Origin of the sequence: Agrobacterium sp. ST15.13.013 (genome assembly GCF_027956525.1) — a bacterium.
Lineage (GTDB): Bacteria > Pseudomonadota > Alphaproteobacteria > Rhizobiales > Rhizobiaceae > Agrobacterium > Agrobacterium salinitolerans.
In genome coordinates this window covers 57,103-113,316 of record NZ_JAQKGP010000004.1, presented here as the reverse complement: position 1 = coordinate 113,316, position 56,214 = coordinate 57,103, and the positions used below count along the sequence as shown (strand labels likewise).

The window sequence follows — 56,214 nt, the reverse complement described above, 5'->3', positions numbered from 1 at the left end:
CGTGGCGGGGAGATGGCGCGGCGTACATAGCCCGTCTCCGGATCTTTCCAGAGCTGCTGATCCCGCTTTCTCACCAGGGGGGAAACAACCTCTTCGTCTTCGGCGAAGAAACCGGAGAGCGACAGGCCAAGTGCTGCGCAGATGCGGGCGAGCAGCGACGCCGTGGGGCTCGCCTCTCCACGTTCGATACGGGAAATCATGGCTCGGCTGACGCCGGATTCGGACGCTAGCCTGTCCAGCGTCAGGCCGTTTTCAGCCCGCAACGTTTTGATCCGCTCGCCGATCGAGCGATCGAGAATATGATCTTCGTTTTCCATCATATGAGAATTGCATTCTCATATGATGGAGTCAATATCCATGATAGTGGAAATTGTGACCATCTTCGCCGCCGGTTGCTCCGCGACAAATAGAGGTGTCAAGCGCCGACTTGGGCAATCCAATCGTTGAGGTTATAGTAGTTCGTTACTCGGCTAACTTTTCCGTCCTTCAGGTCGAAAAAGGCACCGGCTGGCAGGACGTATTTTTGGCCATTAGCCTCGGGCAACCCTTCGTCGGTCTTGAGATATTGGCCGTTCACGACGAATTCGGCGGATGCGCGTTTGCCGTCATCGCTCGCCATGATCACCATATCGGTGAGGTTTTCCCTATAGCAGCGGTTCATGTGGTCCATGAAGGAGGCAAAGGCGGCCTTGCCGGTCTGGCGCTCGCCCTGATTGATGTCATGCACCACTTCATCGTGAAGCAGCGCCAGGAAGGCATCCATGTCCTGACGGTTGAAGGCATCGTAATAGGCGCGGATGGTCTCGGCAGCGGTCATCGTCTTCTCCGTTCATGCTTGCGCGGGTGTTCCATGACGGTATAACCAGTGCAACCGAGAGTGAAAATGCCCATGACCGTCGAAATCAAGTCTCTTTCCGGCATCGACGCCGCGCATCATTTCGATGACCTCGCGCGCCTGCGGATCACGGTCTTCCGTGCCTTCCCCTATCTCTATGACGGCTCGCTGAACTATGAGCGAAAATATCTCGCGACCTATGCCGATACGGACGGCGCGGTCTTCGTGCTGGCGCTCGATGACGGCAATGTGGTCGGCATGTCGACCGGCATGCCAATGGCGGCAGAGACCGAAGAGGTGAAGGCGCCCTTCGTCAAGGCGGGTTACGATCCGGACCGGATATTTTACTTCGGTGAAAGCGTGCTGCTGCCCGGCTATCGTGGTCACGGGATAGGAGTGCGCTTCTTCGAGGCGCGGGAGGCGCATGCAAAGAGGCTCGGCTTTGATCGCTGCACCTTCTGTGCGGTCGAGCGGCCCGCCGACCATCCGCGTCGCCCAGCGGATTACGTGCCGCTCAATGCCTTCTGGGAAAAGCGCGGCTATCGCCATCACCCAGAATTGCGCACCAGCTTCACATGGCAGGACCTCGACGAGGGCAGCGAAAGCGCAAAAACGCTGTCCTTCTGGATGAAGAACATTGCCGGAGACGGAAACGAATGACCCGGTTAGCCGCCAGCCAATATGCCATCGAACTGATCGAAACATGGGAGGCCTATGCCGCGCATCTTTCCGCCATCGTCCGCGAGGCCAAGGAAAAGGGCGCGGAACTGCTGCTGCTGCCGGAATATTCGGCGATGGCGCTGACCGGACAGTTGCCGCCCGACGCCCGCTCCGATCTGCATCGTTCCATCGAAGAGATACAGCCGCTGATCCCTTCCTGGGTGGAGCTTTGCGAGGAGCTGGCGCGGCAACATCAAATCCTCTTCCAGCCGGGCAGCGCCCCGGTGAAGGATCCGGACGGCAAGTTCCGCAACCGCGCATGGCTGTTTGGCCCGGATGGCCTGATCGGATATCAGGACAAGCAGATCATGACCCGCTTCGAGCGGGAGCAATGGAACATTCATGCCGGCGTGGAGGGCCTGAAAGCCTTCGAGACCCCGATCGGCAGGCTCGGCATCCTCATCTGTTACGACAATGAGTTTCCGATGCTGGGCCGCAGGCTGGCGGAGCTCGGCGTCGAACTTGTTCTCGCCCCCAGCTGCACCGACACGCTGGCGGGCGCCTACCGGGTTCGCATCGGCGCGCAGGCACGGGCGCTGGAAAATCAATATGCCATCCTCTCCTCCCCTACTGCGGGCGAGGCCCCATGGTCTCCCGCCGTCGATGAAAATTGCGGCCGCGCCGCCCTTTATGTGCCGTCAGACTATGGCATGCCGGCATCCGGCATCATTGCGGAAAGCGAGTACGATGCGGTCACACAAAGCACGTTGCTGATCGCAGATATCGATCTTGCCGCCGTTGCAAGGCTGCGCACCGAAGGACAGGTGGCCACCCGGCGTGACTGGCCGGAGCAATTTGCGATCTGAAAGCCCATTTTAAAGGGCTTTTAACCAAATTCCCGCTTTGCGGCATGACAAGCCCCTGCTATAGCGCGGGACATGAGCACAAATTCGACCCGCACGCCCCTGGACCATATCCGCAACTTCTCGATCGTTGCCCACATCGATCATGGCAAATCGACGCTGGCCGACCGGTTGATCCAGTCGACGGGCGGCCTTGCCGAACGCGACATGTCGGAACAGGTTCTCGATTCGATGGATATCGAGCGCGAGCGCGGCATCACCATCAAGGCACAGACCGTGCGCCTTCACTACAAGGCGAATGATGGCGAAACCTATGTGCTGAACCTCATCGACACGCCCGGCCACGTCGATTTTGCCTACGAAGTGTCCCGCTCGCTCTCGGCCTGCGAAGGCTCGCTGCTGGTGGTCGATGCGTCGCAGGGCGTGGAAGCCCAGACGCTCGCCAACGTCTATCAGGCGATCGACAATAATCACGAACTGGTCACGGTGCTCAACAAGATCGACCTGCCGGCGGCCGAACCCGACCGTATCAAGGAGCAGATCGAGGAAGTGATCGGCATCGATGCTTCCGACGCCGTGATGATTTCAGCCAAGACCGGCCTTGGCATTCCCGATGTTCTGGAAGCCATCGTCCACCGCCTGCCGCCGCCGAAGAGCGATGTCGGCGAAAACGGGCCGCTGAAGGCACTGCTGGTGGACAGCTGGTACGACACCTATCTCGGCGTCATGGTTCTGGTGCGTGTCATCGATGGCGTGCTGAGCAAGGGCCAGCAGATCCGCATGATGGGCTCCGGCGCGAAATACGGCATTGAGCGCGTCGGTGTGCTGACCCCGAAGATGGTCACTGTCGATAGCCTCGGCCCCGGCGAGATCGGCTTTATTACCGCGTCGATCAAGGAAGTGGCCGATACGCGCGTCGGCGATACCATCACCGACGACAAGCGCCCGACAGCGCAGTCCCTGCCCGGCTTCAAGCCCGCGCAGCCCGTGGTGTTCTGCGGTCTCTTCCCGGTCGATGCAGCCGACTTCGAGGATTTGCGCGCGGCAGTGGGCAAGCTCCGCCTCAACGACGCCTCCTTCTCCTTCGAAATGGAATCGTCGGCCGCTCTCGGTTTCGGTTTCCGCTGCGGCTTCCTCGGCCTGCTGCATCTCGAAATCATTCAGGAACGCCTCGAGCGCGAGTTCAATCTCGATCTCGTCGCCACCGCCCCTTCGGTTGTCTATGAAATGACGCTGACCGATGGCACGGAAAAGGAACTGCACAACCCGGCCGACATGCCCGACGTTGTGAAGATCAAGGAAATCCGCGAGCCGTGGATCAAGGCGACGATCATGACGCCGGACGAATATCTCGGCGGCATCCTGAAACTCTGTCAGGACCGGCGCGGCCTGCAGACGGAGCTGACCTATGTCGGCAACCGTGCAATGATCACCTATGAACTGCCGCTCAACGAAGTGGTGTTCGATTTCTACGACCGGCTGAAATCCATCTCCAAGGGTTACGCTTCGTTCGATTACAACATCATCGACTATCGCGCTGGCGATCTCGTCAAGATGTCGATCCTCGTCAATGGCGATCCGGTGGATGCGCTCTCCATGCTGGTGCACCGTTCGGCGGCCGACCGGCGCGGGCGCGGCATGTGCGAAAAGCTGAAGGAACTCATTCCGCCGCACATGTTCCAGATTCCGATCCAGGCGGCCATCGGCGGCAAGGTCATCGCCCGCGAAACCGTGCGCGCGCTGCGCAAGGACGTGACGGCGAAATGCTATGGCGGCGACGCGACGCGCAAACGCAAGCTTCTGGACAAGCAGAAGGAAGGCAAGAAGCGCATGCGCCAGTTCGGCAAGGTGGAAATTCCGCAGGAAGCCTTTATCGCCGCGCTGAAGATGAACGACGAATAAGCAGCAAAATCATATTGCCATCGCTATTGAAGGGAGGCCCATAGCCTCCCTTTTGCGTTTAGGGTCACGCGTGCAACTTGGCACCCTTGGTGATCTTGTCGACGATCTTCCTGTCGGCCCTCAGCGCCATGCCGACCACCTTGGCATCATCAGGAGAAAATTCCGAAAATATCTGGCGGTTGGCGACATCGTGCCCGGTGGCGAACATTTCCTCGATATAAAGCGATGTCGTGACGTCGCGCTCGAGGGATCGCTGGTGGATTTTGCGCAACGCCTCCTGATTCGTAGCCATGACGACAATCGGCTGAATGGACAGGGGATTATAGACGTTGCCCGCCCCGTCGCGGTATGGTTCGCCGATGATCTCTCGTGCCTGGGCGACGATCCCGGACATGAGAAATGCGGTAACGTTCAGTTTTTGCCACACGGCAAGGTCATCGCGAAGGATGACAGCGATCTTGGTATCAAACATGCGAACTCAATCTGGCTGTGGTTACGAAAGAGAAACGATCCTAGCGCCTCGGGGCGTCGGCGATCTTGAACGTTCGTGCAAATTCGAAGGGATCGTGCAGGCGCCCTCCAGCGAAGGCATAGAACGCATCGAAGCGCGCTTTCATGGCAACGCCTATGCGCCGCACCGTCATGATACCTATGCGCTGGGTGTCACGCTTTCCGGCGTCCAGACCTTTTCCTATCGGGGGAAATCGCATTTCAGCATGCCCGGAAAGGTAATCGTGCTGCATCCGGACGAAGTTCACGATGGCGGCGCAGGCACCGATGAAGGGCTGCGCTACCGTATGCTTTATCTTCCGCCCGAAAAAACGACTGAGGCGGGATATAATGCGCTGCCCTTCGCCCAAAATCCCGTCATCGAAGATGAGGAATTCCGGCGATGCCTCATTGAGGCGCTTGGCAATCTGGAAGGCGAGCCGGACAATCTGCTTCTTACCGACTGGCAGTCAAGACTGGCGGACTTGCTCTGGAAACATTCAAACGGAAGCGCCAGAACCATCAAACGGATCGACCGTATCGCCGTTTTACGGTGCCGGGACTATCTGCTGGAGAATAGCGCCGGCACCGTCGGCTCTGAAGAGCTGGAACGGATAAGTGGGCTCGACCGCTTCACGCTCTTTCGGCACTTTCGTTTCCTGTTCGGCACAAGCCCGCACCGCTATCTCATCATGCGCCGACTGCAAAAATGCAAGGACATGATGCGTGCGGGTGCGGGGCTTGCGGAAACGGCATTTGCCTGCGGTTTTGCGGATCAGGCGCATTTTACCCGACACTTCAAAAATGCCTTTGGCATGCCGCCGGGACGCTGGCTCAACCTTGTTTCGAATTGATCATTCCGGAAACAGGATCGACCGGTGAGCCGCAGCACCCGCCATGGCGCCGTCTCCCACCGCGAGGGCGACCGAGCCGGCAGGCCTTGCCACGTCACCGCAGGCGAAAATACCGGGGGCGGTGGTCTGTTTCATCGGGTCTGTCACGATGCTTGATCCCATGGGCCCTTCCTCCACAGCGCAGCCAAGTTTTTCCAGCCAGTTCGAGGCGATACGCAATTTCGGCTGGGTGAAAAGGCCAGCCAATGCGATGCTGCGTCCATCCGCCAGAACGACATCCGCATGCCCCGTAATTTCCCGGATGCGGGTTGTTTCCACCCGCACGCCGCGCTTTGACAACAATGCGTTCTGGTCCGCATCCGGCTCGAAGACGCCGTTGGTGAAAAAGGTCGTCTCGCCCCAGTCGGGCAGCATCAATGCGTGGTGAATGGCCAAAGGTGAAGCGGCGATGACGCCGATCTTTCCCTGATTGAGCTCGTAACCATGGCAATAGGGGCAATGGAAGACCGAAGAGCCCCAACGCTCTTTCAGCCCGGCAATTGCAGGCAATTCATCGGCGACGCCCATAGCGAGGATGAGCCGGTCCGCAGTCTCACGACGGCCGCCATCGATCTCGATTACAAAATCGCCGAAGGAGCCTTCGGCATCGGTCACCCTGCCCTCAGCCCAATCTATGGTCGGGTAGCGTTCGATCTGGCGGCGCGCCTCGGTGATAATTTCACCCGGCGCCTTGCCATCCTGACCGAGAAAACCGTGGGAATGGCTGGCGAAACGGTTTCTCCGTTCACCTGCGTCCACCACCAGAATGTTTTTTCTGGCGCGTCCAAGCTGCAGGGCGGCTGAGAGGCCGGCATAGCTGCCGCCGATAATGATGACGTCGAATTTCATGATGCACCCATCGTTTCAGGAGGGAGGCGGAAGTGCCCGTTCATTTCACGATACTTATATTGTTACGTGATTTTCGGAGTCAATAGTCACGCAACTTATATTGTTACGTCACATCGAAAGTGATAGCGTCGTTGTAAACAAGCGGGTTTGGACAATGAGACACGACACGCGCCTTTCACGGGTGCTGCATATTCTGATCCATATGGAAAATCATAAGGGTGCAGCGACTTCCGAGAGCATCGCAGCGATGCTTCAGACCAATCCGGTGGTGGTGCGCAGGACAATGGCGGGCTTGCGAGAGCATGGTTATGTCTCGTCGGAAAAAGGCCATGGCGGTGGGTGGGTGCTGGCGCGGCCGCTCAGCGAAATCACACTGCTCGATATTTACCGGGCGCTTGGCGCGCCGGAACTGTTCTCGATCGGGTTGGCTGGCGACAACCCGAACTGCGTTATCGAACAGGCTGTCAATGCAGCACTTTTTGATGCCATGAAAGAGGCGGAAAACATTCTACTGTCCCGTTTCGGAGGCATTGCCCTTTCGCAGCTGGCGCAAGAGTCCATCAGCCGCTGGTCCAGGGTTTCCAACCACCCTTCCGCGATGGAACAGCTTTAGGGGGCGGGAAAGGGGCCATCTCGCAAAGAAAAACCGCCTGCCCTGAGGCAGACGGTTTTATTGTATGAGTAGGCTCGTTACGGCTGGGTCTGCGTGCCGCCCGTATTCGGGCTTGCCGGTGCAGTATCGTTCGCAGGCGGTGTTGCCGGAGCGGTCGGAGCCATGGGGGCCGGTGCCTGATCCGTTGCCGCAGGCGGCGTGGTGGAGGATGTCGTGGCCGGATCGGTGGTCGGGCCGCTCATCTGCGACCAGGCGAAAACGCCCACCAATACGACGACGATGATCGCCAACCACGGCACCCAGGACGACGACGTGCGGGCACGCGGTTCATTGCTGATATTCACTTCCGGACGAAGATCGCGGTCCGGACGCGGGTTGTTGGGATCGAATGTCATGGTGTTTCCTCCTCTTCATTCTGCGGAGAAAACGACGTTCACGAGATTTTGTTCCGATTTGGCCCAGAGCGCTTACGACAGACGAGGCTCAACCGCCTGCTGAAGCGCCTCCGCCAGCACCGTCATGACCTGCGGACCTGCCATTTGCGACACGTTGAAACGCATGAAACCTGACGCGCTCTGTGAGGAACTGAACACATTGCCGGGGGCCAGCACCACCTGCCGCGAAAGGGCGCGGCGCGCCACATCGGCGGCATCAACCCCGTCCGGCAGGCGGCACCACAAAAACATGCCCGCCTGCGGTTCGATCCACGGCACACATCCAACCGACCTGAGACGCGCCGCCACCTCCGGCATCGCCGCCGCAAGACGCTGCCTGAGCGCCTCGACATGTTTGCGGTAGCTGCCATCGGTCAAAAGCGAGAGGATGAGCGCCGCCGAAAAATGCGTTCCGCCAAAAGTGGTGGCGATCTTGAGATCGGTTAGAGGGTCTACCCATGCCATGGGTGCTGCGATGAAACCGCACCGTACGGAGGCCGACAGGGTTTTTGAAAAACTGCCTATCTGGACGACGCGGTTCAGACCGTCAAAGGCAGCCAGCCGGGGCGCTGCCTGGGTTTCGAAATCGGCAAAAATATCATCCTCGATGATGGTCAGCCCCACCTGCTCTGCGAGCATCAGAAGGCGATGGGCGGAAACGGCGGAAAGCCTTGCGCCTGTCGGATTATGAATTGCGGAATTGGTGATATAAAGCCGGGGCTGATGGTCTTTCAGCGCCTGCTCGAAGAGTTCCAGGTCCGGTCCGGTCGGCGTATAGGGAACACCGACGATCTTTACCCTGTGCGCCCGCAAGAGGGCGTGGAAATTGAAGTAACACGGGTCATCGACAACAACCGTATCCCCCGGTTGCAGCAGGAAACGGCACAAAAGATCGATCGCCTGCGTGCCGGAGTCGGTGAGCATGATCTGGTTGAGGCCCGCCTGCACCCCGTGTTCGGCCAACCTGCGCGAGAGAAGCTGGCGCAGCGGCAACAGCCCCATCGGGCCGCCATAATCCGTCAACAGGGCTGCGTCGGCGCGGGTAAGCCCGCGCATGGCTCGCCTCAACGCCTCCTGCGGCATCCACGATGTGGGAAGCCAGCCGCAACCGGGTTTGGCGAGAACGGAACTTTCATCCAGCGCCTGCCGTGAAACCCACAAAGGATCCACCGCCCTGTCCAGCTGCGGTTCGATATCGGCAAGCGACAGGGGCGCAAGCGGACCCGAAACGAAAAAACCGGAGCCGGGGCGCGAGCTTATCGTGCCATCGGCCACCAGCCGATCGTAGGCCTCGACAATGGTGGAGGTGGAAACCTGCATGGTCTTCGCCAGCGCCCTGACCGAGGGCAGGCGCGCGCCCGGCACGAGGCTGCGCGAGGCGATGCGTTGCCGCACACTTGCCATCACCTTTTCTATGCGCGTGCCCGCAGCAATCGGTCCGTCCACACTTCCTCCAACTGTACCGCTTGCGATACCATAACAGTTTATTGAAATTGTATATGATTGTCGCTGTTCCTGCCAGCCATTCCGGATCAAGAAAGGCAAAACGCAGGAGTTGACGATGGACAAGACGACGAGCGGATGGCTGAGCGGCCTGACAGGCGTGGTGATATTCAGCGGTTCGCTGCCCGCGACGCGCATTGCGGTAACGGGTTTCGATCCGGTTTTCCTGACTGTCGCCCGCGCCAGCATTGCCGGCCTGCTGGCGCTGGCGCTGCTGTTTCTGTTCCGGAAAAGGCGCCCGGCGCGCGATGACCTGACATCGCTTTTCATCGTCTCACTGGGTGTTGTGGTGGGCTTCCCGCTGCTGACAGCGCTGGCCCTGCGGCATGTTACCTCGGCGCATTCCATCGTTTTTGTGGGGCTCTTGCCGCTCGCAACGGCAATCTTCGCGGTGCTGCGCGGCGGAGAACGCCCACGCCCGGTGTTTTGGCTCTTTTCCTGCCTTGGAAGCGCGCTTGTTGCGGGGTTTTCCCTGTCGAATTCGTTTGCCGCCGGTGTCGAGGCCTCGCTTGCCGGCGACCTGCTGATGCTCGGGGCAATCATCGTCTGCGGGCTTGGCTATGCGGAAGGTGCTGCCCTTTCCCGCAAGCTGGGCGGCTGGCAGGTCATTTCCTGGGCGCTGGTTCTTTCCCTGCCGGTCATGCTGCCGCTTGCTTTCTTTACCGGGCCGGAAACGCTTGCCGGCATCGAGCCGCAGGCCTGGGCCGGCCTTGCCTATGTTTCCCTGTTCAGCATGCTGATCGGCTTCATCTTCTGGTATCGCGGACTGGCGCTTGGCGGCATCGCCGCCGTGGGCCAGCTGCAATTGCTTCAGCCCTTCTTCGGGCTGGCACTTGCCGCGACCCTGCTGCATGAGGAGGTGAGCCCGGCCATGATCGCCATTACGCTTGTGGTGGTTCTCTGTGTTGCAGGCGCGCGGAAATTCGCGCGCTGACGGCTGCCATCGTCAGCTCGAACGATGTCAGCTCGAACGACGCTCCACCCAGCGATGCCACGCGTCCTCGCTGCCGTTGAAGACGTTGAGATCGATGCGGCCATCGACGCCATGCGACAGGCCGGAACCGGAATATTGCCAGAACAGCCACTTGCGGCCGGGATACACCACGGACGGATGCTGGGCAACGGCGCGCAGCCAGAAGGGATAATCCTGGAATTCGCCCTTGAGGTTGTCCTTGTAAAAATCGGGCGCCGTATAAATGATCGGCCGCTGGCCGTAATGGCGCTCGAGCTTGTCCATGAAGACGCGCATCTTTTCCAGAACGCGCTCACGCGAATGGCGCATCTTGCAGCTCGATTCGCCGTTATATTCCACATCAATGACAGGCGGCAGCGCATCTGGATCGCGCGGTACATTACGAATGAACCAGTCCGCCTGTTCGCTGGCGTTGCGGCACCAGTAGAAGAAGTGGTAAGCGCCGCGGCGAATGCCCGCCTCCTTCGCGCGCTGCCAGTTGGTGCGGAACATCGGATCGAGATGGTCGCCGCCATCCGTCGCCTTGATGAAGGCGAAATTGGCGCCGCGTGTGCGCAGCTGCGGCCAATTAATATTGGCCTGCCAGCGGGATACATCCACCCCGTGGACCTGGAAATGACGCGGCTGGACCCTGCCGAAATTGATCGGCTTCGCATCGCTGAAGCTGGAGCGGAAAATGCGTGAACGAACCTGCGCGCCGGCGCTCGCCGCCGGCGCCGCAGCCATGGCCAACTGTACCGGACGCTCCATCTGATTGATCGTCGGGCGCTCCGTCGGCCGCACCATTCCGGCTGACTGTGCCGGAACCGGCAAACGGACTTCAGGCGCATCCTGCGTCAAGGACGCTTTGGGGGTGACAGCGGAAAAGGCTTTGGGTTCGTCAGGCACCGGCCCACCCCATGCCAGAACTTCCTGCCGTGGCTGAGCGGCGATGGCCTGGGTACCGACACCTGCCTGCGGCACCGGTGCGGATGGCGTGACCGAACTCGTCGTTTCCTTTGAAGGCAAGCCCGCCATCAGGCTTTCCGGCCCGGAACTGGACGTGCAGCCTCCAAGCAGGAAGCAACCGAAGAAAAGTGCTGGCACAGCCGATGAACGCATGAGAACCCGTACGCAAAACAAATCGGGGGCGCTCTGATGCCGCCCGGAGACCTCGAAATACAAATGCTAACGGAAGATTATCAAAAAAGACTGAATCTTATCTTTACGTCGGCACCCGCCAATGCGCCCGTCATTTCTGGCAGGCGAAACGGATCGAATTCTCGCGCGGCGGCGCGGTTCAGGCCGTCATGGCGGTCAGATCGACAGTGTCGGCGCCGGGGGAATTTCTCTTGATCGATTCGATCGCATGGATGGCCGAAGCTTTTGCCTTGTATCCTTCCGACGAGAACATTGTTTCCCCGTTGGATGCCTTGAAGCGGAACCGGTATTCGCCGGCCTTGTCCTGGTAGATTTCAAATTTGTACATGATGTTTGCGTCTCCTTTCGCGCCGTAGTCCATCAGCCGCAACTCTGTTCGGCCTCGATCACTTTCGCAACGGAAAATCGGCGATCTGAATGAGCCGTACCCAGGCTCGAGCGATTTCCAGTCCGGCTGCATCCGCCATTTCTGCGCGCGGGCCACGATGGTCACGATAATTCCCCAGCCAGCCCGGGGACATTCTTTCGACGGAAGCAGGAAACGCCTGGCACCAGCCATCAACCACGGTGGTCGAGGCCTCGAAATGGAATTGCGTGCCATAGACTGCCCGGCCGATGCGAAAGGCCTGATTTCGTGTCGCGCCATTGGTCGCAAGCCGCGTGGCGTCCGGCGGAAGCGTAAATGTATCGCAATGCCACTGAAAAATAGGGAAGGTCTTTTCCAGCCCGGCCAATAGCGGATCGGACACACCCTCTTCCGTCAGGGAGACATCCTGCCAACCGAATTCCGGCGGACCTGAGAGAATATTCTCTCCGCCATAGGCGCGCGCCAGCAACTGGCTGCCGAGGCACACACCCAAGACCGCCTTGCCAGCATCGCCAAAGGCTTTCATGAGAAGGGCGAGATCGGCAAGATAGGGATAAAGCGCATCGTCAAGCGCGTTCTGTTCGCCGCCCAGAACGACAAGCGCATCATGGTCGGCGGCATCCCTTGGGAGAGGCTCACCCGCATAGGCGCGGATGACGTGGATTTCCGCCGCCGCTTCTTGCAGCGCGACACCGAGCTGCCCATGCGGCGTACCCGCCATATTTTCTATAATTGCGACGCGCATGAAACCTCGTGGAGACGGCATGGATTCAACCGGCCAAAAGTGCCGATCAAATCAAGCTTCACCACGAGAAAAATCGATTTTCAAGAGCCGCAGCAACGTCCTTGTGACAATAGGTGGGTTCTGAAGCGATACGCCCTAGAATTCACGCGCCAGCTTGGCGTCTACCGAATGCCGGTTGCCGCCGCGAACGGCGAAGAACAGGAAAATCGCGGCCCACAGAATCGATTTTTCCGCACCGCCCAGACCTTCCGCCTTTACGATGCCGTGAAAATAAACCGTTACCAGAAGAACGATCATGGCAGCAAAGGACGCAGGCCGTGTAAACAGGCCGATAGCGACCAGAATTCCTCCGAAAAATTCCGTGGCAGCCAGCAGCGGCGACCAGAAGACGCCTGGATAAAAGCCGAGGCTCTCCACCATGCCGACTGCGCCAAAAGGATTGACGATCTTGCCGAACCCATGGGTAACGAGAAGAAGTCCTGCCGTGACGCGCAGGATCGTCTCCACCAGATCATGCGTCGCATTATAAAGCGGTGCGACCGCCGGAACGAAAAGACGCTGACGATTATTCTCGAACTGGGCCATAGGATCTCCACGTTGCAGCCTTCGACAGCTTCTCTGTTCGCAAAGCCGCATGGTAAGAACAAGGGTGCACCCGATAAAAACATGAGTACTATAGTTGACATTATCGTGAGCATTATTCCTGCCGGGCAGCGAAGGAGACGTGAGGATGACCGAAACCAAACCCCGCATAACCATCCGCTATTGCACACAATGCAACTGGCTGCTTCGGGCAGGGTGGATGGCGCAGGAAATCCTGCAGACCTTCGCTTCTGATGTCGGCGAAGTCAGCCTCGTTCCCTCAACCGGCGGTCTGTTCGAGATCACCGTTAACGGTACGACCATATGGGAACGCAAACGCGATGGCGGTTTTCCCGGCCCAAAAGAACTCAAACAAAGAATCCGTGACATCATCGACCCGGAACGCGACCTCGGCCATGTGGACAGAACGAAGCACGAAGGCCTCGACACCTGACCCGGCGACATGTTTCAACAAGGCCAACCAAGTTTTTTCCCTTTAAAATCAATGATCGTCATAAAAGTTCAAAAAGTCTGTTGACACCGGGCGGCTGCCCTCGTACATCGCTCTCCGTCGCCCAGATGGCGGAATTGGTAGACGCGCCAGCTTCAGGTGCTGGTACTCGAAAGGGTGTGGAGGTTCGAGTCCTCTTCTGGGCACCATTCCATTTTTGATCTTAGCCAGATCAAATACTTAGCCAAAAAAACAGCAACATATAGCCGACCGGCAAACGCCGGGGAGCGTGTTGCTTTTTCGTCTTCCCACCGATGGGAAAACCCAAAAGAAGGCCGCTCCCGTGTTACCGGAAGGCTGCCATCCTGTCAGAATCTATGATTGATGTTGCGGCGTTACGGCTGAGCGTCCTTGTCGCCGCTATTTTGCGAATGCTGTTCGCAATTCGGCGTACAGGACAGAACGGTTCGCTCCGTCTGGCGGAAAACACGCACCGTATTGCCCTCGTCGATGGAGACGAGAATCCGTTCATCCACGATAGGATTGCCATCGGCATCCAGAAGCACGAGATTGGTCGTGCCAAAACTGCGGCCTGTCAGAACAATCGTGGTGGAATCGGCAACCGTGGCGTCTGCGACCTTGGAATTGCCGACGATAACCTTGCTCACGGGACGATCGAGGCGGAGAACACGGGCGTGATTCATCGACACGCGTAATAAATCTTCCTGAGCAAAAACAGGCAGCGCCGCTGCTCCAAGAATAGCGGACAAGCCAACCACGATTTTCGTCAGTTTTCCGGATGTCACGCTTTTGGCCCTTGCTCATTATCCACACAATTTCTTTCGCTAGAGAATGCGTGGTTTTAGTGAATGAAGCGTTAAATGGCTGAAATCCTCTAAGCAGACGATGGCCGTGTGTAACAAGATGATATTTTCATGTCTCTTGACACGCTCCAAAACTGAACATGTGCGCCCCTGTGAAACGACACTTGCAGGGAAGGGATAACCGGACAGGCTCAAAATACATTTGTTTATCAGCAAATATAAAAATACAGAAATTACTTTTCTTGTTTGTTTACCAAGAGAAACTCATCCTGCCGTTTACTTTGAATTAATCGTTTTTTTTAAGCGCTTGGAAATCGCTCGGCTGTAGTTTGAAGGCAACCGAACAACGGAAAACAGTTGTCGGCGTGCTGAACCAACACAAGTTAGGAGAGACCCATGACCAAGATTTTCGCTCGTTTCCTGAAAGACGAATCCGGTGCAACTGCCATTGAATACGGCCTGATTGCTGCGCTTATTTCCGTTGCGATCATTGGCGGCGCAACGACCGTCGGCAACCAGATCGGCACGCTGTTCACAAACCTTGGCGACAAGATGACGGAAGCCGCCACTAAGTCTGGTGAGTAAAAGCTAAGAAACTTCGGGGTGGCCGCCCTACAAAGGGCGGCCATCTTTTGTATTTTTAGTCATCTGAATATCAGTCATCACCACTACACCCATATTCTGGGGAGGCGAATTTATGGTTGTCGCAGCAATCTTTTTAACTTTGCCTTTGTGCCTGACGTTTGCTGCGCTGAACGATCTGTTCAGCATGACAATACCTAACCGCATACCGCTGGTGTTGTTGCTAAGTTTTATAGTAGTTGCCCCCTTCACCGGCATGGGATGGCAGACCTTGGCAATGAGTCTTTTGGCCGCCGCCATCGTTTTTTTTGCCTGTTTTGCGCTTTTTGCCGCCAATGTCATGGGCGGAGGCGACGCTAAGCTCCTGACAGCCGCGGCATGCTGGTATGGTTTCAACATATCGCTCATAGAATTCTTGCTCGGCGTCGCTTTCCTTGGCGGCTTCCTTACGATCGGCATTTTGCTTCTGCGCTCGCGGTCACAACAAATCATGGCGGCTGGTATGCCCATCCCGGATTCGCTCCTGGTCGCGAAAAAAGTTCCCTACGGCATCGGCATCGCCGTCGCCGGGCTGATGACCTATGGCGAAGCACCGCTCGTTAAAGCCGCGATTGCCAGTCTTTCCTAGATAATTGCTACTCAACCTAGCTTTAATAGCCCGTTAACCACAAATCCAAGCATACTATTAACCATAATTATACCAATGGCGCGCCATCCTGACGGGAGCAGAATCTGATTCCCTCAAGGATCGAGCATGAAACCGTCGCGTATCGTCATTCTTTCCGTTGCCCTGGTGGCCGCCGGTCTTGCCGGCCTTGTCGCCATGCAGATTTCCGGTGCCAAGCAGGTCATCGAGAAAGCGGAAACGATCATCCAGAAAGAACCGACGGTCAACGTTCTCGTCTCTTCGGTCAACCTGCCCGTCGGCAGCCGCCTGAACGACAGCTCCGTGCGCTGGACACCCTGGCCACAGGGCAATGTGGTCGACAGTTTCATCACGGAAGCGAAAAGGCCAGACGCCATCACCGAACTCGCGGGCGCTGTCGTCCGGCTGCCTCTCTTCGAAGGTGAGCCGATCCGGCCGGAAAAAGTGGTCGATTCCAGCACGCGCATCATGTCCTCCCTTCTGCCGGCCGGAAAACGCGCCGTCGCCACCGAGATTTCCGTCTCGACAGGTGCAGGCGGTTTCGTGCTGCCGAACGACCGGGTCGATGTGATCATGGTCCGCAAGGGCGAAAACAATAACTTTCTGACCGAAAATGTTTTGAACAATGTCCGTGTCCTGGCGATCGATCAGCAGATCAAGGAAGGCGAGGACGGAACGTCGGCGGTTGTCGGCGCAACCGCTACGCTCGAACTGACCCCTGAACAGGCGAAGATCATCACAGTGGCGCAACAGATGGCGGATCGTCTCACGCTCGCCTTGCGCTCCGTCGCCGATGCACAGGAAAACGATACGCTTTCGGCCGGCCATCTTCTCAGCGGAAGCTCCGGGCAGCCGGAAATTCAGGTAATCAAATCCGGCTCGATCGTGAAGAGCGGTCAAGGAGCTTCACAATGACCGGGGGGCTCATGACAAACCGTCTCAAACAACGCCTGCGTTCATCGATGGCGGGTGGGCTCGCATTCTGCCTTGCCTTTTCAGGCATCCCCGGCCAGCACTCCCCCAAATTTCTGCGTTTCAGCGAAGCAGAGGCGCAAAGCGCAAGCGTCGTGCGGATCACCGAAAGCGGTGCCGGCACTCGCAAACGCTTGAAACTGGGTTTAAACAAGGCGCTGGTTATCGACCTGCCTGAAGATGCTCACGATATCCTTGTTGCCGATCCGAGCCTTGCCGATGCCGTGACCCGCACGTCCAGACGAATCTATCTCTTCGGTAAAACGGTCGGTCAGACCAATATTTTCATTTTCGGTGACGGCGGCAGGGAAATCGTCAGCCTCGATCTGGAGGTGGAGCGCGATATTTCCGGGCTTGAGGCCAATATTCGCCGCTTCATTCCCGAGTCTGACATCAAGGTGGAAATCGTTTCGGACAATATCGTTCTGACGGGATCGGTGCGCACACCGCAGGACTCCGCACGCGCCGTGCAACTGGCAGACGCCTTTCTAAAGGGCGGTGAGGCCACCACACGCAACATATCGCTGACGGGCGGCGACAATGGTGGCGATGCGGCGATTTTTGCCGAGCGCCGGCAAGTATCGCAAATCGTCAATATGTTGACGATTGAGGGTGAAGATCAGGTGACGCTGAAGGTCACCGTTGCCGAAGTCAGCAGACAGGTTCTGAAGCAACTCGGCTTCAACGGGTCGATCGGCAGTACAACGAGCGGCAATGGTTTCGAATTCGCAAATCCGTCCAATCTCGGCAACGCGATCGATGGAGCGTCCCGGATCGCCAGTGGTGCGATTGGTTCTGGCTCCCTTAGATTCGCTTCCTACCTCAACGCCATGGAGCAGGCCGGCGTCATGCGCACCCTGGCAGAGCCGAGCCTGACAGCCATTTCCGGCGAGCAGGCCAAATTTTACGTGGGCGGTGACTTCCGACTTGCCGCTACACAAGAAATCGAGATTGATAACGAGACGAAACAGCCGAGCAAAGTTATACGCGAGACACAGACGGTAGACTACGGCATCACCTTGAACTTCAAGCCGGTGGTGCTTTCACCAGGCAGAATAAGTCTCAAGATCGAGACCAATGTCTCCGAACCCACCTATGAAGGCAATGTCGTCACCGGTAATTACGGGCGGGGCGTTCCAGGCTCGACCTATATGTCCGTGCGCAAGCGCGAGACCTCCACGACGGTCGAACTTCCCTCGGGAGGATCAATCGTGATCGCGGGCCTTGTCCAGGACAATGTCAGGCAAGCCATGTCCGGGCTGCCGGGCATCTCGAAAATTCCTATCTTCGGTACGCTTTTCCGCAGCAAGGACTTCCTGCGCAACGAAACGGAACTGGTCATCATCGCGACGCCCTATCTGGTACGGCCCGTCGCGCGCAACCAGATCGCCCGGCCGGATGACAACTTCAACCCGGAAAACGATGCCGCCATGTATTTCATGAACCGCGTCAACAAGGTCTATGGCCGCAAGGACCAGGTCCAGGCGGCGCCATACCAAGGCTCCGTGGGGTTCATCTACAAATGACGACGAGTTCCGCCAATTCCCAACCCGATCTCGCAGCAAGTCCGGACCGCGCAGGTGACATCATGCACGCAAACACTCACCGCCCTTTCGCAAAACAGATCGGCCTTGCGGCTGTCGTCGCTGTTGTCGCGGGGTTGCTACAGGGCTGCGCCCGTGACCCCATGACGACCAACGCGATCCCCGATGACTATCGCACCCGCCACCCGATTACGCTGTCCGAAGCCGAGCACTCGCTCGACATACCCGTTTCTGCCGGCGATAGCCGCTTGACCACTGCGATGGCAGACAATGTTCGTGGCTTTGCCCAGAATTATGCATCCATGTCGACGGGCATAGTCAATATTCAAATACCTTCCGGCTCCGCCAACTCCGCGGCGGCATCACGAATGGCAAAACAGATTCGCTCAGCGCTTTCGGGTGCGGGTGTGGCGCCAGGAAAAATCATGCAGACGAACTATGCCGCCTCCCCGAATGGCGACGCCGCGCCCATCCGCCTGAGCTATGTTGCGGTTACCGCCATGACTGGCCAGTGCGGCCAATGGCCCGAGGACCTCTCGGATAATACCTTCGCCAACAAGAACTGGTACAATTTCGGATGCGCGTCCCAGAGCAATCTCGCAGCGCAGATCGCCAATCCCATGGATCTCGTCGGCCCGCGCGGCATGAGCCCGATTGATGCCGAACGCCGGGCGGTGGTCATCGATACCTATCGCAGCGGTACTTCGACGGCACCGACAAACTGATGCAGATCCACGATTTCTCACGGCAGGAAAAACAATGAGCGCTGTAGAATACGATATCAAGCCAAGCGGCGGCACAGAAGCCGAACCGCCCGTGCGCGCTTCGGATATGGACCACCTGCGGCCCCTGCCCCGCATTTCCGTTCACGCTTTCTGCGTCAGCGACAATATGCAAGGTGTCATGGACGCATTGTCCAGCGACCGGCGCATGAGCAAGGTAACCCTGCGGGTGACCAAAGGTGACATCAATGCGGCAGCCACGATGTTTTCCACGTCACCCACACCCAATCTCATCATTCTCGAAACAGCAAGCTCACCCGCCTCACTGCTGGACGATCTCGCGCCTTTGGCGGAGGTTTGCGATCCCTCCACGCGTGTCATCATCGTCGGCCGGCACAATGACATAACGCTCTATCGCGATCTCATCCGCAACGGCATCTCCGAATATCTCGTCGCTCCAATCAATATGGCCGATCTCCTGGGTTCGATCGCCGCGATCTTCGTCGATCCGGAAGCGGAGCCGCTTGGCCGTAACATCGCCTTCATTGGCGCCAAGGGCGGTGTGGGCTCGTCCACCATCGCGCACAATTGCGCCTTTGGTATTTCCAGTCTTTTTTCCACGGAAACCATTCTGGCTGATATGGACCTTGCCTACGGAACGGCGAATATCGATTTCGATCAGGACCCTGCCCAAGGCATGGCTGAAGCGGTCTTTTCGCCGGAGCGGCTGGACGAGGTTTTTCTCGACCGTCTCTTGACGAAATGTTCCGATCATCTGTCGCTTCTGGCAGCGCCGTCTCTTCTCGACCGCACCTACGATCTCGATCGTCAAGCCTTTCTGCCGATCCTCGAGGTTTTGCAGCGCAGCGCCCCGGTTGCGGTTCTCGATCTTCCCCACCAATGGTGCGACTGGACGCGGGCAGTCCTTGCGGAAGCCGATGAGGTGGTCATAACGGCCGTTCCCGATCTCGCAAACCTGCGCAATACGAAAAATCTCTTCGACGCGCTGATAAAGCTGAGACCCAACGATAAATTGCCGCATCTCGTTCTCAATCAGGTCGGCATGCCCAAACGTCCGGAAATCGCGCCGGCGGATTTCCTTGAGCCGCTTGAAATCGAACCGATCGCGATCATCCCGTTCGACGCATCATTATTCGGAAATGCCGCCAATAGCGGCCGAATGATCAGCGAGATGGATGAAAAATCGCAAATAGCGGAAACCTTCTCGCAAATCGCCCACACCATCACAGGCCGCTCCGTGCTGCGCAAAAGCAGGCGCGGCGGTCTCGAAAAACTGAAGAATATTCTCAAGCGCAAGTAGGTCTTTTGCCTGCGCCCTTAGACGGAAACGCCGATGTTCGGAAAACGCGGGCCTGAGGGCCCACCCAGAAGCACGAAGCCGGAACCTGTTGCACCTGTACATATGCAGGCGGTGACGGCGCCTGAACCTCGTTCTGCTGCGATTGACACTCTTGAACCCGGCCAATCGCCGGCAATGCGTCAGGCGACCGCAAGCGTACCGCCGGCACAGAAAAAACGCGCCCGCACGGAAGATTACTACAATACCAAGAGCCAGGTATTTTCCGCACTTATCGATACGATCGACCTTTCGCAACTCGCCAAGCTCGACGCGGAGAGCGCACGCGAGGAAATTCGCGATATCGTCAACGATATTATCACGATCAAGAATTTCGCCATGTCGATCGCCGAGCAGGAAGAGCTGCTCGAAGATATCTGCAATGACGTTCTTGGTTACGGGCCGCTGGAGCCTCTCCTCGCTCGCGATGATATCGCCGATATCATGGTCAACGGTTCCGGCCAGACCTTCATCGAAGTCGGCGGTAAAACCATCGAATCCGATATTCGTTTTCGTGACAATGCGCAGTTGCTTTCCATCTGCCAGCGCATCGTCAGCCAGGTCGGCCGACGGGTGGATGAGTCGAGCCCGATATGCGACGCGCGCCTACCGGACGGATCGCGTGTCAACGTCATCGCGCCGCCGCTCGCCATCGACGGTCCGGCGTTGACGATCCGAAAATTCAAGAAGGACAAGCTGACACTCGACCAGCTGGTGCGTTTCGGAGCGATTACGCCGGAAGGCGCGACATTGCTCAAAATTATCGGTCGCGTCCGCTGTAATGTCGTCATTTCGGGCGGCACCGGCTCGGGCAAGACCACGCTTCTCAATTGCCTGACGAGCTTCATCGACAGGGATGAACGTGTCATCACCTGCGAAGACACCGCCGAACTGCAGCTGCAGCAACCGCATGTGGTGAGGCTCGAAACACGTCCGCCGAATATCGAAGGAGAAGGCGAGATCACCATGCGCGATCTCGTCAAGAACTGCCTTCGCATGCGGCCCGAACGCATCATCGTCGGCGAAGTGCGCGGACCGGAAGTTTTCGACCTTCTCCAGGCCATGAACACCGGTCACGACGGTTCGATGGGAACGCTGCACGCCAATACGCCGCGCGAATGCCTCAGCCGTATCGAATCGATGATCGCCATGGGCGGCTTCACCCTGCCGGCCAAGACCGTGCGTGAAATCATCTCAGGCTCGATCGATGTCGTCATTCAGGCGGCGCGTCTGCGCGACGGCTCGCGCCGGATAACGCAGATCACGGAAGTGATCGGCATGGAAGGCGATGTCATCGTCACCCAGGATCTGATGCGATACGAGATCGAAGGCGAGGATGCGCAGGGCAGGCTGATCGGCAGACACGTATCGACCGGTATCAGCAAGCCCAACTTCTGGGATCGTGCACGCTATTACGGCGAAGAAAAACGCCTGGCGGCCGCGCTCGATGAGATGGAAAAGACATCCTAAGGGAAAGCGACTGCCATGGACCCGACAATAGTGTTACTGGCCGTACTCGTCGCCATCTCGGCAGGAGCACTCGCTTATGCGTTTCTTTTCCAGCAGATAGAGGTCGAAAAAAAGACCACCAGTCGTTTCAAGCGGGTGCGGGCCGCAGAGACGGATCACGCAAATATCAAAGCTGCGCGCGATCGGGTTCAGGAGCTCAGCAAGCGCCGCAAGTCCATGCAGGACAGCCTGCGGGACATGGAGAAGAAACAAAATGAAAAGGCGAAAAAAACAAAGAATGTCAGCCTGCGCGATAAACTGATGCAGGCTGGGCTGGTAATTTCCGTTCGGCAGTTCCACCTTCTGAGCCTTGGCGCGGCAGCTTGCGCCGCTTTTATTGCACTTATCTACGGTCTGTCGTTAATGACAGTTCTCTTCGTCGCCGCTGTTGCGGCCTTGGGATTGCCACGCTGGGTATTGGCTTTTCTCCTCAAGCGACGGCAGAAAAAATTCCTCGAGGAATTCCCCAATGCGCTTGATGTCATGTGCCGCTCGATCAAGTCGGGTTTGCCGTTGAACGACGCGGTACGCCTGATCGCGTCAGATGGTCAGGAGCCGGTAAAGACAGAGTTTCAGCGAGTTGTCGATGCGCAGCAGGTTGGCATCGGGATTCCCCAAGGGATAGAGCGTATGATGCTGACCATGCCGCTTTTCGAAGTGAGTTTCTTCAGCATTGTCATCAATATCCAGGCACAGGCAGGCGGCAATCTGTCGGAGGCGTTATCCAACCTTTCGAAGGTGTTGCGCGACCGAAAAAAAATGCGCGCAAAAGTGAACGCCCTATCCATGGAGGCAAAAGCGTCTGCCGTCATTATCGGCGCATTGCCTTTCATCGTTATGCTGCTGGTGCACTTTACGTCACCTGACTATCTTTCAGTCCTGTTCACGGATATGCGCGGGCACATCATTCTGGGTGCATCTGGACTATGGATGCTCATAGGAATTTTCATCATGCGTCAAATGATCAATTTCGATATTTGAGGGTCATCAATGACAAGGAATCTCCTTTCAGACCTGACAAATCCGCAGACCATTATTGCGATTCTGGTAACAGTGGCAGTTTTCGCCACTCTTTATACGCTCATTACGCCTTTCTTCGAGCGAAAAGACTTTGCCAAGCGCATGAAAGCCGTATCGTCGGAGCGAGAACTCATTCGCAGCCGCGAGCGCGAGCGACTTGCGACAGCAACCAGAGACGGCAAGACCTCCCTGCGAGGCAACAACAATAAGTCCGCACGTCGAATCGTCGAAAAATTCAACCTCCGGGAAGCACTTGCCGACAAGAACACAATGAACAAGCTGCGAGCAGCCGGTTTTCGTTCGCAAAATGCGCTTAATACATTTCTCGCCGCCCGGTTCATCTTTCCGTTCATTTTCCTGGCCGTGGCCTTCACCTGGGTTTTTATTCTCGGAAACCTGGCTGATCAGGCTTTTGTCGTTCAGCTGATGGCGGTGCTTCTTTTCGGCTATGTCGGCTTTTACGCCCCCAATATCTATGTTTCGAACCGCATGACCAAGCGACAGGCATCGATCAAACGGGCATGGCCGGATGCGCTTGACCTGATGCTGATCTGCATCGAATCCGGTGTATCGATGGAAGCCGCCATGCGCCGCGTAGCGGAAGAGATGGGCGAGCAGTCACCTGAACTCGCAGAAGAAATGATTCTGACGACAGCGGAATTGTCCTTCCTTCAGGACAGGCGTGTCGCTCTTGAGAATTTTGGTATGCGCACACAACTGGACGGTGTCAAAAGCGTGGTGCAGGCCCTTATCCAGGCGGAGCGGTACGGCACCCCCCTCGCCCAGGCCCTGCGCGTTCTCGCGCAGGAAGGCCGGGACGAGCGAATGAATGAAGCCGAGAAAAAGGCCGCAGCGTTGCCGCCCAAACTGACTGTACCGATGATAATATTCTTCCTGCCGGTTCTCATCGCCGTCATTCTCGGGCCTGCCGGCATTCGTGTCGCCGACACATTCTGACGACGAACCATCAGGGCGCGGCCTCTCTATGACTGCAAAAGCGTATCAACCGGCCGGCTTACCGTCCTTTTTCGCCAGTTGCTGCCAGGAGTTCTGCTGTGAAAGCATTGCGCGCAGATAGGTGAGATTTGCCTGCGCCTGTTGTGGCGAGAGTTCCTGAACCGCGATGCGCTCGGCTTCGGCAAAGCGGCCCTGTAGACCGACCACGAGCGCGAGGTTCTGGCGAACGCGGCTATCGGCGCCCGGCTGGGCGATGGCGGATTGCAGATATGTTTCGGCAGTGCGCGGATCGCTCGACAGGACGTAAGACATGCCGAGGTTGGACAATACACTCGGGTCGTTCGGCTTCAGGTCAAGCGCCTGCCTGTAGCGGGAACGCGCCTCGTTCGAACGTCCAAGCTGATCGAGCACGGCGCCCTCGGCGGAATAAAGCCGCCAGTCGGGCCGGTCCGGCGTCTGTGCCCGCTGGATGGTCGAAAGCGCCTGTTCCAGCTGGCCGGCAGCCGCCTGCGATTTGCCATAGGCGGCAAGCACATCACGGTCGGCCGGATTGGCGATGGCGATCTGCTGCATGACGGCGAGAGCCTGTGTGTTCTTGCCGGTCATCATCAGCACGCTGGCATAATTCATGCCCACCGATTTGTCCTTGGGATTGCGTTCATAGGCTTTGCCGGCGGTCTCTTCCGCCTGCCGAAGCTGCTCCATGTTCAGATGGTCGTAAGAACGCGTGGCCACGGGAATGGAGCCGGTGGACATACGATCGGGCTTGTTGGCGCCCGCGCATCCTGAAACCGCAAGAACCAATGCGGCAAGACATGCTCCCCGCAGCAACCCTGTCCGGCCTGTCTCGCCCAAAGAAAATGCAGTCATGGCAGCGCCCCCGCCCGAGAATGATCGATCTTGCGCCCGACACACGACAGACTCACATGACGCAACTTTCGCTTAAGCAATAATCTGTTAACCCTAACAGAGCGTTAATCGCACCGATTCTCGACATTTACGGAAGCATATAATGGCGCCCTATCAGTTCATCGAACGCCCGACCCCCTTCAGCTCCAAGGCCGGCAGCACATTGCCGGTTTTCGCCGTCACGCCGGCCCATATCGAACAGGGCGCCATCGACCCTGTCGCTCTGGATTGGGCGAAGAAGGCGGGGTTCAAGGCGGAGGCGGGCGCTATCCTCCTCGTTCCTTCCGCCGATGGTTCGCTGGGCGGCGTGCTTCTCGGCCTCGGCGGCAATCCCTCGGAAATCCCCTTCATCACCGGGAAACTCGCCCGTGAACTGCCGGAAGGCGAATGGCACATCGAAACCGCACCCCTGACGGCCAATCGGCTCGCTCTCGGTTTCGGCCTCGGCAGCTACCGCTTCGACAAATACAAGACCACCAAGGCGAACGGGGCAAAGCTCCTTATTCCGCAGGATGCGGAAGACGGCGAGATCAAGCGCGTTCTGGCCGGCGTTTTCCTTGCGCGCGATCTCATCAATGTTCCGGCCAACGATATGGGACCGGATGAGCTCGAGATTGCCTTCCGCGCGCTTGCCGCCCATTACAAGGCAAAGGTGAAGGTCACTACCGGCGATGATCTGCTCAAGGAAAACTTACCCCTGATCCATGCTGTCGGTCGGGCCAGCGAAAGCGCGCCGCGGCTTCTGGAAATGAACTGGGGCAAGAAGGGCAATCCGCGCCTCACCCTTGTCGGCAAAGGCGTCTGCTTCGATACAGGCGGCCTCGATATCAAACCCGCCGCCTCCATGGCGCTGATGAAGAAGGATATGGGAGGCGCCGCCAATGTCCTCGGCCTTGCGCTGATGATCATGGATGCGAAACTGCCTGTCGATCTGCGCGTTCTCGTGCCGGCGGTCGAGAACTCCATTTCCGCCAATGCCTTCCGTCCCGGCGATATCTATAAGAGCCGCAAGGGGCTGACGGTACAGATCGACAATACCGACGCCGAAGGTCGTCTCGTTCTGGCGGATGCGCTCGCTTATGCGGACGAGGATGCGCCGGACCTGATGATCGACATGGCGACGCTGACGGGTGCGGCGCGTGTCGCGCTCGGCCCGGATCTGCCGCCCTTCTACACCGATGACGAGGATCTGGCGCATGATATCGCGGAAGCCAGCATCGATACGGACGATCCGTTGTGGCGCATGCCGCTCTACATGGGCTACGACAAGGATATACGCTCGCGCGCAGCCGATATCACCAATGCGCCTTCGGGCGGCATGGGCGGATCGATCACCGCCGCCCTGTTCCTGAAACGTTTTGTCACCAATACCAGGCGCTGGGCGCATTTCGATATTTACGGCTGGTCTCTGAGCGAAAGGCATCACTCATCGATCGGCGGCGAGGCGCAGGGCATCCGCGCACTCTTCCATTATATTGCACACCAGTTTGCGAAGTAATCTGCTGATAGGTCAGGCTTCCACGGGCGCTTCCTCAACCGGAGCGCCCGTTTTCAATTCGGAGCATTCCGGACGGAAAACCGGGCTCCAAGTTTCCTGGAAAAGCTTTAAACCAGCACCTTCTGTTCCTTATGGTCCTCTTCACCGAAGAACTTCAGGTACCGTTGCACCTCGCCCGGATCACCGGTCGCCTTTTGCGGGTTGTCCGAGAGCTTCACCGCCGGCCGGCCATTGGCGTCGCTGACCTTGCAGACGATGGAAATCGGCTTGAGGCTGGCGATGGTTTTTGGCGCGCAACCGGCAAAATCATTGGTGAGGTTGGTGCCCCAGCCGAAGCTCATGCGAACCCGGCCTTCGAAATGCCTGTAGGTATCGATGATGGCGTCGACATCGAGACCGTCGGAGAAGATCAACATCTTCTTGCGCGGATCGCGGCCCATCTTCTGCCACCACTCGATGATCTTTTCGCCGCCTTCGATCGGCGGGGCGCTGTCGGGACGGAAACCCGTCCAGTCTGCCACCCATTCCGGCGCGTTGCGCAGGAAAGCCGCCGTGCCGAACGCATCCGGCAGCACGATCAGCAGGTTGCCGCCATAAAGCCGGTTCCAGTCCTTCAGGACCTGATAGGGAGCGGCAGCCAGTTCCTCATTCGTCTGCGCCAGCGCCGCGACGACCATCGGTAGTTCATGCGCGTTCGTGCCAACGGCTTCGAGATCGGAATCCATGGCGAGCAGGACATTGCTCGTACCGGTAAAGGCAGGACCGATGCCTTCCTTCAGCGCTTCCACGCACCAGCGTTGCCAAAGGAAACTGTGGCGGCGGCGAGTACCGAAATCGGAAATGCGCAGGCCCGGCAGTTCCCGCAGCCGCTCGACCTTCTCCCACATCTTGGCCTTGGCGCGGGCATAGAGCACATCGAGCGTGAAATAGCCGAGCGAACGCATGGCGCTGCGCGAGCGCAACTCGTTGATGATGGCGAGCGCCGGGATTTCCCAGAGCGTCGTGTCCATCCAGCGGCCATGGAAATTCAGCTCATATTGCCCGTCGCGCTTGAAAAGCTCGTATTCGGGCAATTGATAGCTCGACAGCCAGGAGAGGAATTCCGGCTCGAAAATCTGCGAGCGGCCGTAAAACGTATTACCCGCAAGCCAGATATTTTCCTTCTTGGAAAGACGCAGGGTACGCGCATGATCGAGCTGCTCGCGCAGTTCCATCTCGTCGATTTCTTCCGCCAGCCGTACCGTCTTCGTGCGGTTGATCAGGGAAAACGTCGCGTCGACTTCCGGATAGAGTTTCCAGATCATCTGCAACATCAATAGCTTGTAAAAATCCGTGTCGATCAGGCTGCGGACGATCGGGTCTAGCTTCCAGGTATGATTGTGGACACGGGTGGCTATATCGGTCTTCGTCATACTTGCATTCCCCAATATCGGCCAAAGGTCAGAATAGCCGATGTCACTCCGCACCCTGGCAGGTATCAACCTGTCATGCGGAAGATTTATCTGAAAAAGCGACAACAAGTCCAGAGCACCCGCCTGGCAAATGCCTGCCACCACAGCTCACGCATCGATTTTCCGAAGACCACAAAGGGGTTTTCGGTCCGGCGTTCAAACCATGCGGCTTCAGAAGGTCGGGTCGACGGGGTTTATGCCGGGATACCAGTCCTTGGAGACCGGATTTCTGCCGCCGAAACTGGAAATGCCGTTTTCGTCGGTACAGCGATACCCCTGAACGGGAAGCCCACGGCTGCCGAAAACATCCCGGTAAGGACCTCGGGAATATCCGGTCACACCCAATGCGCTATGGCAGTTGTAACGGACCTTTGGCTGCAGCGTTCGCGGGTCCTTGACGCCCGGCAGGTTTGCATAGGCATCCGGTGCGGGGGCAAAACCATTCTGAAAAACGGTCTGCGCCTGCGCAGGGGCGCTCAGCAAAATCGCTGTGACGATCGTTGCCAGTCGTGTTGCCGTTCTCGTCTTCATCGTTGCCAGTCCCATACCATCATCCAACCGATGTAGGCGTCGGAAACTCTCCCACAAAGGGCCCGGCAGGCACAATTTCGTGAAAGCCGCCTTCTCAATCCTCCAGCCGGCGGAAAGCCGTCGGCTTTTCGTAAAGCCAGCCGATGCGCTGGATGGCCGCATCGAGATTTTCGCGTGCAACATTCATCGTATGGCCATTGGCATGCAGCAAGGTTTCCTCGCTTTCCATGAGGCCGACATGGCCCTTCCAGAAGACGAGATCGCCGCGGCGCAATTCATCCCGCTCGATTTCCACACCGAGCGACTTCACCTGCATGTCGGTATCGCGCAGAACCCGCCGGCCCGTCATGGCCATGGAAAGCTGCACGAGGCCGGAACAATCGATACCGAAGCCGGAGCGTCCGCCCCAGAGATAGGGCGTTTCGATAAAGCGCAGCGCCACCGCCACATAATCTTCGTCAAGCGCCGCGTCGACGGCCTGGCAATGAGCGGCGATGATGCCTTCGCCTTTTTCGGTCAGCAGGTAACGGGTACCGCGTGTCTCCGCCTCGCCTACAATCTGGATCAGGCTACCCATGGACAGTGCTGCGACCGGCGGTTTGCGCAACTCAGCGGCTGGATAGAGAAAAGTGCGCGGCGCAGTCACCCGATGGGTGGCGACAACGACATCGCCAATCGCCTTTTCCGGCACATAGCCGGCATAACCATCCGCATCCGCCTGCACCCATGCCCAGCCGTTCGCCCGGTCGAAAACACGGATGGTTTCGCCAGACAGCAGCTCGGTATCGATGCCGACGGCAAGGTCCGGCGTCGGCCGCAGGCCAATAACCGGCACCGCGATCTGGGCAGGCGAGCCGCTGACAAAACGTTCGGCCTGCACCACGCCCCGCAGCTTTTCATCGGCGAGATCGGAGCGGAAGACATTCAGGCGGCGGTCGAGCATCATGGGTTTCACATCCAGGGGTTAGATCTTGCGTGCCTGATCAATAATCAGGTCGCCGAATTTTTCCAGATAAAGCGCACCAGCCACCGTACGTTTTATCACGACATTGCGCTTGTCCCGCTCATCCCGAACCCGATCGACGAGTCCGAGAGCGCCGAGGCTGTCGAGCGCGCGGGTAATGACCGGTTTGGTGACTCCCATCGTTGCCGCAAGACCCCTGACGGTGTGTGGTGGCGTGACGAGATAAATCTGCAGCAGGATGGCGGTTTGACGCAAGGTCAAATCCGGCTGATCGTCAATGACCTGCGTCGTGGACACACGATGCCAGAGGCCAAGCGCCTCCGAGGGCGACAATTGTGCAGGCAAACCTTGCCCCTCCAGTCGTTTTCTTACCTTTTTCATTCAAGAGAACGGAAAACTCAAGAACCATCCCGCACAAACAGAACCGCCGCACGGCGCAGATCAGAAAGATCGCGCGGCGCGGCGGTATTTGTTGACCCGTTTTCGGGCCATGATGTCCCCTCTGGACTTGCAGGATAAGAAGCAGGAAGCGTGCCAGTTTTGATGCAACGCACAAATATTCGTAAAAACAGCAACTTAAGGGAAAAATTCGTCTTTTGGCGAAATTTTCCGCAAAGGATAAGCAGCAATAAAAATAGGCAAAAATAACTCAATGCATAAAAATTGCCTTCCGCCGCGACAGCGGAAGGCAAGGATACGCGGATCAGATCTCCGCGCCACGCGCGGCATCGACCGCATCGGCATTCTGTCGCCGGTTATAGCGGATCGACGACCAGAGCGAGATGCCGATCAGGCCCGCGCCGCCAAGGCCCGTGATGACCTCCGGAATATGCACCATGGTCTGCACGTACATGATGACGGACAGGATGAGGATCGCATAAAAGGCGCCGTGCTCCAGATAGCGATATTCGGCCAGGGTTCCCTTCTCGACCAGCATAATGGTCATCGAGCGCACATACATGGCACCGATGCCGAGGCCGATGGCGATAATGAAGAGGTTCTGCGTCAGCGCGAAAGCGCCGATCACGCCGTCGAAGGAGAAGCTGGCATCCAGCACTTCGAGGTAAAGAAACGCACCGAAGCCGCCTTTTGCAGCGCCCTCCAGCATTTCCTGGCTGCGGTCGAGAATACCGCCGACAACTTCCACCAGCAGGAAGGTCAGAAGACCCCAGATCGCCGAATGGAAGAAGGTGTTGGCGGCGACCGGACCAAGTTCAGGATTGTCGCTTGCGCCGATGATGCGGGAAAAGATCAGCATGACGACCAGCACGAAGGCAATCTCGATGCCCTTGACGGAGGAATAGATTGCAGCCTTTTCCTCGATCCAGCGTACCCAGTGCACATCCTTTTCGTGGTCGAAGAAGAAGTTGAGGCCGACCATCATCAGGAAGGTGCCGCCGAAAGCCGCAATCGGCAGATGGGCGTCACGCATGATTTCCGCATAACGCTCCGGCTGTGTGGCCGCCATGACGAGAGCTGTCCAGGGGCCGACATTGGCCGCGACGACCACGATGAGCAGCGGGAAGACGATACGCATGCCGAAAACGGCAATCAGAATACCCCATGTCAGGAAGCGATGCTGCCAGACCGGTGTCATATCCTTCAGCTTGTTGGCGTTAACGATGGCGTTGTCGAAGGAAAGTGAGATTTCCAGCACCGCCAGAACGACACAGATGAAGAAGATCGTCGCCGTGCCGCCCACCGTTCCGGTCATTTCCCAACCGAGATAACCGCCGAGGATCAGGCCGACGATGGTGACGATAAAAGCCCACTTGAAGTAGGTAAGCGTGTTTTTCTGGGCAGCGCTCATGTCCGGTCGCCTCCAATGACGAGGACGTTCACGGACCGACGAGAGGCGTCGGGCCGCACGCAGAAAGCACGCGCGCGAAGCACATTCAGGTTTTTCATAGTTTTTAATCCGCCGGCCAATTTTTGCAGGCGGTACCGACATCGCGAGAGCGCCGTAAAACTCTCGCCAGAGGGGCCCGGCACCTTTGTTTCCTCTGCCGTTGCGAGACAAATCATCGCAGGGCCCCTTCTTACTTCCTGAAGATCACGCCTTCGTCAAGACCCGTGATTGTGACCACGGCGAACTGGAAAGATCAAACCTGCTCCGCAGCCAGTCCTTCGGCGGTTTCACGGCGTCGCTTGAGTGTATTTTCGCGGAAGAAAATATAAAGTCCGGAAAGAACAATCAGGCCTGCACCGACAACGATACTGGTCTGCGGCACATCGTTGAAGAACAGCCAGCCGAAGATCACCGCCCAGAGCAGCAGCGTATATTGCAGCGGTGCGACGGTTGCAGCATCGGCGAGTTTAAGTGCCCGGTTGACCAGCACATGCGCTGTCATGGCGACGACGCCAAGCAGGCCGAGGAAGGCGAGATCGAAACCGGACTGAACCGGCAGCCATCCCGATGGCGTAAGGAATACCGCGACAATGCCCGCAAGCGCCGCACCGATGATCTGCCAGAAGGCAAGCACGGTATCCGGCGTATTGCGCAGCTGGCGGCCAGACAACATCATGAAAGCGAAAGCGGCGCTACCGAGGATCGAAAACAATGCTGCGGAGGTGAGGCTTGCCGAACTGGGCTTGAGCGCGATGAGAACGCCGACAAAACCGATGGCGATGGCCGTCCAGCGACGCCAGCCCACTTTTTCTCCGAGCAGAAACGGTGAGAGCGCCGCCACATAAATGGGGGCGGCCAGCCAATAGGTCATGACATCGGCGAGCGGCAGGGCCGCGACGGCGAAATAGAAACAGAAGAGTTCTGCGGTGGAAAAGAAAACGCGCGCAAACTGAAGGCCGGGACGCTCAATTCTGACAAGGCCGGAGAGGCCGGCACGCCAGACGATCGGAACGAGGATAATAAGCGCCGCCGCGCTGCGAATAAGGATCACCTGACCCTGGCTATAGGTGGCGACGAGCCACTTCCCCATGGCGTCGTTCAGTGCGAAAAGCAGCATTCCAAGCAGCATGACGGCCACGCCGAGGCCAGTCGGCGAAAGCTTACGTAGTATAGACATGTCAGTTCCGATCTCTCCCAATGGCTGCATTGGTCGTCCAGCCAGCTATCCTTTGTCAAGCCCCGAACAGCCAGGCCCGAACAATTAATAGTACTAATAATATCGACATGTGGGATGTCAGGTGAATATCCGCCGTTCTTCGGCCACGAGTTCCTGGAGAAAATCGACCACTGTGCGGACGCGGACAAGTTGACGGGCGGATTCGTGATAGGCTGTCCAATAGGACCGGCTGATGGTGAGTTGCGGCATGATGCGCAAAAGCTCGGGATATTGCCCCGCGATGTAATTATGCAGGATACCGATACCCGCACCGGAGCGCACTGCCTCGGTCTGACCGGTGGCGCTCGATATTTCGAAGGCGGCGTCCCAGTCGCGCATGATCTCACCGGTAAAGTTAAGTGAAGGCGAAAAGATCAGGTCCTCTACATAACCGATCCGCCGGTGGCGCTTCAGTGCCTCGACATCATCAGGCGTTCCGTAATCGGCCAGATAATCCGCCGAGGCATAGAGGCCCAGCGAATAATCGGTGAGCTTCGAAAACATCAGCCTGCCCTGCTCCGGCCTTTCGATGGTGATGGCTATATCGGCCTCGCGCTGCGACAGAGAGAAAGAGCGTGGCACCGGCACGAGCTGGATTTTAAGATCGGGATAACGCGCCGTCAGCCGGCCGAGCCGCGGCGCGAGGAAGGAAACGCCGAGACCATCCGGCGCGCCGATGCGCACCGTTCCCGCCACCGCCGTATCGACGCGGCCGAGATTTGCCTGGGCATTCAGCATTTCGGTTTCCATGCGCTCGGCCCCGGCAAGAAGGCGCTGGCCCTCTTCCGTCAACTCGCAGCCATTGGTGCTTCTCAGGAAGAGCTGTGTGCCGATGGCCGCTTCCAACGCGGAAATACGGCGGCTGAGGGTGGCGTGGTTCACACCGAGCTTTCTCGCCGCCGAAAGAAACTGGCCGCTTCGCGCCACGCTTAGAAACAAACGCACATCATCCCAGTTCATGGCACCCTCCTTATGTCTATTTTTGCACAATGGATGCTTATTTCAGGCGATTGATTTGTGCAAATCGAAAGGTAATGCTGCGCCATCACATTCTGGAGGAAAACCCATGAAGGAAATCGGTCATTTCATTAATGGCAAGCATGTGCCCGGCACCAGCGGTCGCACATCGAATGTCTACAACCCGGCCACTGGCGAAGTTCAGGCGACTGTCGCGCTTGCGAGCGATGCCGAGCTTCGCGCCGCTGTTGAGAGCGCAAAAGCGGCACAGCCAAAATGGGCCGCCACCAATCCGCAGCGCCGCGCCCGCGTTTTCTTTAAATTCGTCGAGCTTCTGAACCGCGACATGAATGAGCTGGCGGTGCTGCTTTCCAGCGAGCACGGCAAGACCGTCGAGGATTCCAAGGGCGATATCGTCCGTGGCCTCGAAGTGTGCGAATTCGTCTGCGGCATTCCGCATCTGCAGAAGGGTGAATTCACCGAAGGTGCTGGCCCTGCGATTGACATGTATTCGATCCGCCAGCCGGTCGGCATCGGTGCGGGCATCACCCCGTTCAACTTCCCCGGCATGATCCCGATGTGGATGTTCGCCCCGGCGATCGCCTGCGGCAACGCCTTCATCCTCAAGCCTTCCGAGCGCGACCCGTCCCTGCCAATCCGCCTTGCCGAACTGATGATCGAAGCCGGTCTTCCGGCTGGCATCCTGAACGTCGTCAACGGCGACAAGGGCGCGGTCGACGCCATCCTGACCGATCCCGATATCGGCGCGGTCTCCTTCGTCGGCTCGACGCCGATTGCGCGCTACGTCTACGGCACGGCCGCCATGAACGGCAAGCGTGCGCAGTGCTTCGGCGGTGCGAAGAACCACATGATCATCATGCCGGATGCCGATCTCGACCAGGCGGTAAACGCCTTGATGGGCGCAGGTTACGGTTCCGCCGGCGAGCGTTGCATGGCGGTTTCCGTTGCGGTTCCGGTTGGCGAAGAAACGGCAAATCGCCTCGTTGAAAAGCTCATCCCGCAGATCGAGGCGCTGAAGATCGGTCCCTATACCGATGACAAGGCCGATATGGGTCCGCTCGTCACCAAGGAAGCCCAGACGCGCGTCAAGGGTCTGATCGACAGCGGTGTCGAACAGGGCGCAAAGCTACTGGTCGATGGCCGCGACTTCAAGCTGCAGGGTTATGAAGACGGCTATTTCGTCGGTGGCTGCCTGTTCGACCATGTCACTCCTGACATGGACATCTACAAGACGGAAATCTTCGGACCGGTTCTCTCCGTCGTGCGCGCCAAGAACTACGAAGACGCGCTGGAATTGCCGATGAAGCACGAATATGGCAACGGCGTCGCGATCTACACCCGTGACGGCGATGCCGCCCGCGACTTCGCAAGCCGCATCAATATCGGCATGATCGGCATCAACGTTCCGATCCCCGTTCCGCTCGCCTATCATTCCTTCGGCGGCTGGAAGGCTTCGAGCTTCGGCGACCTCAACCAGCACGGCACGGATTCGATCAAGTTCTGGACAAAGACCAAGACGATCACCTCGCGCTGGCCGTCGGGTATCAAGTCGGGCGCAGAATTCGTCATGCCGACAATGAAGTAACCCGAGAAGCACGTAGACAAACAAAGCCCCGCTGCAAAAACAGCGGGGCTTTTTATTAGATTTCGGCAGAACGGTAAGGGTTGCGCCGGGATTAGTTGGTCGGGCCGTCGTTGAAACCCACTTCATCAACCAGTTCGGACGCCTGCTTGCGATGGGCGGCTATGTCCGTCAGCGGCAGCTTGTCCGGATTGATGGGGCCGAAGCCCTTCACAACATCGGATGGCTCCGCACCGGGCAGCACCGGATATTCAAAGACCTGCCTGGCGTAGATTTCCTGCGCCTCCCGCGAGGCCAGGAATTCCATCAGCTTCAGCGCATTGTCTTTGTTGGGGGCGTATTTCGTCAGAGCCATGCCGGAGATATTCACATGCGTGCCGCGATCGCCCGCATTGGGGAAAATCACCCGCACCGATCCGGCCCATTCCTTTTCTTCCGGCTCGCGATCATTGGTCAGCATCAGGCCGACATAATAGGTGTTGCCGAGCGCGATATCGCATTCACCGGAAAAGATCGATTTCGCCTGGCTGCGGTCGGTTCCATCAGGCTTGCGAGCAAGATTGTTCTTCAGGCCGGTCAGCCATGTGCGGGTATAATCGACGCCGTGATGGGCGATCATCGAGGCGATCAGCGCGATATTATAGGAATGCTGGCCGTCGCGAATGCAGATCTTGCCCTTCCATTTCGGATCGGCAAGCTCCTCATAGGTAATCTCCTTCTGGGTCACCCTTTCCTTCGACGCATAGACCACTCGGCCGCGCGTGGTGAGCCCAAACCATTCGCCCTCGGGATCGCGCAGATTGGCGGGGATATCCTTTTCGATGACGGGATCGTTGAGGACCGGCTGGGTAACCTTGCCCTCCCTCGCCTCGACGAGACGGGCGATATCGACCGTCAGCAACACATCCGCAGGTGAATTGACGCCCTCGGCCTGAATGCGTTCCACCAGCCCCTTGTCGAGAAAAAGCACATTCGCCTCTATCCCGGTTTCCTTCGTGAAAGCATCGAGCAGCGGCTGGATCAATTCAGGCTGGCGATAGGAATAGACGTTAACCTCCCCCTCCGCCAAAGCGACGGGCGCGGCGACAAGGATCGTCAACCCTGAAAAAACGGCAGCGGAAAAGTATGATTTCAAGCTTGCCATTATGAACGCCTCCATTACATTCGGATTCTTGACTTGTTTGTTCATGAATCATCCGGACGGTCAACAACGCTGTTCGAGAAATATCGGATGGGTACCAGTTTTTTCAGTTTTTGGAATTGTTCTAAACTGAAAAAGAGACTATATAACTCCACATTGAGAGTTAGGAGACCAGCATGCGCTTGACCAAACAGACCAACTATGCCGTTCGCATGTTGATGTATTGCGCCGCAAATGACGGCCATCTGAGCCGCATTCCCGAGATTGCCAGGGCCTATGGCGTTTCGGAGCTGTTCCTGTTCAAAATCCTGCAGCCGCTCAACAAGGCAGGTCTGGTGGAGACCGTGCGCGGCCGCAACGGCGGCGTGCGTCTTGGCAAACCCGCCGACAAGATCAGCCTGTTCGACGTGGTGAAGGTTACTGAAGACAGCTTCGCCATGGCCGAGTGCTTTGAGGATGGTGCGGTGGAATGTCCGCTTGTAGATAGCTGCGGCCTCAACTCGGCGCTTCGCAAGGCGCTTAATGCCTTTTTTGACGTTCTGGCGGAATACTCAATCGATGATCTCGTCAAGGCGCGGCCCCAGATCAACTTCCTCCTGGGTCTGGACACGGAAATGCCGAAGGTCGCTCCCCTTCCGGCTGCCTGATCATCCCATTGTCCCATCGGGAATTGCCATAGCCCGTGCCCTGTAGGCCACGGGCTTTTCTTATGTAAATAAGCAAGAAATGTAATATTTCTGGTCCTGCGTGTTGACGTCATGAACGGAAGCGGCGCATTTGGTCGCGAGCTTTTTCAAGCAAACACTCAGCGTCGCAATGATCATCAAGCCTGAACTCCATACATTCGCGCTCACCGCGCTCGTCGGCAGCATTGGTGCGCTGCTCGCCAGTCTCATCGATATCCCGGCGCCTTTTCTTTCCGGCCCGGCGCTTGCCGTGACGATTACGGGACTGGCCGGTGTAAGGCTTGGTATTCCCGCCTTTATCCGCAACGCCTGTTTCGTCGTCGTCGGCATTTCGATGGGAACGAGCGTGACGCCGTCCGTGATCGACGCCGCAAAGACCTGGCCCCTGAGTTTCGTAGTCGTGCTCGCCGCCGTCGTCATCATGCTCTATGTCGCCTACTGGATTCTGCATTACGGCTTCGGTTACGACCGGACGACAGCGATGCTAGGCGCCTCTCCCGGTCATCTCAGCTATATCATCAGCCTCGGCGCCGAAACGAAAAGCGACCTTGCGACCGTCAGCATCGTGCAAAGCGTGCGGGTGCTGGCGCTGACGCTTTCCGTGCCGCTGATCGTCGAATATTTCGATCTTGTCAGCAGGGAACCGCTTGTGGCCAACCCGCCAATGGGCCTTTTTACGCTGGCGCTGACCATCGGTGCATCGCTTCTGACCGGCTGGCTCTTCCTGCGCTGGAAGTTTCCGGCCGCCCTGCTGCTTGGCGGTGTCGCCATTTCCATAGGCACCCATATTACCGGCCTTACCGAAGGCGGTGTTCCCACCTGGCTCAGCCTGCCCGTCTATGTGCTTATCGGCTGCCTGATCGGCACGCGCTTTTCGAATGTCTCACTGATGGACGTGCGGAAAGGCTTTCTGGCGGGCTTCGTCGTCACCATCGCCGTGATGGTTATCGCTGGCAGCATTGCCTGGATGATTTCCGGTGTGACCGGCGTTCCTCTCAATGCCGTCATGATCGCCTATTCGCCGGGCGGTCTGGAAACCATGGCGGCGATGGCGGTGATGATGCATGCCGATACCGCCTATGTCGGTTCCCATCACGTCATCCGGCTCTTGTTTCTGTCCGTTCTCATGCCGCTCGTCATGGGCAGGGATGCGCGCAAACGTGACGGCGAAACCTGACTATCGGCGTCCGGCCGCAGCCAATGACGCAAAAAAAGCAGATGGCATGCAACCTTTTTTCCTTCCGGCTGTTTATGTTGTGCCGCAATTGCGGCGGCGATTTTTCGCCTGTTCGCAGGCTGACCCACCGGAGGAACATTCATGAACCGCTTGATGACGTTGACGGGCGCCGGACTTGCGCTTGCCCTTTCTGTTTCCATCGCGCAGGCGCAGGTGGTCGTGTCGTCCAAGATCGACACGGAAGGCGGTGTTCTCGGAAACATCATCCTCGCCGTCCTCAATCAGAACAAGATCGAAACGACGGATCGCATCCAGCTCGGCGCGACGCCGGTTGTGCGAAAAGCGATCACAGCCGGCGAGATCGACATTTATCCGGAATATACCGGCAACGCCGCCTTCTTTTTCTCCAAGGCGGACGATCCGCTCTGGAAAGATGCAGCCAAGGCCTATGAAGAAGCAAAAACACTCGACTTCGACGCCAACAAGATCGTCTGGCTGACACCATCTCCGGCCAACAACACCTGGGCTATTGCGCTGCGCAAGGACGTCGCCGACAAGAACAATCTCAAGACGCTTTCCGACTTCGGCAAATATGTTGCCGATGGTGGCGAGGTGGTCCTTGCCGCTTCTTCCGAATTCGTCAATTCCGCCGCTGCGCTGCCTGCATTTCAGACCACCTATGGCTTCACCATGAAGCCTGACCAGTTGATCACGCTTTCCGGCGGCGACACTGCGGCCACGATCGCCGCCGCCGCCAACCAGACGAACAACGCCAATGCTGCCATGGTCTATGGCACGGATGGCGGCATCGCGCCTTCAGGTCTCGTGGTGCTGGAGGATGACAAACATGTGCAGCCGGTCTATCAGCCAGCGCCGATCATTCGCGAAGAGGCTTTGAAAAAGCACCCGAATATCGAAGAGTTGCTGAAACCCGTGTTCGAAAAACTCGATCTGGCAACCCTGCAGGACCTGAATGCGCGCGTGCAGGTGGGGGGTGAACAGGCCAAGACCGTAGCCATCGACTTCCTGACAAAGAACGGCTTCGTCAAGTAACCGCTCGCGACGCCGGAGCGGGTTGCGGGAGCCGGTACGTTCCCATGATCCGGTCCGAATCCAGAGTAGGCGAGACAAAAGGCAGGGGAGCAGGATTTGACGAAGTGGCCTGACAAAGTGGGCGTGGTGATTTCGTCCCTGCTTCTTTATGCGCTTTTTGCGTCGCCTTTCATGACATTGCGTGCCAACCGGATCGTTCAGGGCGAGACACGCACGGTCTTCGAAGCGCTTCCGGGTTCAGCTGCAACTCTTCTCGTCACCATCGTTCTTGTTTCAGTCTTCATCGCCTTTTTCCGGTTTCCCACGCGATTGAAACTCGCAGCCGCGCTGGTCGGTCTTGCGGCACTGGCGGTTTTCATCGGGCAGGCGGCATCTTTTCTCACGCCAGAGGGTAACAGTTTTGCCCGCGTTTCGCCCGCAAGCGGCTTCTGGTTGATGTTTGCCGGTCTGGCTCTGCTCGCTACGGATTGTATTGCGCGTCTTGAGCCGAAGCCCGCTGCCCGGATTTTGTTGCTGCTGGCGGCCATCGCCGCACTCGCGGCCGTGCTGACAAGCGGCCTCTGGAACGACCTCTCCATCATCAAGGAATATACCGGCCGGGCCGATACGTTCTGGACCGAGGCTTTGCGGCACGTGGAACTTGCCATAGGCTCGCTGATCGCGGCGACCGTAGTGGGTATTCCCCTGGGGATACTCTGTTACAGGGTCGAGTGGTTGCGCGCGGGTGTACTGAATGGCCTCAATATCGTCCAGACCATCCCTTCCATCGCCCTTTTCGGCCTTTTGATCGCCCCGCTGGGGTGGATCGCAGCCACTGTGCCGGGCGCCGCGAAAATCGGCATCGCCGGCATCGGCATGGCGCCCGCTTTCGTGGCGTTGTTTCTCTATTCGCTGCTGCCGGTCGTTTCCAACACTGTGGTCGGTCTTTCCGGCGTTTCGCAGGCGGTCCGGGAAGCGGCGCGCGGGCTTGGCATGACGCCGGTGCAACGGCTGCTGCGGGTGGAATTTCCGCTGGCCATGCCGGTCATCCTCACCGGCATCCGCATCGTACTGGTGCAGAATATCGGCCTGGCGACGATAGCCGCCCTGATCGGCGGCGGCGGTTTTGGCGTTTTCGTATTTCAGGGCATCGGGCAGACAGCGATGGACCTCGTGCTGCTCGGCACCGTACCGACCGTCCTTCTTGGCTTTGCCGCAGCAATAACACTCGACGCCCTCATCGACAGCAATCTCTTCAGCGCAGGCGGAAGGCAAAAGGCATGATCGAAATCGACACCATCACGAAACGATATGGCGATGCAGCCGTCGTTGATCAGGTATCGTTGACTGTCGCGCCGCGCACCGTCACCGTCATCGTCGGCACCTCCGGCTCGGGAAAAACCACCCTGCTGCGCATGATAAACCGGCTGGTGGAGCCCACCTCCGGCACGATCCGTATCGACGGTGAGGATGTCAGCGCCATACCCGGCTTCAAGCTGCGCCGCCAGATCGGCTACGCCATTCAGGGCCATGGCCTTTTTCCGCACCGGACGGTGGCCGAAAATATTGCGACTGTTCCGCAGTTGATCGGCTGGGATCGCAAGCGGATCAATGCGAAGATCGACGCGCTGATGCAGCTCTTCCAGCTCGATCCCGCGCTTTATGCCAACCGTTTCCCGCATGAACTCTCAGGCGGTCAGCAGCAGCGTGTCGGCGTCGCGCGTGCGCTGGCCGCCGAACCGAACATTCTCCTGATGGACGAACCCTTCGGCGCGCTGGACCCGGTGATCCGCGCCAAGGCCCAGAACGATCTTCTCGACATCCAGAAAAAGCTCGGCGTGACCGTCGTTCTCGTCACACACGATATGGACGAGGCTTTTCATCTGGCGGATCGTATCGCCGTGATGGACAAAGGCCGTATCGTCCAAGACTGCCCGCCGGCCGAATTGGTGCTGAAACCGGCGACGGATTTCGTGCGCACCATGATCGGCGAAAACGAACGGGCGCTGAAACTGCTATCCGTTCTCTCCGTTGCCGATGTCGTGGAGCCGGGAAATGCTAAGGGCGAACCGCTCACCGAACATACAAGCCAGCGCGACGCCCTGTCGGCCATGTTATGGGCGGGCTGCGATGCCTTGCCGGTCGTCGGGGACGATGGGCAACCCGCCGGCCGGGTGCGGCGTGATGTTCTCCTCCAGCGCGCCGCCGGAGCCCTATGAAAAACGCATTATCCTTCTTTGCTCTCGGGCTACTGCTACTGGCGCTGATCATCTTTCTGGCAGCGCCGCAGGTCTTCGCACCGGTGTTCCGCCCTCTCGTGCAGGCCAATGCACCCGCAATCTACACGCAGGCCAATCTGCTTTCCCTCACCCTGTCGCATCTAACTATCGTGGCGATTGCCACGGGCTTGGCCACGCTCACGGCGGGGGCCCTTGCGGTTCTCGTCACCCGGCCTTTCGGGGCGGATTTCCTGCCGCTGTCGCGCAGCATCGTTAATATCGGCCAAACCTTTCCGCCCGTGGCGGTGCTGGCGCTGGCCGTGCCGATGATCGGTTTTGGCGAAAAACCGACGCTCATTGCCCTGTTTCTCTACGCGCTTTTGCCGGTATTCGAAAATTCGCTGACGGGTCTTACGACCCTGCCCGCCACGGTGATGGACGCCGCGAGAGGAAGCGGCATGACCGGCTGGCAACGCCTTGTCAAAGTGGAGTTGCCGCTTGCCCTTCCAGCCATTCTCGCCGGCATCCGGCTTTCGGCGGTCATCAGCCTTTCGACCGCAACCATCGGCTCGACAGTCGCGGCGCGCACCCTCGGCGAAGTGATCATTGCTGGCCTGCAATCCAACAATCTGGCCTTCATTCTTCAGGGCGGGCTGATCGTTGCGGCGCTGGCGATCCTGATTCACGCGGCCTTTTCCGCCATGGAAAAGACTGCGGCGCACAAAACCGGGCACTGACACAGTGCAAGCCCCCGCATTTTTATATTCCCGATGCCTGCCGCACATGATAGGGGCTGACGGTCGAAACAGAAACATTCGAGGTGCGGGTGACACAGGCAATTGTCGTGATGGGAGTGAGCGGCTCCGGCAAGTCCACAGTCGCGGAAGCAGTGGCGGAGAAACTGGGCATTGCCTTCATAGAGGGCGACAAGCTGCACCCGAAATCCAATGTCGAAAAAATGTCCGAAGGTATTCCGCTGACGGACGAAGACCGTTGGCCCTGGCTCGATCTGATCGGCGCGGAACTGCGCAAGGGCAGCGAAAGCGACGGTGTCGTCGTTTCCTGCTCGGCGCTTAAGAAAATCTATCGCGACCGCCTTCGCAAGGCCACCGGCGGCCCGCTGGCTTTCGTTTATCTGGATGGCAGCCTGGAGCTTCTCAGCCGGCGCATGGGTGAGCGCAAGGGCCATTTCATGCCGCTTTCGCTGCTGCAGACCCAGCTTGCCACGCTGGAAGTGCCGACCGGCGAACCGGGCGTCGTAACCGTCAGCATCGATGCCACACCGGAGGATATTGCGAATAACGCACTTTCCGGTTTGAAGACGGTAACGTTCTAAAATCCGAGCCTGTCGCGCAGGCCGTACCACCATGCGCCAAGCACGGTCAGCGGCACCCGGAATGTCTTACCCCCGGGGAACGGATAGTTCGGCAGCGAGCTCCAGACATCGAAACGTTCGGCGTGGCCGGCAACGGCCTCGCCCAATATCTTGCCGAGCAAATGGGTGGTCGTCACGCCATGGCCGCTATCGCCATGCGAAAAATAGATATTGTCGGACAGCCTGCCCATATGCGGGATGCGCGTGAGCGTCAGCGCAAAATTGCCGCTCCAGGCAAAGTCGATCTTCGTCTTTTCCAGTTGCGGAAAGGTCTTCAGCATATTCGGCCGGATCACACCCGTCAGATCGGCAGGATCGCTGCCGCCATAGCCGATGCCGCCGCCATAGAGCAGGCGATTGTCGGAGGTGCGGCGGTAATAATCGAGAATGTAATTGGCGTCCTCGACGCAATAATTGGCGGGCAGAAGCTCCTCGATCAGATCGGCATCAAGCGGCTCCGTTGCCATGACCTGGCTTGAGACGGGCATCATCCGCTCGCCGATTTCCGGCAGCAAGGTGCCGAGATAGGCGTTGCCGCAGACGAGAACATATTTCGCCTTCACGCTGCCCGTTGCCGTGCGCACGATGGGATTGACGCCCTGCTCCACCGCGATGACACGCGAATTTTCGAATATGCGGGCTCCAAGGCTTTCGGCAGCCGCCGCCTCGCCCTGCACCAGATTGAGCGGGTGGATATGGCCACCGAAGCGGTCGATCATGCCGCCAGCATAACGGTCGGTCTTCACATAGTGGCCGACATCCGCCGTGGAGACCATTTCGAGACCGCCATGACCGTGTTTTTCCCAATGGGCTTTGTGAGCTTCCATCTCGCGGATTTGTTTCGGTGTGAAGGCGGCAAAGAAACCGCCATCGACGAGATCGCAATCGATGGCGTAGTTGGCGATGCGGTTGCGGATGATCGCGCCGCCTTCAAGCGACATTTCGCCGAGTTTCACCGCCTTGTCATGCCCATAGCGACCGGCAATGGTTTCGAGATCACGGCTATAGCCGTTGACGATCTGACCGCCATTGCGCCCCGAAGCGCCGAAGCCGACGCGGACACCTTCCAGGACGATGACGGAATAGCTGCGTTCACTGAGTTCCAGCGCGGCGGAAATGCCGGTGAAGCCGCCACCGATGATGCAGACATCGGCTTCCAGTGTCCCTTCGAGCGAGGGCCGCACGGATTTGACGTTGGCGGAGGCCGCATACCACGATGATGTGTGACCGGGATTGGGAATGTTCGTTACCTCAGCCATCTCACACCGTCCTGATATAGGCGTCATATTCGACGTCGGTTACACGCAGGGAAAATTCGGAAAGCTCCTGCTGTTTGCAGGCGGAAAACAGCGTGCGGTACTTCTGGCCGAGCGTCGCATAGGCAAAGCTCGAGCGCGTGAAGCGCTGCAACGCGTAGTCCCAGTTGGTGGGCAGCGGCTCGTGATTGATCGCGTGGCTGTCGCCGGCAATCGCGCCGCCCGGCTGGCGCTTCTCCTTCATGCCTGCCAATGCGGCGCTCAGGATCATCGCGACAACGAGATAGGGGTTGGTATCAGCGCCCGCGACCCGATGTTCGATACGCGTCGCCGTCTTGCTGGCAACGATGACACGCACCGCCGCCGAGCGGTTGTCGATGCCCCAGGAGGCGTAGGTCGGCGCATGTTCGCTGGGGGTCAGGCGGCGGTAGGAATTGGCATGGGGGGCGAAGATCGCCATGCTTTCACCCATGTTTTCCAAGAGGCCGCCGACCGAATGCATCAAAGCATCCGACGGGCCGTTCTCCCCGGCGTATATGTTCCTGCCGTCCCTGTCGAGAACGGAAAAATGCACGTGCATGCCGTTGCCGGCCTGCAACCCGTAAGGCTTGGCCATGAAGGTGGCGTCGAGGTCATGCCGCCGCGCCACGCCCTTGACGATGCGTTTCAGGAAGACGGCGAAATCGGCCGCCTGCAATGCATCCGGCACATGGTTGAGGTTGATCTCATATTGCCCGGGGCCGTTTTCCCGCAGCGTCGTATCGGCAAGGACGCCCTGTGCGCGGCAGGCCGTGGCAATATCATGGAAAACATCCTCGAAATCCTGTAATTCGGAAATCGACAGAACCTGTGTCTGGCCCGTGTGCCATCGGCCCTCGCGGCTGCGCGGCGGGCGGACAGGATCGAGCGCGGAGCGGACAGGATCGATCAGGTAAAATTCAAGTTCGGTCGCCACGACCGGCGTGAGGCCCGCCTTTTTATAGGCGCTTAGAACCTGCGCCAGAACATGGCGCGGATCGCCATAAAAGCCGGTCCCATCCGGATTTTTCATTGCCAGCAGAACCTGTGCCGTTGGTCGGCCAAGCCATGTCACCCGCGACAGCGTGCCTGGAACGGGGAAACAAAAACCGTCTGGATCGCCCGTGCCTTCCGCAAGACCTGCAGCATGCACATCTCGACCCCAGATATCCAGCGCATAGACCGACCGGGGAATGGCCATTCCTTTCTCAAGAACGTCAATTGCCCGTTCGCGCGGAATCCACTTGCCGCGCGGCACGCCGTTCGCATCTATGACGAAAGCTTCGAGAATTTCGATATCGGGATTATCGGCGAAAAATTTCTTTGCGTTTTCAATATCATCCATCATGCACCAGCAAGCCGTTTCCATCTCGTTTCATGCGCAGCGAGTTGCGCTAACGAAAGTCGTCCTGCTGCTGATAGATGAGAAACCTCGCCACCATGATGACGTTTCGCCCCTTTTCCCTTTGCACGCGACCATGTTACGTGGCCTGTCCCCGGAAGGCCAGCGGATTTAGCTATCAGGGATTGAACCTTTCCGGGCGATAGGCGTCGATGGCGATAACCGACGTTTCGCCAAGCATGGTTTCCGCCAGCACACGGCCGGTGATCGGCCCAAGTGTGAGGCCATGGTGGGCGTGCCCGAAAGCAAACCACAATGTTTTATGGCGCGGCGCCTTGCCGATGATCGGCATCATATCCGGCGTACAGGGCCGCGCTCCCATCCACGGTTCCGCATCCAGCCGGCCGCCGAGAGGAAAGACGGTACGCGCCACCCGCTCCGCCCGCTCGATCTGCACGGGAGATTTCTGCGCATCGCGTTCGGCGAATTCCGCGCCCGTTGTCAGGCGGATACCCTTGCGCATCGGCGCGAGGAAATAACCGCGCTCGGCGTCGATCAGCCAGTTATTGAGCTTCGCGCCCTCCTGTGGCGCATAATGCATGTGGTAACCGCGTTTCACACCGAGTGGAAAGCGGTAACCCAGCCGTTCCGTAACGGTATCCGCCCAGGGGCCTAGCGCCACCACGGCATGTTCGGCCTCGACTGCGCCGGTTTCGGTGCGCACCGTCCAACCGCTCACCGTCTGGCTGAGGGTGGAGGCATCACCGCGGACGAAACTTCCGCCAAGGCTCTCGAACAGCCGAACATAAGCGAGCGTCAGCGCATGCGGATCACGCACCGACCAGGGATCGTTCCACTTCAGGCCGCCGACGAAATCATGGCTGAGATGCGGTTCGGCTGCGGCAAGCTCCTCGGCGTCGAGTTTCGTATGGGAAATACCGTGGTCGCGCGCCAGACGCTCGGCGAAAGCAAAATCTGCATCCCGCCTTACGGCGGTCCTGTAGGCCTCCATCCAGCCGTTCTTGACGATCAGATCACCGGCTTTCGCTTCCTCGATCAGGATGTTGTGTTCCGAAACCGAATGCTCGATCAGCGGCGCATAGGCGCGGGCAATTGCCGCGTGGCGCGAGGCTGCGGAATTATACCAGTAGCGGCCGAGAAACGGCACGATCTTCGGCAGGGCGGAGAGGTGATAGCGAGCATCGATGCTGTTGTTCAGGGAATAGCGCAGCAGAAGGGCGAGATCCTGCGGGAAGGCATAAGGTACGACGCCTTCTCTCTGGATCAGCCCGGCATTGCCGAAGGAGGTCTCCTCACCCGGCCCGCGCCGGTCGACCAGCACCACCGACTTACCCCTGCGGGCCAGTTGCAGGGCGATGGAGACCCCGATGATCCCCGCACCCAAAACGATCACATCCGCTGCCATGGCAATCAATCCGTTTCCGCGTCACTGCCCCTCAACATGGGTCGGCTTTTTCCGCGAAGCAACAGAAAAATCATCGTCTTAATGGAAAGGTGACGCGTCTTACTGGCTGACCGCTTTCGTTTTCACCGCCTCAATGTTGAAGGCGGCAGCCAGCAGCGCTTTGGTGTAGTCCTGCTGCGGATTGGCGAAAATCTCCGCCGCCGGGCCGCTCTCCACCACCTTGCCGTGGCGCATGACGATCAGGTCGTTGGCGAGCGCCTTCACCACCTTCAGGTCGTGGCTGATGAAAAGGTAGGCGAGTTCGTGCTTCGCCTGCAGATCGCGCAGCAGATCGACCACCTGCGCCTGCACGCTCATGTCGAGCGCGGAGGTCGGCTCGTCCAGCATGACGAAACGCGGTTTCAGCACCATGGCGCGGGCAATGGCGATACGCTGGCGCTGGCCGCCGGAAAATTCATGCGGATACCGCCAGCGGGTGGCCGGATCGAGACCGACCTCTTCCAGCGCTGTGGCGACACGCTTATCGCGCTCATCGGCAGACAGAGACCGTTCATGCACCTTCAAGCCCTCGGCGACGATCTCGCCGACAGACATGCGCGGGCTGAGAGACCCATAAGGATCCTGAAACACCACCTGCAACCGGTTTCTGAGCGGTTTCATCATTTCATAGGAATAGTGGTCGATCGACTGGCCGATGAAGCTGATACGACCCTCAGATGCGATCAACCGCGAGAGCGCCAGCCCGAGCGTCGTCTTGCCGGAGCCGGATTCGCCCACAACGCCCACAGTCTGGCCGGCGCGAAGGGTGATATCTATGCCGTCCACCGCCTTCACATGATCCACCACCCGGCGCATCAGCCCCGCCTTGATGGGGAACCAGACCTTGATACCGTCACCCTGCATGACCACCGGTTTGGTTGCGTCAGAATGGGGAGGCTCGCCCTTTGGCTCTGCCGCCAGAAGATGGCGCGTATAGGCGTGTTGCGGATCGGTAAACACCTGCTCCACCGTACCGGTCTCGACGATCTTGCCCTTGGTCATGACGCAGACGCGATCGGCAAATTTGCGGACGATGCCGAGATCGTGGGTGATGAACAGCATGGACATGCCGTGCTGCGTTTTCAGATCGCCGAGCAGCTCGAGAATCTGCGCCTGAACCGTCACGTCGAGCGCCGTCGTCGGTTCATCGGCGATCAGCAGTTTCGGCCGGTTGGCAAGCGCCATGGCAATCATCACGCGCTGCCGCTGGCCGCCGGACAATTCGTGCGGATAGGCCTTCAGGCGCTTTTCCGGCTCTCGGATACCCACCTGCAGCAGCAGTTCCAGCGTGCGCGCCCGCGCCTCCGCTCCGGCAATCGCCTGATGCAGCTCCAGAATCTCGCCGATCTGCCGCTCGATGGTGTGGAGCGGGTTGAGCGAGGTCATCGGCTCCTGAAAAATCATGGTGACGTCGTTGCCGCGCACGGCGCGCAGCGCGCGCTCCGGCAAAGTCAGCATATCCTTGCCGTCGAACAGGATTTTTCCCGAAGGATGGCTCGCTGCCGGATAGGGCAGCAATTTGAGAATGGAATTTGCCGTGACCGATTTGCCGGAACCGGACTCGCCGACGAGGGCGACGACCTCGCCCGGCATCAGATCGAAAGAGACATGATCGACGGCGATGCTCGTCGCGCCGCCCTGATGGAAGGCAACGGAGAGATCACGGACGGAGAGAAGCGGCTGGATATTTGTTTCCGTCATGGCGATCACCGGAACGTCTTGCGTGGATCGAAAGCGTCGCGCACCGCTTCACCCACGAAGATCAACAGCGAGAGCATGATGGACATGGTGAAAAACGCAGTGAGGCCGAGCCAGGGGGCCTGAAGGTTGTTCTTGCCTTGCGCGATCATCTCGCCCAGCGACGGCGACCCCGGCGGCATACCGAAGCCGAGGAAGTCGAGCGAGGTGAGCGTCGTGATCGACCCTGAGAGAATGAATGGCAGGAATGTCAGCGTCGCTACCATGGCGTTGGGCAGAAGATGGCGGAACATGATCGTCCAGTTGCCGACCCCAAGCGCGCGGGCGGCGCGGACATATTCGAAGTTTCTGGCGCGCAGGAATTCCGCGCGCACGATGCCGACGAAGCCGACCCATGAGAAGAGCAGCATGATGCCGAGCAGCACGAAGAAGCCCGGCGGCAGAATGGCTGCGATAATCAGCAGGATGTAGAGCACCGGCATGGACGACCAGATTTCAATGAAACGCTGCAAAAGCAGGTCCGTCCAGCCGCCGAAATAGCCTTGAATAGCGCCGGCGGTGACGCCGACAATGGCGGAAGCGATGGTCAGCGTCAGACCGAACAGCACGGAAATGCGGAACCCGTAGATCATTCGCGCGGTGACGTCGCGCGCCTGATTGTCGGTTCCGAGCCAGTTGAGATTGCCAAGCGTGCAGCCGGGATCGGCATCGCCCTGCGGGTAAGCCGAGCAGCGATCCTTTTTATCCATCAGCCAGAAGGGCGCAGTCGGCGCCGAATGGGGAATATTGGAATTGACCGTCTGATAGGAATAGCGAATCGGCGGCCAGATCATCCAGCCCTTGGCGTTGATCTCATCCTGAATGAAGGAGGATTTGTAATCGGTCTGAGCCAGGAACCCGCCGAATTTTTCTTCCGGATAATCGACCATGACCGGCACCAGCAACTCGCCCTTGTAGGAAGCGAGAATGGGTTTGTCATTGGCGATGAATTCCGCAATGAGGCTCAGAAAAAACAGGACCAGGAACAGCCAGAAGGACCAGTAACCGCGCCGGTTTGCCTTGAAATTCTGCCAGCGGCGCTTGGTCGTGGGCGAAAACCACGGGCGCTTCGGCTTTGCCCGCATTTCCGCTTCGGCGGTATGGACAAGTGTCATCACACATCCCTCCGCTCGAAATCGATGCGCGGATCGATCCATGTATAGATCAGGTCGGAAATGAGGCCGACGACGAGGCCCATCAGCGAGAAGATGAAGAGCGTGCCGAAGACGATCGGGTAATCGCGATTGACGACCGAGAGATAACCGAGGCGACCGAGACCGTCGAGCGAGAAGATATTCTCGATCAGCAGCGATCCGGTGAAGAAGGCCGAGATGAAGGCGCCCGGAAAACCGGCGATCACGATCAGCATCGCATTGCGGAAGACATGCCCATAAAGAACCCTGCGTTCGGTGAGGCCCTTGGCGCGAGCGGTGATGACATATTGCTTCTTGATCTCGTCGATGAAGGAGTTCTTGGTCAGCAACGTCGTTGTCGCGAATGCCGAGAGCGACAGCGCGATCAGCGGCAGGGTCAGGTGCCAGAAATAGTCGATGATCTTCTGCCACCAGTTCAGTTCAGCAAAATTATCGGACACAAGGCCGCGCAGTGGGAACCAGTCGAAGAAGGACCCGCCGGCGAAGAGGACGATGAGCAGGATGCCGAAGAGGAAGCTTGGCACGGCATAACCGACGATGACAACGCCTGACGTCCAGACGTCGAAGGTCGAGCCGTCGGATACGGCCTTCTTGATGCCGAGCGGAATAGATATCATGTAAGAAATGATCAGAATCCAGAAGCCGAGCGAAGCCGAGACCGGCAGCTTGTCAATGATGAGATCGATCACCGAGGAATTGCGGAAGAAGCTGTCGCCGAAATCGAAGCGGATATAGTTCCACATCATTTCGAGGAAACGGGTGAGCGGCGGCTTGTCGAAGCCGAACTGTTTTTCGAGCTTGGCGATCAGTCCCGGATCGAGACCCTGCGCACCACGGTATTTCGAACCGCTGTCATCGAAACCGCCGGACTGGCCCATAAGATCGCCGCCGCCCGATAGCCGGTCGGAGGCGCTGTCACCCTGCCCCGTCAATTGCGCGACGACCTGCTCCACCGGCCCGCCCGGCGCGAACTGGATGACGAGAAACGAAATGCCCATGATGCCGATGATGGTCGGGATCATCAGCGCCAGACGTCTGAGGATATAGGCGCCCATCAGCCTCTGCTCCCGGCCGATACGTCAGCGGTTTTCGTTTCTTTCAAAACCTGTCCCTTCCTGAAAGCGCTGCCTGCGCTTTGAGCGATTCGTCTCGCCCTATGTGAATCAAGCCTTCGCCATGAAAGCAAGGCCGGCGTCAGTTTCCGGCCTGGCTGGACCACCATGCCTCGGGAAAACCGACGCCATATTGGGGCAGGTTTTCCGGACGGATGAGCGTGTTCCAGTAAGCGATGAACATCTCGCCGCGGTAAAATTGCGGGATGACATAGCTGTTCGCCAGCAACACGCGGTCAAGTGCGCGGGCGGCAGCCACCTGCTCATCCCGGGTGGGCGCGAATATGACCTTCCTTACCAAAGAATCGACTGCCGGGTTCTTGATGCCGGCGAGGTTGTTCGAACCCTGCCGGTCGGCTGCCGCCGAACCCCAGAAATCCGCCTGCTCGTTTCCGGGATTGGCGGATGTCGCCCAGAGCTTGACAGTTACGTCGAAATCAAAGCTGCGGGTGCGGTTGGTATATTGCGAGGCGTCGACCGTGCGGATCGTCGCATTGATACCGATTTTCTTCAGATTCTGGACATAGGGAAGAATGGTTCTTTCCATGCCGGAGGAATCGATCAGAAACTCCATATCGAGCGGCTGTCCGGTTTTCGCATTGACCATGCGGTTGCCGCGCAGCTCGTAACCGGCTTCCTTCATCAGCTTGACCGCCTCGCGCAGATTGTCGCGCTGCTTGGCCGGATCACCCGCGACCGGATTGCGATATTCGGTTGTGAAAACCTCCGGCGGAACCTGATCCTTCAGTTCCTGAAGAATTTCCAGCTCGCGACCGGTCGGCAGGCCGGAAGAGGCCAGTTCACTGCCCATGAAGAAGCTGTTGATGCGCTGGAACTGGCCGTAAGCCAGCGTCCGGTTCAACTCCTCGAAATCGAAAGCATAATTGAGCGCCTTGCGCAGTTTCGGGTTCTGGAACTTCTCCCTGCGCATGTTCGGCACGAAGGCCTGCATGATACCGACGGAGCGATAGATGTTCGGCAGCTCTTCCTTCTTGACGCGGCCTTCCTTGACGGCCGGAAAATCATAACCCGTAACCCATCGGCTGGAGGAGGCTTCCTGACGGAAATCGACGGTGCCGGACTTGAAGGCCTGGAATTCCACATCCTGATCGGCAAAGAAGGTGTAGGCGATGGTTTTGAAATTGTTCATCCCCACATTCACATTGACGTCCTTGCCCCAGTAGTCGTCGCGGCGTTCATAAGCGATTGTCGAACCGGGAGAGACTGAGGCAATCTTGTAGGGGCCGGAACCCATCACCGGTTCCAGCGTGCCACGCGATATGTCGCGCGGCTTGCCATCCGCGCCGACGGCTTCCCACCAGTGCTTGGGAACGATCAGTAATTGCCCGACGATCTGCGGCAATTCGCGATTGTTCTTCTCGTCGAAAGTGAAGGTAATGTCCCTTTCGCCGCTCACCTCCGCCTTGGTGACATGGGTGTAATAGGTCGCTAGCTGCGGGCTCAAATCCTTGGCTTTTTCGAAGCTGAAGACGACATCCTCCGGCGTCACCGGCTTGCCATCGGCCCATTTGGCCTCTGCACGCAGCCGGAAGGTGGCTTTCGAAATATCGTCTGGATAGCTTACTCCCTCGGCAAGAAGACCGTAGGAGGCCGACAGCTCCTCTTCGGTCGACTTCATCAATGTATCGAAAACCAGCGAAAGGCCGGTCGCCGCCTCGCCCTTGGCGAGCAGCGGATTGAGGGTATCGAAGGTGCCCGCCGTCGACAGGCGAAGGGTGCCGCCTTTCGGCGCCTTGGTATTCACATAGTCGAAATGATCGAAGCCATCGGGATGTTTCAGTTCCCCGACCGTCGAAATCCCCTTCCGCCATACATCGGCCGATTGTGCGGAGGCCGCCGCCGGTATCAGCAGGGCGGATGCCGCAAGAGCAATGAGGAGACGGGATTTCAGTGGTGCCAATATCATTGGGGGAATGTCCCTGTTTTCGCGTTTGTTGAAGAGAGCATAAAACAAAGATTGGCAAAAAACAGATGTACTGGCTCACAAGCTCTTTATCGGCGCCTTTATCCTTCCGCTTTGCAAGATGCGGGGCGAAACATGGTTTCAACAAAATCCCGTTCCAGTTTATCTTGAGGGGAAGAGAATCATCTGATCGGACGGGCAAGACTTTATGACGGCGGGATCATCGAGAGTTTTCAAGGCGGCCTTGCTGGCGATTTCGGTCGTCTCCGCGTTGCAGTTGCAGATGGAAACTGCAGCGGCCGAGGACAGGCCGGCGAAAGAGGTGTTCGGGCATATGGCTCTGCCTTCCGCCACGGGCTCGCAGCCGATTGGCTCCTATGCCAAGGGCTGCCAGTCCGGCGCCATCGCCATGCCGACGGATGGTCCCGGCTGGCAGGCCATGCGCCTTTCCCGCAACCGGCGCTGGGGCCAGCCGCAGATGATTTCGTTCCTCGAGCAATTTTCGCAGGACGCCCAGAAGATCGGCTGGCCGGGCCTGCTGCTGGGCGATATTTCCCAGCCGCGCGGCGGGCCGATGCTGACCGGCCATGCGTCGCACCAGATCGGCCTCGATGTCGACATCTGGTGGCGGCCGATGCCGACCCCGCGGCTGAGCGTGGAGCAGCGCGAAACGGTGCCTTTCATCTCCATGCTGGACAAGAGCAAGTTCCTGACGGTCGATGACCGCAAGTGGTCACCCCTCAATGCCCGGCTGGTGATGATGGCGGCAAGCTATCCGCAGGTGGAGCGTGTCTTCGTCAACCCGGCCATCAAGCAGAAACTCTGCCAGACATGGACCGGCGACCGCACCTTCATGGGCAAGATCAGGCCGATCTACGGCCATGACGAGCATTTCCACATCCGTCTCGAATGCCCGCCCGGCGCGCCAAACTGCAAGCCGCAGGCGGCCGTGGGCAAAGGCGACGGCTGCGACAAGTCGCTTGCCTGGTGGTTCAGCAAGGAACCATGGGCGCCGCCGAAAAAGGACCCCAACGCCAAGCCGGTGAAACCGCGCCCGGTCATGGTTTCCGATCTGCCCTCGGCCTGCGCCGCCGTGGCTGCCGCTCCTTCCGCCAACCCCGAAGGCATTGCGGCTCAGGCCTATTCGCCTGCTCCAGCAACGCGCCAGCAAAGCGTGGAACAGGTCATTCAGGCAGCCCCTGCCCCACAGCCGCCTTCGGATATTCCGCTTCCTACCCAGCGCCCGACATTGAACTGAAACAGAAATGAGGCATTCAACAGCTTCCCTTTTCAAATGGCGGCAAGCTGTTATAGAAGGCTTCAAATCGATTTAATTCTTGATTGAACGGGCTGGGACCATGGAAGAACAACGCTGTATCGCGCTCATCGCTCACGACGAGAAAAAAGACGATATGGCGGATTTCGCCCGTCATCACCAGAAAGCGCTTGCCGGTTTCAGGATCGTCGCCACCGGCACCACCGGCGGAAGGGTACAGGAAGCGTGTCCGGGTCTTGAAGTCATCCGCCTCAAGAGCGGTCCGCTTGGCGGCGACCAGCAGATCGGCGCGATGATCGCCACAGGCGAGGTGGATATGCTGATCTTCTTCACCGACCCGCTGACGGCCATGCCGCATGATGTTGACGTGAAGGCGCTGACGCGGCTTGCTACGGTTTACGATATTCCCATGGCGCTCAACCGCGCTACCGCAGAAAATCTCATCGACTTCCACGTCGCCAACTGAACCTCCCAACATGGAACAGGCAATGCCGAAGACGTCCGATACCGAATATCTGTCCTTTCCAATCCTTCTTGGCGACATCGGCGGCACCAATGCCCGCTTTTCCATCCTGATCGATTCCTTTGCCGAACCGGTGCACCTCACCACGGTAAAGACGGCGGAATATCCTGCTATCGACGACGCCATCCAGCAGGCGGTTCTGGACAAGACCTCGCTTCAGCCGGTCTCGACGATTCTCGCGATTGCCGGCCCCATCGAAGGTGACGAGATTCCCCTCACCAATTGCCACTGGGTCGTCAAGCCGAAGGACATGCTCGCCAATCTCGGCCTGAAGGATGTCATCGTCATCAATGATTTCGAGGCGCAGGCTCTGGCGATCGCGGCCCTTGACGAAGATAACCGCGACGCCATCGGCTCCGGTAAGAAAGACGTTTTGGCGTCGAGGGTCGTTCTTGGACCGGGCACGGGGCTCGGCGTTGCCGGGCTGGTCTATGCCCGCCACATGTGGTTCCCGGTGCCTGGCGAAGGCGGGCATATCGATATCGGCCCGAGAAGCGCGCGCGACTATGCGGTTTTCCCCCATATCGAAACCATCGAGGGCCGCGTCGCCGGCGAACAGATCCTGTGCGGACGCGGGCTGGTCAATCTTTATCGGGCCATCTGCAAAGCCGATGGCATCGAGCCTGTCTTTTCCGATCCGGCCGACATCACCTTGCAGGGGCTTTCGGGCCAGAACGCGCAGGCAAAAGAAACGCTGTCGCTGTTCAGCACCTATCTCGGCCGCGTGGCGGGCGACCTTGCGCTTATCTTCATGGCAAAGGGCGGTGTTTATCTGGCCGGCGGCATTTCGCAGAAGATCATTCCGGCACTGAAGAGCCCGGAATTCCGGGCCGCTTTTGAAGACAAGGCGCCACACAGCGCGCTGATGCGGACCATTTCGACATTCGTCGTCACCCATCCGCAGGCGGCGCTTTCCGGGCTTGCCACCTATGCCAGAACACCTGCGGATTTCGGTCTGGCGCTGGACGGGCGGCGCTGGAGGGCTTGATCGTTTCCAACGACCAGCCCTTTGTGATGCCTTGCGAAGCGGACGAGCGGTCTTTAACGTCGCCGTTGCAAACATCGATCGTCCGATACCGGCGGGTTCCAATCCGCCCGACATGAAAAGTGAGTGAAAGCATGGGCAGCAGCGGCATGAAACTGGTGGTGGTCGGCGCGGCGGGCCGCATGGGACAGGCACTGATCCGCCTCATTCACCAGACCCCCGGCGTCCAGCTCCATGCCGCAGTGGCGCGTGAAGGCTCAGCTTTTGTTGGCCGCGATGCCGGTGAGATCTCCGGTCTCGGCCCCATCGGCGTCCAAATCACCAGCGATCCCTTACAGGCATTCCTGCATGCCGAAGGCGTGATCGATTTTACCTCACCGGCAACCAGCGTCACCTTTGCCGGCCTCGCCGCGCAGGCCCGCATCGTGCACATCGTCGGCACCACTGGCTGCTCGGCGGAAGACGAGGAAAAATTCAAGGCGGCATCGCGCCATGCGCGCATCGTCAAGTCGGGGAATATGAGCCTCGGCGTCAACCTGCTCAGCGTTCTCACCCAGCAGGCGGCGCAGGCGCTGGATGCGCAGAACTGGGATATCGAGATTCTGGAAATGCACCACAAGCACAAGGTGGATGCGCCTTCGGGCACCGCACTTCTGCTTGGCGAAGCGGCGGCGGCCGGCCGCAAGGTCGATCTTACCGCCTCTTCCGTGCGCGTGCGCGACGGACACACGGGCGCGCGTGAGACCGGCACCATCGGTTTTGCCACGTTGCGTGGCGGCTCGGTGATCGGTGAACATTCGGTGATTTTTGCTGGCGAAGGCGAGCGCGTCGAGCTTTCCCATTATGCCGGCGACCGCTCCATCTTCGCACGCGGCGCGATCACGGCAGCGGTCTGGGCCTTCGACAAGAAGCCCGGTTTCTATTCCATGCTGGATGTGCTCGGCCTTTCGCAGGCGGAATAAACCCGTATTCTAATTTTCCACCGTGAATTCGACCGTATCCGCAGAAAATCGGCTGACGGCATATTGCACAGGTACGCCATCCATATCGGCATTCAATGCCTGAGTGACAAGCAGGATGGCCCCGGGCGACAGTTCGAGATCGACCAGATCCTGCGTATCCGCGTGGATAGCAGAAATGACGGTGGAGATGCGCACATAGTCCGCCACGCCAAGTATCTTGAAAGCGGCGGTGATCGATCCGCTTTGCTGGTATGCTTCGCCTATTCCGGCAAAACGATCAGCCGGGAACCATGTGGTCGAACGGGATACAGGGCGGGTGTCCGCCTTGCGCAGGGTTTCCAGACGTATAAGCGGCGTACCGGCAGTCAGTTGCAGCCGCGCTGCCAGATCGGCACTGGCCGGTTCGGTCGTGTGGGAAAG

58 protein-coding genes and 1 tRNA gene (2 of these 59 cut by a window edge) are annotated in these 56,214 nt (G+C 58.5%); 30 read left to right on the top strand and 29 right to left on the bottom strand.

What is annotated here, in order from left to right; genetic code table 11:
* Together PL597_RS05905 and PL597_RS05900 are read right to left on the bottom strand one after the other, a co-directional pair.
* On the bottom strand, positions 1–320 hold the 5' portion of the coding sequence (locus PL597_RS05905; protein WP_416372219.1) for a helix-turn-helix domain-containing protein. 262 nt of this gene lie to the left of the window's left edge; the window shows 320 of its 582 coding nt (coding positions 1–320); the start codon lies at positions 318–320; its stop codon lies off the left edge, out of view.
* A gap of 95 nt (positions 321–415) precedes the next feature.
* Positions 416–817 (bottom strand): ketosteroid isomerase-related protein, encoded by a 402-nt coding sequence (locus PL597_RS05900; RefSeq protein ID WP_142913747.1) that lies wholly within the window; start codon positions 815–817, stop codon positions 416–418.
* A gap of 72 nt (positions 818–889) precedes the next feature.
* Here PL597_RS05900 and PL597_RS05895 point away from each other — a divergent pair, with 72 nt between their 5' ends.
* From PL597_RS05895 to lepA, 3 genes are read left to right on the top strand one after another with little or no spacing between them, the layout of a single operon-like run.
* Positions 890–1,495, top strand: a complete 606-nt coding sequence (locus PL597_RS05895) for a GNAT family N-acetyltransferase (RefSeq protein WP_271364753.1) — start codon at positions 890–892, stop codon at positions 1,493–1,495.
* Positions 1,492–2,361: a carbon-nitrogen hydrolase family protein gene (locus PL597_RS05890; RefSeq protein ID WP_271364752.1), complete on the top strand. Its 870-nt coding sequence runs from the start codon at positions 1,492–1,494 to the stop codon at positions 2,359–2,361. Before PL597_RS05895 ends, PL597_RS05890 begins: the two co-directional genes overlap by 4 nt.
* Before the next feature lie 60 nt (positions 2,362–2,421).
* Complete coding sequence (lepA, locus tag PL597_RS05885; protein WP_271364821.1) at positions 2,422–4,260, top strand: translation elongation factor 4; 1,839 nt, start codon at positions 2,422–2,424, stop codon at positions 4,258–4,260.
* A gap of 64 nt (positions 4,261–4,324) precedes the next feature.
* Here lepA and PL597_RS05880 read toward each other — a convergent pair whose 3' ends face one another.
* Positions 4,325–4,732: a DUF2000 family protein gene (locus tag PL597_RS05880; RefSeq protein WP_271364751.1), complete on the bottom strand. Its 408-nt coding sequence runs from the start codon at positions 4,730–4,732 to the stop codon at positions 4,325–4,327.
* Positions 4,733–4,826: 94 nt separating this feature from the next.
* On the opposite strand from PL597_RS05880, the gene PL597_RS05875 reads away from it, so the two are divergent.
* The gene (locus PL597_RS05875; protein WP_162520574.1) at positions 4,827–5,603 is read left to right on the top strand and encodes an AraC family transcriptional regulator; all 777 of its coding nucleotides are present in this window, start codon (positions 4,827–4,829) and stop codon (positions 5,601–5,603) included.
* Here the strand turns inward: PL597_RS05875 and PL597_RS05870 are convergent, their stop codons facing one another.
* Complete coding sequence (locus tag PL597_RS05870) at positions 5,604–6,491, bottom strand: NAD(P)/FAD-dependent oxidoreductase (RefSeq protein ID WP_077984492.1); 888 nt, start codon at positions 6,489–6,491, stop codon at positions 5,604–5,606. It lies immediately after the preceding gene.
* Between the two features lie 154 nt (positions 6,492–6,645).
* Here PL597_RS05870 and PL597_RS05865 point away from each other — a divergent pair, with 154 nt between their 5' ends.
* On the top strand, positions 6,646–7,104 hold the full coding sequence (locus tag PL597_RS05865) for an Rrf2 family transcriptional regulator (protein ID WP_077984493.1): 459 nt from the start codon (positions 6,646–6,648) through the stop codon (positions 7,102–7,104).
* A 77-nt stretch (positions 7,105–7,181) separates the two neighbouring features.
* Here PL597_RS05865 and PL597_RS05860 read toward each other — a convergent pair whose 3' ends face one another.
* Complete coding sequence (locus PL597_RS05860) at positions 7,182–7,499, bottom strand: hypothetical protein (protein WP_080791645.1); 318 nt, start codon at positions 7,497–7,499, stop codon at positions 7,182–7,184.
* Positions 7,500–7,571: 72 nt separating this feature from the next.
* Positions 7,572–8,984, bottom strand: a complete 1,413-nt coding sequence (locus tag PL597_RS05855) for an aminotransferase-like domain-containing protein (protein WP_269833582.1) — start codon at positions 8,982–8,984, stop codon at positions 7,572–7,574.
* Between the two features lie 115 nt (positions 8,985–9,099).
* On the opposite strand from PL597_RS05855, the gene PL597_RS05850 reads away from it, so the two are divergent.
* The gene (locus PL597_RS05850) at positions 9,100–9,975 is read left to right on the top strand and encodes a DMT family transporter (protein ID WP_271364750.1); all 876 of its coding nucleotides are present in this window, start codon (positions 9,100–9,102) and stop codon (positions 9,973–9,975) included.
* Between the two features lie 27 nt (positions 9,976–10,002).
* Here the strand turns inward: PL597_RS05850 and PL597_RS05845 are convergent, their stop codons facing one another.
* The 4 genes from PL597_RS05845 to PL597_RS05830 form a co-directional block, all read right to left on the bottom strand.
* Positions 10,003–11,115: a glycoside hydrolase family 25 protein gene (locus PL597_RS05845; protein ID WP_271364749.1), complete on the bottom strand. Its 1,113-nt coding sequence runs from the start codon at positions 11,113–11,115 to the stop codon at positions 10,003–10,005.
* 178 nt (positions 11,116–11,293) lie between these two features.
* Positions 11,294–11,482: a YegP family protein gene (locus PL597_RS05840; protein WP_059759498.1), complete on the bottom strand. Its 189-nt coding sequence runs from the start codon at positions 11,480–11,482 to the stop codon at positions 11,294–11,296.
* Between the two features lie 58 nt (positions 11,483–11,540).
* On the bottom strand, positions 11,541–12,266 hold the full coding sequence (locus PL597_RS05835; protein WP_162520576.1) for a type 1 glutamine amidotransferase: 726 nt from the start codon (positions 12,264–12,266) through the stop codon (positions 11,541–11,543).
* A gap of 135 nt (positions 12,267–12,401) precedes the next feature.
* On the bottom strand, positions 12,402–12,851 hold the full coding sequence (locus PL597_RS05830; protein ID WP_142913755.1) for a DoxX family protein: 450 nt from the start codon (positions 12,849–12,851) through the stop codon (positions 12,402–12,404).
* A 145-nt stretch (positions 12,852–12,996) separates the two neighbouring features.
* On the opposite strand from PL597_RS05830, the gene PL597_RS05825 reads away from it, so the two are divergent.
* Positions 12,997–13,302, top strand: a complete 306-nt coding sequence (locus PL597_RS05825; protein ID WP_077984498.1) for a SelT/SelW/SelH family protein — start codon at positions 12,997–12,999, stop codon at positions 13,300–13,302.
* A 119-nt stretch (positions 13,303–13,421) separates the two neighbouring features.
* Positions 13,422–13,508 (top strand) — tRNA-Leu (locus PL597_RS05820).
* Between the two features lie 186 nt (positions 13,509–13,694).
* Here PL597_RS05820 and PL597_RS05815 read toward each other — a convergent pair.
* Positions 13,695–14,105, bottom strand: coding sequence for a pilus assembly protein N-terminal domain-containing protein (locus PL597_RS05815; RefSeq protein ID WP_416372220.1), 411 nt, complete (start codon positions 14,103–14,105; stop codon positions 13,695–13,697).
* A gap of 414 nt (positions 14,106–14,519) precedes the next feature.
* Here PL597_RS05815 and PL597_RS05810 point away from each other — a divergent pair, with 414 nt between their 5' ends.
* The 9 genes from PL597_RS05810 (at position 14,520) to PL597_RS05770 (ending at position 23,432) form a co-directional block, all read left to right on the top strand.
* Positions 14,520–14,708, top strand: a complete 189-nt coding sequence (locus tag PL597_RS05810) for a Flp family type IVb pilin (protein WP_271364748.1) — start codon at positions 14,520–14,522, stop codon at positions 14,706–14,708.
* A gap of 112 nt (positions 14,709–14,820) precedes the next feature.
* On the top strand, positions 14,821–15,333 hold the full coding sequence (locus PL597_RS05805; RefSeq protein WP_077984500.1) for an A24 family peptidase: 513 nt from the start codon (positions 14,821–14,823) through the stop codon (positions 15,331–15,333).
* A 126-nt stretch (positions 15,334–15,459) separates the two neighbouring features.
* Positions 15,460–16,266, top strand: coding sequence for a Flp pilus assembly protein CpaB (cpaB, locus tag PL597_RS05800; RefSeq protein ID WP_142913758.1), 807 nt, complete (start codon positions 15,460–15,462; stop codon positions 16,264–16,266).
* Between the two features lie 11 nt (positions 16,267–16,277).
* Positions 16,278–17,849 carry a type II and III secretion system protein family protein gene (locus PL597_RS05795; RefSeq protein ID WP_416372221.1) on the top strand — a complete coding sequence of 524 codons (1,572 nt, stop codon included), beginning with the start codon at positions 16,278–16,280 and terminating at the stop codon, positions 17,847–17,849.
* A 62-nt stretch (positions 17,850–17,911) separates the two neighbouring features.
* Positions 17,912–18,592 (top strand): CpaD family pilus assembly protein, encoded by a 681-nt coding sequence (locus PL597_RS05790; RefSeq protein ID WP_077984609.1) that lies wholly within the window; start codon positions 17,912–17,914, stop codon positions 18,590–18,592.
* Positions 18,593–18,626: 34 nt separating this feature from the next.
* Positions 18,627–19,910: an AAA family ATPase gene (locus PL597_RS05785; protein ID WP_269833584.1), complete on the top strand. Its 1,284-nt coding sequence runs from the start codon at positions 18,627–18,629 to the stop codon at positions 19,908–19,910.
* A 33-nt stretch (positions 19,911–19,943) separates the two neighbouring features.
* The gene (locus PL597_RS05780) at positions 19,944–21,416 is read left to right on the top strand and encodes a CpaF family protein (RefSeq protein ID WP_271364746.1); all 1,473 of its coding nucleotides are present in this window, start codon (positions 19,944–19,946) and stop codon (positions 21,414–21,416) included.
* Positions 21,417–21,431: 15 nt separating this feature from the next.
* On the top strand, positions 21,432–22,436 hold the full coding sequence (locus tag PL597_RS05775; protein ID WP_077984505.1) for a type II secretion system F family protein: 1,005 nt from the start codon (positions 21,432–21,434) through the stop codon (positions 22,434–22,436).
* Positions 22,437–22,445: 9 nt separating this feature from the next.
* Entirely contained in the window at positions 22,446–23,432 is a 987-nt protein-coding gene (locus PL597_RS05770) for a type II secretion system F family protein (protein WP_137409591.1), read from the top strand.
* A 45-nt stretch (positions 23,433–23,477) separates the two neighbouring features.
* Here PL597_RS05770 and PL597_RS05765 read toward each other — a convergent pair whose 3' ends face one another.
* Positions 23,478–24,188, bottom strand: coding sequence for a tetratricopeptide repeat protein (locus tag PL597_RS05765; protein ID WP_332909364.1), 711 nt, complete (start codon positions 24,186–24,188; stop codon positions 23,478–23,480).
* 256 nt (positions 24,189–24,444) lie between these two features.
* On the opposite strand from PL597_RS05765, the gene PL597_RS05760 reads away from it, so the two are divergent.
* Positions 24,445–25,839, top strand: a complete 1,395-nt coding sequence (locus PL597_RS05760; protein WP_137409590.1) for a leucyl aminopeptidase family protein — start codon at positions 24,445–24,447, stop codon at positions 25,837–25,839.
* Positions 25,840–25,946: 107 nt separating this feature from the next.
* On the opposite strand, the gene pncB is transcribed toward PL597_RS05760, so the two are convergent.
* The 8 genes from pncB to PL597_RS05720 form a co-directional block, all read right to left on the bottom strand.
* Positions 25,947–27,251: a nicotinate phosphoribosyltransferase gene (gene pncB / locus PL597_RS05755; protein ID WP_077984509.1), complete on the bottom strand. Its 1,305-nt coding sequence runs from the start codon at positions 27,249–27,251 to the stop codon at positions 25,947–25,949.
* Positions 27,252–27,461: 210 nt separating this feature from the next.
* A complete protein-coding gene (locus tag PL597_RS05750; protein ID WP_077984610.1) occupies positions 27,462–27,821 on the bottom strand; it encodes a hypothetical protein in 360 nt (119 codons plus the stop codon).
* A gap of 94 nt (positions 27,822–27,915) precedes the next feature.
* Positions 27,916–28,767: a C40 family peptidase gene (locus tag PL597_RS05745; RefSeq protein WP_142913760.1), complete on the bottom strand. Its 852-nt coding sequence runs from the start codon at positions 28,765–28,767 to the stop codon at positions 27,916–27,918.
* An 18-nt stretch (positions 28,768–28,785) separates the two neighbouring features.
* Entirely contained in the window at positions 28,786–29,130 is a 345-nt protein-coding gene (locus tag PL597_RS05740; RefSeq protein WP_077984611.1) for a MarR family winged helix-turn-helix transcriptional regulator, read from the bottom strand.
* A 53-nt stretch (positions 29,131–29,183) separates the two neighbouring features.
* Positions 29,184–29,477, bottom strand: a complete 294-nt coding sequence (locus tag PL597_RS05735; protein WP_271364745.1) for a hypothetical protein — start codon at positions 29,475–29,477, stop codon at positions 29,184–29,186.
* Positions 29,478–29,488: 11 nt separating this feature from the next.
* Positions 29,489–30,595, bottom strand: a complete 1,107-nt coding sequence (locus PL597_RS05730; protein WP_137409587.1) for a DUF475 domain-containing protein — start codon at positions 30,593–30,595, stop codon at positions 29,489–29,491.
* A 292-nt stretch (positions 30,596–30,887) separates the two neighbouring features.
* The gene (locus PL597_RS05725; protein ID WP_193559328.1) at positions 30,888–31,811 is read right to left on the bottom strand and encodes a DMT family transporter; all 924 of its coding nucleotides are present in this window, start codon (positions 31,809–31,811) and stop codon (positions 30,888–30,890) included.
* Between the two features lie 117 nt (positions 31,812–31,928).
* Positions 31,929–32,810, bottom strand: coding sequence for a LysR family transcriptional regulator (locus tag PL597_RS05720; RefSeq protein ID WP_077984612.1), 882 nt, complete (start codon positions 32,808–32,810; stop codon positions 31,929–31,931).
* A 106-nt stretch (positions 32,811–32,916) separates the two neighbouring features.
* On the opposite strand from PL597_RS05720, the gene PL597_RS05715 reads away from it, so the two are divergent.
* On the top strand, positions 32,917–34,413 hold the full coding sequence (locus tag PL597_RS05715) for a CoA-acylating methylmalonate-semialdehyde dehydrogenase (RefSeq protein WP_077984513.1): 1,497 nt from the start codon (positions 32,917–32,919) through the stop codon (positions 34,411–34,413).
* A gap of 91 nt (positions 34,414–34,504) precedes the next feature.
* Here PL597_RS05715 and PL597_RS05710 read toward each other — a convergent pair whose 3' ends face one another.
* Positions 34,505–35,554 carry a Fe(3+) ABC transporter substrate-binding protein gene (locus PL597_RS05710; protein WP_271364744.1) on the bottom strand — a complete coding sequence of 350 codons (1,050 nt, stop codon included), beginning with the start codon at positions 35,552–35,554 and terminating at the stop codon, positions 34,505–34,507.
* Positions 35,555–35,727: 173 nt separating this feature from the next.
* On the opposite strand from PL597_RS05710, the gene rirA reads away from it, so the two are divergent.
* The 7 genes from rirA to PL597_RS05675 all read left to right on the top strand — a co-directional run bounded on the left by rirA (position 35,728) and on the right by PL597_RS05675 (position 42,001).
* The gene (gene rirA, locus PL597_RS05705; RefSeq protein WP_077984514.1) at positions 35,728–36,198 is read left to right on the top strand and encodes an iron-responsive transcriptional regulator RirA; all 471 of its coding nucleotides are present in this window, start codon (positions 35,728–35,730) and stop codon (positions 36,196–36,198) included.
* A gap of 169 nt (positions 36,199–36,367) precedes the next feature.
* Complete coding sequence (locus PL597_RS05700) at positions 36,368–37,414, top strand: AbrB family transcriptional regulator (RefSeq protein ID WP_077984515.1); 1,047 nt, start codon at positions 36,368–36,370, stop codon at positions 37,412–37,414.
* Between the two features lie 141 nt (positions 37,415–37,555).
* On the top strand, positions 37,556–38,467 hold the full coding sequence (gene osmF, locus PL597_RS05695) for a glycine betaine ABC transporter substrate-binding protein OsmF (protein WP_137409585.1): 912 nt from the start codon (positions 37,556–37,558) through the stop codon (positions 38,465–38,467).
* A gap of 96 nt (positions 38,468–38,563) precedes the next feature.
* On the top strand, positions 38,564–39,730 hold the full coding sequence (locus tag PL597_RS05690) for an ABC transporter permease (protein ID WP_271364743.1): 1,167 nt from the start codon (positions 38,564–38,566) through the stop codon (positions 39,728–39,730).
* Positions 39,727–40,665, top strand: a complete 939-nt coding sequence (locus tag PL597_RS05685) for an ABC transporter ATP-binding protein (protein ID WP_269824869.1) — start codon at positions 39,727–39,729, stop codon at positions 40,663–40,665. The genes PL597_RS05690 and PL597_RS05685 overlap by 4 nt, the downstream gene beginning before the upstream one ends.
* Positions 40,662–41,402, top strand: coding sequence for an ABC transporter permease (locus PL597_RS05680; RefSeq protein WP_271364742.1), 741 nt, complete (start codon positions 40,662–40,664; stop codon positions 41,400–41,402). Before PL597_RS05685 ends, PL597_RS05680 begins: the two co-directional genes overlap by 4 nt.
* Positions 41,403–41,512: 110 nt before the next feature.
* A complete protein-coding gene (locus PL597_RS05675; protein WP_162520591.1) occupies positions 41,513–42,001 on the top strand; it encodes a gluconokinase in 489 nt (162 codons plus the stop codon).
* On the opposite strand, the gene PL597_RS05670 is transcribed toward PL597_RS05675, so the two are convergent.
* From PL597_RS05670 to PL597_RS05640, 7 genes are all read right to left on the bottom strand, one after another.
* Positions 41,998–43,299 (bottom strand): NAD(P)/FAD-dependent oxidoreductase, encoded by a 1,302-nt coding sequence (locus PL597_RS05670; protein ID WP_271364741.1) that lies wholly within the window; start codon positions 43,297–43,299, stop codon positions 41,998–42,000. The genes PL597_RS05675 and PL597_RS05670 overlap by 4 nt on opposite strands.
* Before the next feature lies 1 nt (position 43,300).
* Complete coding sequence (locus PL597_RS05665) at positions 43,301–44,662, bottom strand: glutamine synthetase family protein (protein ID WP_165691302.1); 1,362 nt, start codon at positions 44,660–44,662, stop codon at positions 43,301–43,303.
* Positions 44,663–44,834: 172 nt separating this feature from the next.
* Complete coding sequence (locus tag PL597_RS05660) at positions 44,835–46,082, bottom strand: NAD(P)/FAD-dependent oxidoreductase (protein WP_269833587.1); 1,248 nt, start codon at positions 46,080–46,082, stop codon at positions 44,835–44,837.
* Between the two features lie 99 nt (positions 46,083–46,181).
* On the bottom strand, positions 46,182–47,822 hold the full coding sequence (locus tag PL597_RS05655; RefSeq protein WP_271364740.1) for an ABC transporter ATP-binding protein: 1,641 nt from the start codon (positions 47,820–47,822) through the stop codon (positions 46,182–46,184).
* Between the two features lie 5 nt (positions 47,823–47,827).
* Entirely contained in the window at positions 47,828–48,973 is a 1,146-nt protein-coding gene (locus PL597_RS05650; RefSeq protein WP_271364739.1) for an ABC transporter permease, read from the bottom strand.
* The gene (locus PL597_RS05645) at positions 48,973–50,067 is read right to left on the bottom strand and encodes a microcin C ABC transporter permease YejB (protein WP_271364738.1); all 1,095 of its coding nucleotides are present in this window, start codon (positions 50,065–50,067) and stop codon (positions 48,973–48,975) included. Before PL597_RS05645 ends, PL597_RS05650 begins: the two co-directional genes overlap by 1 nt.
* Before the next feature lie 139 nt (positions 50,068–50,206).
* Positions 50,207–52,051 (bottom strand): extracellular solute-binding protein, encoded by a 1,845-nt coding sequence (locus PL597_RS05640; protein WP_271364737.1) that lies wholly within the window; start codon positions 52,049–52,051, stop codon positions 50,207–50,209.
* A gap of 205 nt (positions 52,052–52,256) precedes the next feature.
* Here PL597_RS05640 and mepA point away from each other — a divergent pair, with 205 nt between their 5' ends.
* The 4 genes from mepA to dapB all read left to right on the top strand — a co-directional run bounded on the left by mepA (position 52,257) and on the right by dapB (position 55,794).
* Entirely contained in the window at positions 52,257–53,306 is a 1,050-nt protein-coding gene (gene mepA, locus PL597_RS05635) for a penicillin-insensitive murein endopeptidase (protein WP_271364736.1), read from the top strand.
* A 100-nt stretch (positions 53,307–53,406) separates the two neighbouring features.
* A complete protein-coding gene (locus PL597_RS05630; protein ID WP_020812947.1) occupies positions 53,407–53,790 on the top strand; it encodes a methylglyoxal synthase in 384 nt (127 codons plus the stop codon).
* A gap of 22 nt (positions 53,791–53,812) precedes the next feature.
* Positions 53,813–54,835, top strand: coding sequence for a glucokinase (locus PL597_RS05625; protein ID WP_271364735.1), 1,023 nt, complete (start codon positions 53,813–53,815; stop codon positions 54,833–54,835).
* 131 nt (positions 54,836–54,966) lie between these two features.
* Positions 54,967–55,794 (top strand): 4-hydroxy-tetrahydrodipicolinate reductase, encoded by an 828-nt coding sequence (dapB, locus tag PL597_RS05620; RefSeq protein ID WP_271364734.1) that lies wholly within the window; start codon positions 54,967–54,969, stop codon positions 55,792–55,794.
* 9 nt (positions 55,795–55,803) lie between these two features.
* Here dapB and phnF read toward each other — a convergent pair whose 3' ends face one another.
* Positions 55,804–56,214, bottom strand: the 3' portion of a protein-coding gene (gene phnF, locus PL597_RS05615; RefSeq protein WP_077984527.1) for a phosphonate metabolism transcriptional regulator PhnF. It continues 327 nt past the right edge of the window; the window shows 411 of its 738 coding nt (coding positions 328–738); its start codon lies off the right edge, out of view; its stop codon occupies positions 55,804–55,806.

Excerpts from the sequence above, each read along its gene's own strand:
- PL597_RS05900 (WP_142913747.1), bottom strand. The coding sequence starts at position 817 with ATGACCGCTGCCGAGACCATCCGCGCCTATTACGATGCCTTCAACCGT.
- PL597_RS05895 (WP_271364753.1), top strand. The coding sequence starts at position 890 with ATGACCGTCGAAATCAAGTCTCTTTCCGGCATCGACGCCGCGCATCAT.
- PL597_RS05890 (WP_271364752.1), top strand. The coding sequence starts at position 1,492 with ATGACCCGGTTAGCCGCCAGCCAATATGCCATCGAACTGATCGAAACA.
- PL597_RS05880 (WP_271364751.1), bottom strand. The coding sequence starts at position 4,732 with ATGTTTGATACCAAGATCGCTGTCATCCTTCGCGATGACCTTGCCGTG.
- PL597_RS05870 (WP_077984492.1), bottom strand. The coding sequence starts at position 6,491 with ATGAAATTCGACGTCATCATTATCGGCGGCAGCTATGCCGGCCTCTCA.
- PL597_RS05865 (WP_077984493.1), top strand. The coding sequence starts at position 6,646 with ATGAGACACGACACGCGCCTTTCACGGGTGCTGCATATTCTGATCCAT.
- PL597_RS05860 (WP_080791645.1), bottom strand. The coding sequence starts at position 7,499 with ATGACATTCGATCCCAACAACCCGCGTCCGGACCGCGATCTTCGTCCG.
- PL597_RS05850 (WP_271364750.1), top strand. The coding sequence starts at position 9,100 with ATGGACAAGACGACGAGCGGATGGCTGAGCGGCCTGACAGGCGTGGTG.
- PL597_RS05845 (WP_271364749.1), bottom strand. The coding sequence starts at position 11,115 with ATGCGTTCATCGGCTGTGCCAGCACTTTTCTTCGGTTGCTTCCTGCTT.
- PL597_RS05840 (WP_059759498.1), bottom strand. The coding sequence starts at position 11,482 with ATGTACAAATTTGAAATCTACCAGGACAAGGCCGGCGAATACCGGTTC.
- PL597_RS05835 (WP_162520576.1), bottom strand. The coding sequence starts at position 12,266 with ATGCGCGTCGCAATTATAGAAAATATGGCGGGTACGCCGCATGGGCAG.
- PL597_RS05830 (WP_142913755.1), bottom strand. The coding sequence starts at position 12,851 with ATGGCCCAGTTCGAGAATAATCGTCAGCGTCTTTTCGTTCCGGCGGTC.
- PL597_RS05825 (WP_077984498.1), top strand. The coding sequence starts at position 12,997 with ATGACCGAAACCAAACCCCGCATAACCATCCGCTATTGCACACAATGC.
- PL597_RS05810 (WP_271364748.1), top strand. The coding sequence starts at position 14,520 with ATGACCAAGATTTTCGCTCGTTTCCTGAAAGACGAATCCGGTGCAACT.
- PL597_RS05805 (WP_077984500.1), top strand. The coding sequence starts at position 14,821 with ATGGTTGTCGCAGCAATCTTTTTAACTTTGCCTTTGTGCCTGACGTTT.
- cpaB (WP_142913758.1), top strand. The coding sequence starts at position 15,460 with ATGAAACCGTCGCGTATCGTCATTCTTTCCGTTGCCCTGGTGGCCGCC.
- PL597_RS05795 (WP_416372221.1), top strand. The coding sequence starts at position 16,278 with ATGACAAACCGTCTCAAACAACGCCTGCGTTCATCGATGGCGGGTGGG.
- PL597_RS05790 (WP_077984609.1), top strand. The coding sequence starts at position 17,912 with ATGCACGCAAACACTCACCGCCCTTTCGCAAAACAGATCGGCCTTGCG.
- PL597_RS05785 (WP_269833584.1), top strand. The coding sequence starts at position 18,627 with ATGAGCGCTGTAGAATACGATATCAAGCCAAGCGGCGGCACAGAAGCC.
- PL597_RS05780 (WP_271364746.1), top strand. The coding sequence starts at position 19,944 with ATGTTCGGAAAACGCGGGCCTGAGGGCCCACCCAGAAGCACGAAGCCG.
- PL597_RS05775 (WP_077984505.1), top strand. The coding sequence starts at position 21,432 with ATGGACCCGACAATAGTGTTACTGGCCGTACTCGTCGCCATCTCGGCA.
- PL597_RS05770 (WP_137409591.1), top strand. The coding sequence starts at position 22,446 with ATGACAAGGAATCTCCTTTCAGACCTGACAAATCCGCAGACCATTATT.
- PL597_RS05765 (WP_332909364.1), bottom strand. The coding sequence starts at position 24,188 with ATGTCCACCGGCTCCATTCCCGTGGCCACGCGTTCTTACGACCATCTG.
- PL597_RS05760 (WP_137409590.1), top strand. The coding sequence starts at position 24,445 with ATGGCGCCCTATCAGTTCATCGAACGCCCGACCCCCTTCAGCTCCAAG.
- pncB (WP_077984509.1), bottom strand. The coding sequence starts at position 27,251 with ATGACGAAGACCGATATAGCCACCCGTGTCCACAATCATACCTGGAAG.
- PL597_RS05750 (WP_077984610.1), bottom strand. The coding sequence starts at position 27,821 with ATGAAGACGAGAACGGCAACACGACTGGCAACGATCGTCACAGCGATT.
- PL597_RS05745 (WP_142913760.1), bottom strand. The coding sequence starts at position 28,767 with ATGATGCTCGACCGCCGCCTGAATGTCTTCCGCTCCGATCTCGCCGAT.
- PL597_RS05730 (WP_137409587.1), bottom strand. The coding sequence starts at position 30,595 with ATGAGCGCTGCCCAGAAAAACACGCTTACCTACTTCAAGTGGGCTTTT.
- PL597_RS05725 (WP_193559328.1), bottom strand. The coding sequence starts at position 31,811 with ATGTCTATACTACGTAAGCTTTCGCCGACTGGCCTCGGCGTGGCCGTC.
- PL597_RS05720 (WP_077984612.1), bottom strand. The coding sequence starts at position 32,810 with ATGAACTGGGATGATGTGCGTTTGTTTCTAAGCGTGGCGCGAAGCGGC.
- PL597_RS05715 (WP_077984513.1), top strand. The coding sequence starts at position 32,917 with ATGAAGGAAATCGGTCATTTCATTAATGGCAAGCATGTGCCCGGCACC.
- PL597_RS05710 (WP_271364744.1), bottom strand. The coding sequence starts at position 35,554 with ATGGCAAGCTTGAAATCATACTTTTCCGCTGCCGTTTTTTCAGGGTTG.
- rirA (WP_077984514.1), top strand. The coding sequence starts at position 35,728 with ATGCGCTTGACCAAACAGACCAACTATGCCGTTCGCATGTTGATGTAT.
- PL597_RS05700 (WP_077984515.1), top strand. The coding sequence starts at position 36,368 with ATGATCATCAAGCCTGAACTCCATACATTCGCGCTCACCGCGCTCGTC.
- osmF (WP_137409585.1), top strand. The coding sequence starts at position 37,556 with ATGAACCGCTTGATGACGTTGACGGGCGCCGGACTTGCGCTTGCCCTT.
- PL597_RS05685 (WP_269824869.1), top strand. The coding sequence starts at position 39,727 with ATGATCGAAATCGACACCATCACGAAACGATATGGCGATGCAGCCGTC.
- PL597_RS05680 (WP_271364742.1), top strand. The coding sequence starts at position 40,662 with ATGAAAAACGCATTATCCTTCTTTGCTCTCGGGCTACTGCTACTGGCG.
- PL597_RS05675 (WP_162520591.1), top strand. The coding sequence starts at position 41,513 with ATGGGAGTGAGCGGCTCCGGCAAGTCCACAGTCGCGGAAGCAGTGGCG.
- PL597_RS05670 (WP_271364741.1), bottom strand. The coding sequence starts at position 43,299 with ATGGCTGAGGTAACGAACATTCCCAATCCCGGTCACACATCATCGTGG.
- PL597_RS05665 (WP_165691302.1), bottom strand. The coding sequence starts at position 44,662 with ATGATGGATGATATTGAAAACGCAAAGAAATTTTTCGCCGATAATCCC.
- PL597_RS05660 (WP_269833587.1), bottom strand. The coding sequence starts at position 46,082 with ATGGCAGCGGATGTGATCGTTTTGGGTGCGGGGATCATCGGGGTCTCC.
- PL597_RS05655 (WP_271364740.1), bottom strand. The coding sequence starts at position 47,822 with ATGACGGAAACAAATATCCAGCCGCTTCTCTCCGTCCGTGATCTCTCC.
- PL597_RS05650 (WP_271364739.1), bottom strand. The coding sequence starts at position 48,973 with ATGACACTTGTCCATACCGCCGAAGCGGAAATGCGGGCAAAGCCGAAG.
- PL597_RS05645 (WP_271364738.1), bottom strand. The coding sequence starts at position 50,067 with ATGGGCGCCTATATCCTCAGACGTCTGGCGCTGATGATCCCGACCATC.
- PL597_RS05640 (WP_271364737.1), bottom strand. The coding sequence starts at position 52,051 with ATGATATTGGCACCACTGAAATCCCGTCTCCTCATTGCTCTTGCGGCA.
- mepA (WP_271364736.1), top strand. The coding sequence starts at position 52,257 with ATGACGGCGGGATCATCGAGAGTTTTCAAGGCGGCCTTGCTGGCGATT.
- PL597_RS05630 (WP_020812947.1), top strand. The coding sequence starts at position 53,407 with ATGGAAGAACAACGCTGTATCGCGCTCATCGCTCACGACGAGAAAAAA.
- PL597_RS05625 (WP_271364735.1), top strand. The coding sequence starts at position 53,813 with ATGCCGAAGACGTCCGATACCGAATATCTGTCCTTTCCAATCCTTCTT.
- dapB (WP_271364734.1), top strand. The coding sequence starts at position 54,967 with ATGGGCAGCAGCGGCATGAAACTGGTGGTGGTCGGCGCGGCGGGCCGC.